Genomic DNA, 57,671 nt, shown 5'->3' on the forward strand with positions numbered 1-57,671 from the left:
GGAACCCGTCGGTGAGTTCAGGAGCCCCCGGCCCGACTGCGGCGTGTGGGCGCCCTCCCTGCGCCATCACGACGACCGCTTCTGGATCTTCTGGGGCGACCCCGACCACGGCATCTTCCAGGTCAACGCGCCCGAGATCAGAGGCCCTTGGACGCGGCCGCACCTGGTCAAGGAGGGCAAGGGACTCATCGACGCCTGCCCGCTGTGGGACGAGGAGACCGGCGAGGCGTATCTCGTGCACGCCTGGGCCAAGTCCCGGGCGGGCGTGAAGAACCGGCTCACCGGACACCGGATGCGCCCCGACGGCACCGGACTGCTCGACGAGGGAAAGGTGATCGTCGACGCCGACCGGATTCCCGGCTGGTTCACCCTCGAAGGCCCCAAGGCCTACCGTCACGACGGCTGGTTCTGGATCTTCGCGCCCGCCGGGGGAGTCGAGACCGGCTGGCAGGGCGCCTTCCGCTCGCGCGGCTTCTTCGGGCCCTACGAGGAGCGGGTGGTCCTGGAACAGGGGAACACCCGGGTCAACGGCCCGCACCAGGGCGGCTGGGTGCGCACGGCGGCGGGTGAGGACTGGTTCGCGCACTTCCAGCAGCGCGGACCCTACGGACGGGTGGTGCACCTCCAGCCGATGCGCTGGGGAGCGGACGGCTGGCCGGTGCTCGGCGACCGGGGCGCCCCCGTCGCCGTACACCGGAAGCCGGACCTGCCGTCCCAGGCGCCGTCCGCGCCCGCCACGGACGACGACTTCCCCGGTGGCCGCTTCGGCCGCCAGTGGCAGTGGACCGCCAACCCCGAGGACGGCTGGGCCACCCAGCACTCCGGCGACGGACTCCGGCTGAGCTGCGTCCGCGCGACGGACACGTCCGACCTGCGCGCACGGCCCCATGTCCTCACCCAGCGGCTGCCGGGTGCGGCCGCCACCGTCCGGGTCGACCTGCGCCTGGACAGCGAGGAGCCCGGGGCACGGGCCGGGCTCGTGGTGCTCGGCGACGCCTTCAGCTGGATCGGGCTCCAGCGGGAGCCGGACGGATCGGTGCGGCTCGTGCACCGGTTCGCCGAGCCGGCCGCCGGGGGAGCACCCCCAGCGTCCCCGGAGCCGGGCGGGCGCGAGCGCGAGGCCGCTGCGGCACGGACCGCGCCCGAGGGCCGGGCCCGGCTGTGGATCGAGATCGGCGCGGGGGCCCGCTGCCACTTCTCCTATGACGTCGGTGGCGGCCGGCAGCCCTCGGGGCAGGCCTTCGCCGCGACCGGCTGGCGCTGGGTCGGCGCCCTGCTCGGCCTGTTCGCGCAGGCACCGGCCGGCGGGGGCCACGCCGGCGCCGCCACGTTCACGCGTTTCCGCGTCACCCCGACCCCCTGAGGGTCGATTCCCGCCGTTCGTCCGCCTGTTGGGAGCCGCAATGACGCACCTCCGTAGCAAGCGCTTGCCGGATGCGGAGGGAAGGGCACGTCCCTTCCGGAGGCAGCCGGGTGCCGATCTCCGAGAACAACTCACCGACCCCACAACCCCGTTGGATCCAGAAGAAGAGAGCCGACCAATGAAGATCAGCCCACAGAAGATCAGCCCACTGGGGACCGGCCCGATCAGGACCGGCGCCCGTGGAGCCAGGCGGGCGGCCACGGCCGTCGCCCTCGGTTCCGTGCTCGCGCTGACCGTCACCGCCTGTGGTGACAGCGGCAGCGGCGGCGCGGGGGACAAGGGCACCGAAGGCTCCGGCAAGGGCGAGATCACCTTCTGGGACAACAACGGCGGTGTCCGCACCGACATCTGGAAGCAGATCATCGCCGACTTCGAGAAGAAGTACCCGGACATCAAGGTCAAGTACGTCGGCATCCCGGCCGCGAGCGCCCAGTCCAAGTACGACACCGCCATCCAGGGCGGCGGCCTGCCCGACGTCGGCGGCGTGGGCACCGCGATGCTCGCCGAGGTCGCCGTCCAGGGAGCGCTGGAGCCGCTGGACAGCCGGATCGAGAAGAGCGCGCTGAACGGCAGGCTGAGCCAGAACCTGCTCGACGTCAGCCGGGCCGCGGGCGGCGGGGACACGCTGTACCAGGTGCCGACCTCCGCCAACAACGGCACGCTGTGGTACCGCACCGACCTGTTCAAGTCGGCGGGCCTGGACGCGCCGACCACCTGGTCGAAGTTCTACGACGCCGCCGGCAAGCTCACCGACAAGGGCAAGAACAAGTTCGGCTTCACCATCCGCGGCGGCGAGGGCTCCATCGCCCCGGCGCTGGACGCGGCGTACGGCCAGACCGGGATCACCTCCTTCTGGAACGGCGACAAGACCACCGTCAACGACCCGAAGAACGTGGCGGCCCTGGAGAAGTACGTCGCCCTGTACAAGAAGGTCACCCCGTCCGCCGACGTCAACAACGACTTCACCAAGATGGTCGCGCAGTGGGACAGCGGCACCATCGGCATGCTGAGCCACAACCTCGGCTCCTACCAGGACCACCTGAAGGCACTGGGCAACGGCAAGTTCCGCGGGGTCCCGAACCCCACGATGGACGACGGCACGCGCGTACAGATCTCCAACCCGGTCGACGGGCTCAGCCTGTTCAAGTCCGGCAAGAACAAGGCGGCCGCCTGGAAGTTCATCGAGTTCGCCGTCTCGGCGGCGGAGAACTCCAAGTTCAACGAGTCCGCGGGCCAGGTGCCGGCGAACATCGACGCCGCCAAGGAGGCGTGGGTCCAGCAGGCCGAGCCGACCAAGCTGGCCGCCGAGGCGCTGAACGGCACCGGCACCAAGATCGTGCAGCTGCCGTACTACCTGCCCGACTGGAACACCATCTCCAAGGCCGACAACGAGCCGAACTTCCAGAAGGTCCTCCTCGGCAAGATGAGCGCGAAGGACTTCCTGGACACGCTGGCCGACCAGCTGAACAAGGCCCAGGCGGACTGGAAGGCCCACAACTAGTCCCGTGCGCCCCGCGGAGGCCGGCTGTGGTGTGCGTCGCGCCGTGCCACGGCCGGTCCGGGTCGCTCCGCGGTCGGTCCGTGGCCGCAGGGAAGTCCCGCGGCCACGGGCCGACCTGGCCGGTGGCTCCCGCGGCCTGCCGCGGAGCCGCGCATCGAAGCAGCCACGCGTCCCGTGGGGGCGCGTCCCCTCACCCCTGTCGAAAGGCACGCCCGTGTCCCTCACGCGCAGACAGGTCACCTCGGCGGCCGCGGCCGCCCTGCCCCTCGCCGTCGCCGCGACGGCGCCCGCCTCGGCCCGCCCGAACCGCCGGCCGCGCACCGTCCACATCGCCGGCGACTCCACCGCCGCCCAGAAGTACGCCGACGCCGCACCCGAGACCGGTTGGGGCATGGCGCTCTCGTTCTTCCTCGGCCAGGACATCCTGGTCGCCAACCATGCTGTGAACGGCCGCAGTTCGAAGAGCTTCATCGACGAGGGGCGCCTCGGCGCGATCCTCGAGGTGATCCGGCCCGGCGACCTCCTGCTCGTCCAGTTCGGGCACAACGACGAGAAGACCGCCGATCCGACGCGGTACACGGAGCCGTGGACGACCTATCAGGACTGCCTGCGGCAGTACATCGACGGGGCGCGGGCCCGGGGCGCCCGGCCGGTGCTCGCCACCCCGGTGGAGCGCAGAAAGTTCGACGTGGACGGCAACGCGGTGCCGACCCACGGCGACTACCCGGTGTCGATGCGCGCGCTCGCCGCGGACGAGCACGTGGCGCTCCTCGACATCCAGGCCCTGTCCATCGCCCTGTGGCAGCGGCTCGGCGTCGAGGAGACGAAGAAGTACTTCAACTGGACCGCGACCGAGCAGGACAACACGCACTTCAACCCGCCGGGCGCGATCGCGGTGGCCCGGCTCGTCGCGGCCGGACTGCTGCACCGCCGGGTGCTCACGCCCCGGGACGTACGCCGGCTCGACGCGGAGATACCCGAGTCCTGGATCACCTGGCCCACCGCCTGATCCCCGTAACCCCTGAGCCCCGCAACCCCTGAATCCCTGAATCCCTGAATCCCTGAGCCCCTTGAGTCCTTGAGTTCTTGAGCCGAAAGAGAGCCGCACCGTGAACACACAGAAATGGCATGCCCATGCCACAGAGCTGAGCGCGACCGCCGCCCGGAGAGCGGCCGTGCTGATCGGCTGCACCGCCCTCGTGCTCGCCGTCACCGGTACCACCGCCCAGGCCCAGGCCCAGTCCCGCGAGCCCGGCCGGCAGACGCTCGCCGCGGGCGACGGCTGGGCGTCCGACGGGACCGGCACCACCGGTGGCTCGGCCGCCAAGGCCGCCCAGGTCCACACGGTCACGACCTGGGCGGAGTTCAGGGCCGCGCTCGCCGCCGACGGCAGCGCGCCGAAGATCATCAAGGTCAAGGGCACGATCGACGCCAACGCCGACGGCTGCGACTCCTTCGCCGCGCCCGGCTACGACTTCGACCGCTACCTCGCCGACTACGACCCCGCGGTGTGGGGCTACGACCAGGTGGTGAGCGGCGAGCAGGAGGACCTGCGCGCCGCCTCCGCCGCCAACCAGGACACCGCCATGAAGGCGTACGTCCCCTCCAACACCACCATCATCGGCGTCGGCCGCGACGCCGGCATCAAGGGCGCGAGCCTGCAGATCAAGGACGTCGACAACGTCATCGTCCGCAACCTCGCCTTCGAGAGCCCGCTCGACTGCTTCCCGCAGTGGGACCCGACCGACGGCGACACCGGCAACTGGAACTCCGAGTACGACAGCGCGGTGGTCTACGGGGCCACGCACGTCTGGCTCGACCACAACACGTTCACCGACGGCGACCACCCGGACAGCTCGCTGCCGACCTACTACGGCCGGATCTACGAACAGCACGACGGCGAACTCGACATCGTCAAGGGCGCCGACTACGTGACCGCCTCCTGGAACGTCTTCGCCGACCACGACAAGACCATCCTGATCGGCAACAGCGACAGCGCGGCGACCGCCGCCGTGGACCGCGGCCACCTGAAGGTCACCCTCCACCACAACCTGTTCACCGGCCTCGTCGAGCGCGCACCGCGCGTCCGCTTCGGACAGGTGGACTCCTACAACAACCACTTCGTCGCCGACGCCACCTACGCCTACAGCTTCGGCATCGGCATGGAGTCCCAACTCGTCGCCGAACACAACGCGTTCACGCTGCCGGACGGGGTCACTGCCGGGAAGATCCTCAAGAAGTGGAAGGAGGCGCCGCTGACCGCCGCCGACAACTACGTCAACGGCGTACGGACCGATCTGATCGCCGTGCACAACGCGGAGATCCCCGCCGAGACGCTCCAGTCCGGAGCCGGATGGACACCGGTCCTGCGGACCAAGGTCGACACGCCGAGGGCCGTTCCCGGCATCGTCGACCACCGCGCGGGCGCCGGAAAGATCTGCTGACCATGGCCGGACACCCCGTCAGCAGAAGGGCGTTCGTCGCCGCGAGCACCGGAGCCGCACTGGCTCCCGTGCTCGCGGCCCCCGCCCGCGCCACCGGGCGCCCGCCCTTCGGGCGCCACGGCTCGCCGTCCGCGCGGCTCGACGCGCGGACGCTGTACGTCCACCCCGGCGGCCTCGGCGACCACACCACCGTGCGGGCCGCCGTGACCGCCGCGACCGGCGCGGGTTTCACCCTGGTCATCGCGCCCGGCGTGTACCGCGAGACGGTCTCGGTCGGAGCGGTCGACCCGGCGACCGGCCTGCCCGGCGCCGCCGGCTCCGAGATGACCTGGATCGGCGCCTCCGACGACCCGCGCGACGTCGTCGTCGTGTACGACAACGCCAACGGCACGCCCAAGCCCGATGGTTCGGGCACCTACGGCACCACCGGGTCAGCGACGACGACCGTGCGCACTGACGGTTTCACGGCCCGCTCGGTCACCTTCGCCAACGACTGGCTGCGCGCCGACCACCCCGGGATCACCGGCACCCAGGCCGTGGCGATCAAGGTGCAGGGCGACCGCTCGGCGTTCCACCGGTGCCGGTTCCTCGGTCACCAGGACACGCTGTACGCCGACTCGATCGCGCTCGGCACCTTTGCCCGGCAGTACTACCGGGACTGCTACATCGAGGGGGACGTGGACTTCGTCTTCGGGCGGGCCACAGCGGTCTTCGAGTCCTGCCACTTCCGCACCCTGGACCGGACGGACCTGGCCGGCGCCCCGTACGGCTTCGTCTTCGCGCCGTCCACGGCGGTCGCCGCCCCGCGCGGATACCTGGTCACCCGCAGCCGGATCAGCAGCGCGGCACCGGACGCGTACTACAAGCTGGCCCGTCCCTGGGTGCCCGGCTCGGACCTCACCGCCCGCCCCATGCTGACCGTCCGCGACACCCGGCTGGACGCCGGGACCGACGCGGTCGCGCCCTACGCCAACATGTCCGCCGCCTATCCGTGGCAGAGCCAGCGCTTCGCCGAGTACCGCAACACGGGCCCCGGCGCGGTGATCAGCGTCCCGGAGAACCGGCCCCAGCTCACCGACGAGGAGGCCCGGTCGGCGACCCGGGCGGCGTACCTCGGCGACTGGACGCCGGGGAGGGGGTGCTGAGATGCGCCGGCGCAGCCTTCTCGCCGGCGCGGCCGGGGGACTCATGGCCCTCGGCGCCGCCCCGGCAGCCGCCCGTGGCCGCCGTGTCCTGCACGTGCGTCCCGGCGACTCGGTCCAGGCCGCCGTGGACGCGGTGGACGGCCCCGGGCAGACGATCGTGGTCCACCCGGGAACGTACCGCGAAGTGGTCGACATCCCCGCAGGGAAAAGGGAGTTGACGCTCCGCGGTGCCACCCGCGACCCGCGTGACGCCGTCATCGTCTTCGACCGGGCCAACGGCACGCCGAAACCGGACGGCTCCGGCACCTACGGGACCGCGGGCTCCGCCACGCTCACCTCGGCGGCGCCCGGGCTGACCGTGCGCGGGCTGACGATCGCGAACGACTGGCTGCGGGCGGACCATCCGGAGATCACCGGCACGCAGGCGGTCGCGGCCTATGTCACCGGCGACCGCTCGTGCTTCGCACGGGTGCGTCTGCTCGCCCACCAGGACACGCTGTTCGCGGACACCACGGACCTGGCGGCCTTCGACCGTCACCTCTACCGCGACTGCTACATCGAGGGCGACGTCGACTTCGTCTTCGGCCGGGCAACCGCCGTCTTCGAGCGCTGCCGCTTCCACACCCTCGACCGGGACGTCGCCTTCAGACCCGAGGGCATGGTCTTCGCGCCGTCCACGGCCCGCGCGAATCCGCACGGTTTCCTGGCCGCCGGATGCCGCGTCACCTCCGGCGCCGAGGATGCGGCGTACAAGATCGCCCGGCCCTGGGTCCCCTCGTACGAGACCACGGCGTGGCCCTCCCTCGTGGTCCGCGAGACGGAACTCGGGCCCGGTATCGACGCGGTGGAGCCCTACACCGACATGCGCGCGGCCTATCCGTGGCAGTCCATGCGCTTTCGCGAGTACCGCGACACCGGCCCAGGAGCGGCGATCACCGTCCCGGAGAACCGTCCCCAGCTCACGGACACGGAGGCCGAGCGGCACACCCGTGCCGCCTACCTCGGCGACTGGTGCCCGTGATTCCCCCGTTCGATCCCCCAGCACGACGAAAGGACCGCACTCCATGTCTCGTCGTACCGCTCTCGCCTTAGGCGCCACCCTGGCCCTCGGCGCAGGCCTCGCCGTCCTCCCCACCCAGGCCCAGGCCGCCACCGTCGTCGTCGACACCACCGCCGAACTGACCAGCGCGATCTCAGGCGCCACCGCCGGGACCGTCATCCAGGTGCGCGGCGGCACCTACTACCCGACGGCCACCCTCCAGTCCACGGCGAACGGCACGTCCTCCTCGCCGGTCACCCTCACGGCGTACGGCTCGGAGACCGTGAAGATCGACGGCTCCTCGCTCCCGTCCGGCGGCTGGATCCTCAAACTCACCGCCGACTACTGGAACGTCTCCAACCTCACCTTCCAGAACTCCCCGGACAGCGCGGTCGTCTGCCAGTCCTGCACCGGCACCACCTGGAACAACATCAAGACCATCAACGGCGGTGACTCCGGCTTCACGCTGACCGGCGACGGCACCGTGAACAACACGGTCAAGAACATCGACTCGTACGGCAACTACGACGCCGCCAATCACGGGGAGAACGCGGACGGCGTCGCAGTGAAGTTCGGCTCGGGCACCGGCAACCTGATCACCGGTGCGCGTCTGTACAACAACTCCGACGACGGCATCGACTTCTGGTCCTTCTCCTCACCCGTCACCGTCGAGCACACCTGGTCCTTCGGCAACGGCAAGAACCGCTGGAGCGACTCGGCCTTCGCGGGTGACGGCAACGGCTACAAGCTGGGCGGCGACGGCGAGGTCGTCGCCCACGTCGTCAACAACTCCGCCGCCTGGGACGACGCGGGCAACGGCTTCACCGAGAACTCCAACACCGGTGCCATCGTCATCAACCGCACCACCGCCTACGCCAACGGCAAGTACGGCTACTACTTCGCCACCGGTGCCGCCAAGCTCGGCAAGAACCTCGCCGTGGGCAACGGCACGGCGGTCTCCAAGGGTTCCTCGGTGACGTCGGCCGGCAACAACTGGGACTCCGGCATCTCCACCCCGGCCTTCAAGTCGACGGACGCCACGAGCACCTACAACGCCCGGCAGTCCGGCGGCGCCCTGCCCGTCACCACCTTCCTGACCACGGGCAGCACCACCATCGGCGCCACGATGAACTGACCGGCCGGCACCGTCGCCTCCCGGGCGCTTGACCCGATTTTTGCCTGTGAAGGAGGTATCGATCAGGCAACGGGTCTCGCGTCCGGTCGGGTGACGCGCGTAGAACTCCTGTCATGCATAAGCCACTGCGCATCGCGGCCGTCGCCGCCACCTGTGTCGTCGCCGGTGCCGCCCTGTACGGCACCGGTGTCGCCACCGCCGGTCAGTCGACGGCGAACTCGACGCACGAGCCCTACAACATCGGGCTCCTCGTCAAGGACATCGACACCTACTACGGCACCACGCTCGACAGCAACGGGGTGTACCAGGCGTCCCCCGACAGCCAGTACGCCAAGGACCTCGCGCGGATCGACGCCGCCGCGAAGAAGGACATCGACAAGGCGGCCCGCAAGGCCCACCACCGGCACCAGAAGCCCGCGGTCGTCTTCGACATCGACGACACCCTGCTGCTCTCCCTCGACTACGAGAGGAAGACCAACTACACCTACAACTCGGCCTCCTGGGCCACCTACGTCGCCCAGGCGAACCGGCCCGCGGTGTTCGGCAGCCCCGAACTCGTCGCGTACGCCGAGTCCAAGGGCGTCGAGGTCTTCTACAACTCGGGCCTGAAGGAGTCGCAGCGCGTCTCCGCGGTCGACAACCTGAAGAAGGTCGGAGTCGACGTCAACCTCGACTCCGAGCACATGTTCCTCAAGGACGCGGCCAACCCGCCCGCGTACCTGAGCGACTGCGCCACCGCCGCCGCCTGGAACTGCACGACGGTGCAGTACAAGGCCGGCACCCGCGAGCACATCGAGTCGCTCGGGTACGACATCGTCGCCAACTTCGGCGACCAGTACTCGGACCTCGAGGGCGGCTACGCCGACAAGACGTACAAGCTCCCGAACCCCACGTACTTCGTGAGCTGAACTCCGTGAGCTGAACGAGCCCGTCCGCATCCGCACGGGCGAACGCCCCCGCCGGTCGTCACCGGCGGGGGCGTTCTTCTGCCGGCCGAGGGGGGCTCAGGCCGACAGGTCCACACAGTCGATGACGTCAAAAACGAACGTGTGGTTGTTTCCGGGGTGCGAGCGAATCGCCGGACTCAGTCGTACGTGACGTCCGACGCCGTGAACCGGCACGAGGTCCCGTCCGGTCCGGTGCCGAGTTCCTTCGGCTCCTTGCCCGTGTTGTTGCCCTGGAAGCGGACACACGTCTTGATCTTCTTCTTGGTGTCGCCGTGGACGCGGATGTTGCGCAGCGAGGCCGTGTCGCCGTAGTTGGAGTTGATGCCGACGATCGCCTTGCCCGGCGCCGTCACATCGACGTCGTTGATGACGACCGTGCGCTTGAACTGCTTCTTGCAGTTGCCGCAACTGCGCACCAGCTTGCCGAAGTTCTCCACGTGGAACTTGCTGACCACCAGCTTGCCCGCGCCGTTGAACTGCAGGACCTTGTCGTCCGCGCCCTTGGCGCCGCCGCCGTAGACCTTGTAGACGGCCGAGGACGACGTGCCCTTGAAGCTCGCCGCGTCCTCGCCGACGTCCAGCCACCACACGTTCTGCAGGGTGCAACTGCCCAGGCAGTGGACGCCGTCGGCGGCGGGGGTGCCGATGACGACGTTCTTGAGGACCGCGCCGTCCGCGAGTTCGAAGATCGGTCCCTGGTCCTCGTCCTGGCCGCCGGTCCCGAGGGCGCCGCTGCCGTAGAACTTCGTCAGCTTGCCGTCGTAGGTGCCCGACACCGAGATCGTCGACGACACGGCCTTGCTGCCCTTGGCCTCCGGCCAGGTCGTGGCCGCGCCCGCCGAGCCCAGCGCCGAGGTCGTGACGATCGCCGCGCCGGTGAGGGCGAGGGCGGACACGCCACCGATCACGGCACGCCGTCCGGTGATCCGGCGGCGGTGGCGGACGCGCTGTTCAACTCGTGCAGTCATGAACCGAGTTCCTTGAGTGGTGAGGAGATCTTGCGTCTCCTGGTCGCCACCGCCGGGGAAAGGGTTGCCGCGTCCGCGGATCTTTCTCGCGGAGGTCCGTCCCGGGCCACCGTCGGCGGGTCCGCCCGCGGCCCGCCGCCGTAGGTCCGCAGCCGTACGGCCGTACGGCGGTACGGCGGACGCGCGCCGTGAACCGCCCGCGGCGGCCGTGGGCTTACGAGTCGTCGTCGCCGTGCGCCGAGAAGTCCCCGGCCACGGTGGACCGTTCGCCGCTCTTCGCGGTCGCCGTCACCGCGTAGCCGTCGTCCTTCGCGTCCCGGCCGCCGCGGTCGTGGTCGTACTGGCCCGCGAAGACCCACTCGCCCGGCCAGACCGTGTGACCCGCCTTGAGCACCCAGGTGTAGACGAGGAAGCCGTCCCGCTCGGCGACGGTCGTCGTGAAGTCGCTCTCGGGCAGCGAACGCCAGGCGCCCGCGTCGCTCACCCCGCCGGTCTGCCGGATCCTCAACTCGACGGTGAGTGCGGTGAGTCGCTCGCCGGTCTTCAGGGTGACGTCGCTCTGCGCCCAGAAGTCGTTGCTGTGCGGGTCGACCGAGCCGTCCGACCACAGCGGCCCGTCCGTGGCCTTCCCGGCGGGCGCCCGGGTCGCGGTGGGCGCGGTCGTCGTGGGGGTGTCCGAGGGCGACGGGCCCGGCTCGTCGGACTCCTTCGGCGTACCCGGGCGACGGCTGGGTTCGGGGGCCACCGGCGCCCGCCCGGTCGGGTCCTGCGACGGGTCGGGGGTCGGCGAGACCGCGACCGTCCGCTGCGGCGGGGCGTCTTCCCGCACCGCCGAGGCGACCGCGTAGCCACCCACCGCGAGGACGCTCGCGACCGCGGCCGTGGCGCCCACGACACGGGCCCAGCCGAGGACGGGCGGGCGAGCCGCGCGCCGTGAGGGCCGCCGTTCGCCGGGGCGCGCCATGCCGCGCTCCACCCGGGCCAGGATGCGCGCGCGGTCGGGCTCGTGCGCCTCGGCCGCCTCGCGCAGCCGGGCGCCCAGCTCGTCGTGCACGTCCCGCGCCTCCCTCATCGGTCTCGTCCTCCGGCCCCACCCAGGGGCAGCACTCCCGCGCGCACCCGCGCCGACGCCTCCTCGGTGCCGAGCAGCCGCTTCAATTCGGTCATGCCCTTCGACGTCTGGCTCTTCACCGTACCGACGGAGATCCCGAGGGCGAGCGCGGTGTCCTTCTCCGACAGGTCGAAGGCGTGCCGCAGTACGACGCAGGCTCGTTTGCGGAACGGCAGCCGGCGCAGCGCCTCCTGGACGTCGACCGTGCCCGGTACATCGGGGTTCTCGGCCCGGTCCTCGCGCTGCGACCAGAAGAGTGTGATCCGTCTGCGCTCGCGCACCGCGGCGCGGATCCGGGTGCGGGCGAGATTGGCGACCACACCGCGCGCGTACGCCACCGGATGGTCGGCGGCCCGCACCCGGTCCCAGCGGTGCCACAGCGCGAGCAGCGCGTCGGCGGCCAGATCGTCGGCGGCGTCCGGCTCACCGGTCAACAGGTGGGCCAGACGGGCCAGTTCGTTGTAGTGCCGCTCGAAGAACGCGTGGAACTCCACGGAGGCGGCGTCGTCGACGACAGTGCCCACGGGGTACCTCTCCTCGCTACGGCTGTGGCACCGGTGCGGGTGCGGCGTATACGGCCTCTGTGATTCACCTGTGGGAAAGAACGTTCCGGTGGGGCGAGATGCGTGAGCGTACCAGTCGGTCGTACGGACCTTCGAACAGCGTATGGCGGGCCGAACTCGATTCCGTAACACGGGGAAAACCTGAAAGCGGTTGATCGGGGGAACAATCCAGCCAGCATCCGCACACCAGGCACGCAGGTATCGAGGAGTATCGCCATGTCCGAAGCGCAGAAGGTGGCCGACCGGCCAAGTGCCGCACCCCCGGCGGCAGGCAGAGTCGACGGGTTCTTCAAGATAGCCGCGAGGGGCTCCACCTTCGGCCGGGAGATACGCGGCGGTTTCGCCACGTTCTTCACGATGGCCTACATCCTCGTCCTGAACCCGATCATCCTGGGCAGCGCCAAGGACAAGTTCGGCCACCAGCTCGACGCCGTCCAACTGACCACCGCCACCGCCCTGGTGGCCGCGGTCATGACGATCATCATGGGCGTGGGCGGCAACCTCCCGCTCGCACTCGCCGCCGGCCTCGGCCTCAACGCGGTCGTCGCCTTCCAGATCGCCCCGCTGATGAGCTGGGACGACGCGATGGGCCTGATCGTCCTGGAGGGCCTGCTCATCTGCGTGCTGGTCGTGACCGGTCTGCGGGAGGCCGTCATGCACGCGATCCCGCAGCCGCTGAAGCAGGCGATCAGCGTCGGTATCGGCCTGTTCATCGCCTTCATCGGCTTCGTGGACGCCGGTTTCGCCACCCGTATCCCGGACGCGGCGAACACCACCGTGCCGGTGCAGCTCGGCGGCACGGGCGCGCTCGCCGGCTGGCCGATCCTCGTCTTCTGTCTCGGTGTCCTGCTGACCATCGGTCTGCTCGCCCGCAAGGTCAAGGGCGCGATCCTGATCAGCATCGTCACCATGACGGTCGTGGCGATCGTCATCAACTCCGTCGCCGACATCAAGAGCTGGGGCCTGACCACGCCCAAGGTGCCCGACGACGTGGTGGCCTCACCGGACTTCGGGCTGCTCGGTCACTTCAGCCTGTTCGGCGCGTTCGGCGAGACCAGCGCGATCACCGTCGTCCTGCTGGTCTTCACCCTCGTCCTGTCCGACTTCTTCGACACCATGGGCACGGTCGTCGGCATCAGCGCCGAGGCGGGCCTGCTGGACGAGGAGGGCAAGGTGCCCAACCTCGGGCGGGTGCTGCTGATCGACGGCGCCGCCGCGGTCGCCGGCGGCGCGGCCTCGGCCTCCTCCTCGACGTCGTACATCGAGTCGGCCGCGGGCGTGGGCGAGGGCGCGCGCACCGGGTTCGCCAACCTGGTCACCGGCGGGCTGTTCGCCCTCGCGCTCTTCCTGACGCCGATCCTCACGATCGTCCCGCTGCAGGCCGCGGCGCCCGCGCTCGTCGCCGTCGGCTTCCTGATGATGACCCAGGTCAAGCACATCGACTGGGACAAGTACGAGATCGCCATCCCCGCGTTCCTGACCATCGCCGTGATGCCGTTCACGTACTCGATCACCAACGGCATCGGGGCGGGGTTCCTGGCGTACGTCCTGATCAAGACGGTGCTCGGGAAGGCCAAGGAGGTCCACTGGCTGCTGTGGGCGGCCTCCGCGCTGTTCCTGGTGTACTTCGCGATCGACCCGCTGGAGCAGCTGCTCGGGGTGAAGTAGCCGGACCTGACGGCCCCGCGCTCGCAGGAGCGCGGGGCCGTCGGCGCGTCAGTCCTGCAGCGCCGCCCGCATCATCGCCTTGGCCACCGGCGCGGCCAGTCCGTTGCCGCTGACCTCCGAGCGCGCCGCGTTCGACTGCTCGACCATCACCGCGACGGCGACCTCCTTGCCGCTGGTGTCGGACTTCGCGTACGACGTGAACCAGGCGTACGGCGTCTTGCTGTTCTTCTCGCCGTGCTGGGCCGTGCCGGTCTTGCCGCCCACGGTCGCGCCGGGGATCAGGGCGTTCGTGCCCGTGCCGTCCTCGACGACCGTCTGCATCGCGGACCGGAGCTGCCGGGCCGTGTCCGAGCTGACGATCCTCTCGGTCGACGTGCTGTCGTCGTAGTTCTTCAGCACATCGCCGTCGGCGTCACTGGTCTGCGACACCATGTGCGGCGAGACCAGCTTGCCGTCGTTGGAGATAGCGGCGGACACCATGGCCATCTGGAGCGGGGTCGCGGTGACGTCGAACTGACCGATACCGGTCAGCGCCGTGGACGACTTGTCCATGTCCGAGGGGTACACGCTGATGTACGCCCGCACCGGCACGTCCTGGGCCGTGTCGTTGAAGCCGAACTTCTCCGCCATCGCCCTGACCTCGTCCTGGCCCAGGTCGACGGCCATCCTGGCGAAGACGTTGTTGCAGGAGTACTGGAGCGCGACCCGGATCGAGGCGTTCTCGCACGGCGCGGACGTGTTCTCGTTCTTCAGGACGGTCGTCGTGTTCGGCAGCGTGTACGGGTCCGGACTGTCCGTCTTGGCGTCCACGTCCGCGTACAGGCCGTTCTCCAGGGCGGCGGCCGCCACGACCAGCTTGAACGTCGAGCCCGGCGGCAGCGGCTGCCGCAGCGCGCGGTTGACCAGCGGCTTGTCGGCGTCCTTGGTCAGCCGCTGCCAGACGCTGGTGTTGCCCGCGCTGATCGACGTCGGGTCGTACGACGGTGTCGAGACGACCGCGAGGATCTTGCCGGTCTTCGGGTCGATCGCGACGGCGGCACCCTTGTTGTTCCCGAGCGCTTCGTACGCCGCCTTCTGCACGGCCGGGTCGATCGTCGTGATCACATCACCGGGGTCGGCGCGCTTGTTCGTCAGGGAGTCCAGCGGGTTCTTCAGCTGGATGTCCGAGCCGTCGAGCAGGTCCCGGTAGATGCCCTCCAGCTGGGTCGCCCCGTACACCTGCGAGCTGTAGCCGGTGACCGCCGCGTACAGGCTGCCGTCCTTGTACGTCCGCTTGTACTTGAGGTCGCCGCCCTTCGTCTTCGCGGAACCGGTGATCGCGTCTCCGGCCACGATGATGTTCCCGAGCGGATTCGCGTACAGCGAGATCGCGTTCCGTCGGTTGTCCTTGTCGTCCGCGAGTGCCCGGCCGTCGTAGAACTGCACCCATGTCGCCCTGACCAGCAGGGAGAGCACGAGCAGCAGACTGAAGACGGCGGCACGCCTGATCGTCTTGTTCATCCCGCACAGAAGGACGAGCGGACAGGAGCGAATCGTTCCCATCCGCCCGGATTTCTCATGAGTCCTTCATGAAGCCGCCGTCGTGCCGGCCGCCCCTCGCGCAGCCGCCGTCGCACGGACCCGCCGGAGCCCGGACCGGTCGGAGCCGGGACCGGTCAGAGCCTGCGGGTGGCCAGGGTGAGACGGTCGCGGGCGTCGAACAGGGCGTCCTTGACCATCTGCTCGTGCGCGGGGGTGAGCCGCGCCACAGGCACCGAGCAGCTGATCGCGTCACGGGCGGGTGTGCGGTACGGGATCGCCACACCGAAGCAGCGCAGTCCCAGCGTGTTCTCCTCGCGGTCCACCGCGAAGCCCTGCTCCCGCACCTGGCGGAGCTCCTCGATGAGCTTCTCCCGGTCCGTGATCGTGTGCTCGGTCAGCGCGGGCAGCGTCTCGGGCAGCATCTTGCGGACCTGCTCGTCGGTGTGCGTGGCCAGCAGCGCCTTGCCGAGCGAGGTGGAGTGGGCGGGGAGCCGGCGGCCGACCCGGGTGAAGGGGCGCAGGTAGTGCTGCGACTGCCGGGTGGCCAGATAGACGACGTTCGTGCCGTCCAGGCGCGCGAGGTGGATGGTCTCCGTGGTGTCGTCGGAGAGGCGGTCGAGCGTGGGGCGGGCCGCGGCGACCACCTCGTCGCCGTCGATGTACGAGGTGCCGACCAGCAGGGCGCGGACGCCGATGCCGTACCGCGTGCCCGTCGCGTCCGTCTCGACCCAGCCGAGCTCCACGAGCGTCCGCAGCAGCATGTACAGGCTGGACTTGGGATAGCCGACGGCCTCCTGGACCGCGGCGAGGGAGTGCATTCCGGGCTTGCCGGCGAAGTACTCCAGCAATTCCACGGTCCGTACCGCGGACTTGACCTGCGCCCCGCCGCCTGTCTCGCCTGCCGACATCGCCCTTGACCCCTTCGTTGGACGGGAAATAGTCTCCAACAGGATATTCACCATCAGAGACAGCGTTCAGCATATCGAACACCCCTGGTGAGTGACACAAGAACTGTGGCATCACATCTGAAGGGACCCGCGGTGGCAGCAGCACCAGTCTGGAGTGTCGACCCCCGTACCGGGAAGCAGCGGGAACAGGTTGCGGTGGAGGCCACAGCCCAGGAGGTGGACGAGGCCGTCCGCGCCGCGCACGCCGCGCGCCCCGCTCTCGTCGACCGCGCCGTACGCGCCGCGTTCCTGCGCACCGCCGCCGACCTGCTCGAAGGCGCCAAGGACCAGCTCGTCGAGGCCGCCGACGCGGAGACCGCGCTCGGCCCGGTCCGGCTCACCGGCGAACTCGCCCGCACCTGCTACCAGTTGCGCGCTTTTGCCGGAATCGTCGACGAGGGCGCCTTCCTCGACGTCGTCATCAACCACCCCGACGGCACGGCCACTCCGCCGATCCCGGACCTGCGCCGCTACAAGGTGGCACTGGGCGTCGTCGCCGTGTACTCGGCCTCGAACTTCCCCTTCGCCTTCTCGGTCGCCGGCGGCGACACGGCCAGCGCGCTGGCCGCGGGCTGCCCGGTCGTCGTCAAGGCCCACCCCGACCACCCGGCGCTCTCCGAGCTGGTCGCCGTGGTCCTGCGCCGGGCCGCCGCCCGGCACGACATCCCCGAGGGCGTCATCGGCCTCGTCCACGGCTTCGAGGCCGGCGTCGAGCTGGTCCGGCACCCGCTGATCGCGGCGGCCGGGTTCACCGGCTCGATCCGCGGCGGGCGCGCGCTGTTCGACGCGGCCTCCGCGCGTCCGGTGCCGATCCCGTTCCACGGCGAGCTGGGCTCCCTCAACCCGGTCGTCGTCACCGAGGCCGCGGCCGCCGAGCGCGCGGAGGAGATCGGCGCGGGTCTCGCCGGCTCGATGACGCTGGGCGTCGGCCAGTTCTGTGTGAAGCCGGGCCTGGTGCTCGCGCCGGCCGGCGCGGCGGGCGACCGTCTGCTGAAGTCCCTGACCGACGCGGTGAGCGACACCGCCTCCGGGGTCCTGCTCGACCACCGGATGCGCGACAACTTCATCGCCGGGGTCGCCGAGCGCGCCGGACTCCCGGACGTCCATGCCCCGGTGACACCGGGCGCGGGCGGCGAGCACACGGTGAGCCCCGGCTTCCTGACCGTGCCCGCGAGCAGGCTCGCCGCCGAGGGCGAGCACGATCTGCTCCTGGAGGAGTGCTTCGGGCCGCTCACGGTCGTGGCGCGCTACGAGGACGAGTCCGAGGCCGGCGCGGTGCTCTCCCGGCTGCCGGGCAACCTCACGGCCACGGTGCAGCTCTCCGCCGAGGAAGCGGCGGGCGAGGGGCGCGGCGCGGAGATCCTCGCCGAGCTGACCTCCCTCGCGGGCCGTGTGCTGGTCAACGGCTGGCCGACGGGTGTCGCCGTCGCTCCGGCTCAGCACCACGGCGGGCCGTACCCCGCGACGACCTCGACGTCCACGTCGGTCGGCGGCAGTGCCATCGAGCGGTGGATGCGGCCGGTGGCCTATCAGGGTGTGCCCGAGGCGCTGTTGCCGCCCGAGCTGCGGGACGACAACCCGCTGGGTCTGCCCCGGCGTTACGACGGGCGCCTGGAGCGGTAATGCCCCAGGCGTGACCTTCACGGGCCGCGGGTGCCGCGTGACCGATCACGCGGTTTCCCGCGTCCCCCGGGGGCGCGGCCACCGACCTGAGAGACTCGGACCATGGACGTCGAACTCCCCGAACTCCCCTTCCCCCTCCGCACCTACGGCCCCGCCGGGCACTGGTCGTACGAGGACGGAGCGCTCACCGGCTGGGCCGGACCCCGGCAGGACCGCTTCGTGCCGCCCACCGGTGAAGGGCTCGACCCGGCCTCGGACGCGCCGCGTCTGCTCGGCGCGCCGGAGGGAGACTTCCAGCTGATCGCCCGCGTGACGGTCGGCTTCAGGGGGGCCTTCGACGCGGGCGTTCTCTACGTCCACGTCGGGGAGCGGGCCTGGGCGAAGCTGTGCCTGGAGTACTCACCGGACGTGCCCACCGTCTGCACGGTGGTCACCCGGGGGCACTCCGACGACGCCAACTCCTTCACCGTCGACGGCAGTTCCGTCTGGCTGCGGGTGAGCCGCACGGGTCGCGCCTTCGCCTTCCACGCCTCCCGCGACGGCGAGCGCTGGACCTTCGTCCGCCTGTTCACCCTGGCCGACGAGAAGGAGACCGGGGCGGCGCTGGTGGGCTTCATGACGCAGTCACCGATGGGGGAGGGCTGCGTGGTGACGTACGAGAGCATCGAGTTCCGTCCGGCCTGGCCGCTCGACCTGCGCGACGGCAACTAGCGACCGGGTTCCCGGGGCCTGGGCCCGTCCGGGCCTCTTGGCCCCCGGGACCGCGCTGTTCCGGAACCACATCGTCCGCAATCACGTCCTCAGCTGCATGATCGAGGACCGTGTGAATCGTGTGCGCCGGGTGATCAGGACCGCGCTGCCCGCCGAGGCGGCCGTCGTCGCCGACCTGCACGCCCGGGCCCGGGCGACGTACTACCCGGACGGGGTGCCGCAGGACGGCACGGACTGGCTCGCCGCCTGGCGGAGCGCCATCGAGCGTCCGGACGGGCATGTGCTGTGCTTCGTGCTGGACGGCCGGATCGCGGGCATCGCCTCCTTCCGCGCGGCCGAGGGCGCGCCCGCCGACACGGTCAGGCTCTACCAGTTCCATGTCGACCCCGACCGCCGGCGGGCCGGCATCGGGACCGAGCTGCACGCGGCCTGCGTGGAGGAGTGGCAGGCGGACGGGAAGCGCACGGCGACGCTCGACGTGCATGTCGACAACCGGCCCGCCCAGGCCTTCTACGCCCGCCTCGGCTGGGTACCCGACCCGGAGAACCCGCCCGCGGAGGACGATCACCACCGGTATCTGCGGTACGCGGTGCCCCCGGCTGCGCCCCTGGCGGCGACCGGAACGGCGACCGGAGCGGGGTCGGCGACCGGGGCGGGGTCGGCGACCGGGGCGGGGTCGGGGACGGCGACGGGGGCCGGGGAATGACCCGAGCCGTTTGAACGTTCACACACTGACGTCCCCGGAGGGTGTCCCGTATCCGTACGACCTGGAGAGAGCCGAAGAATGCGCGTCGAGATCTGGAGCGACATCGCCTGCCCGTGGTGCTATGTCGGAAAGGCCCGCTTCGAGAAGGCGCTGGACGCCTTCCCGCACCGTGACCAGGTCGAGGTCGTGCACCGCTCCTTCGAGCTCGACCCGGGCCGCGCCAAGGGCGACATCCAGCCGGTGATCACGATGCTCACCAAGAAGTACGGCATGAGCGAGGCGCAGGCGCAGGCGGGCGAGGAGAACCTCGGAACGCAGGCCGCCGCCGAGGGCCTCGCGTACCGCACCCGGGACCGCGACCACGGCAACACCTTCGACATGCACCGTCTGCTGCACCTCGCCAAGGAGCGGGGCCGCCAGGACGAGCTGATCGGCCTGTTCTACAAGGCGAACTTCGCCGAGGAGCGGACCGTCTTCGGTGACGACGAGCGGCTCGTGGAGCTGGCCGTCGCCGCCGGGCTCGACGCTGACGCCGCCCGCGCGGTGCTCGCCGACCCGTCCGCCTACGCCGACGAGGTCCGCGCCGACGAGCGCGAGGCCGCCGAGCTGGGCGCGAACGGCGTCCCCTTCTTCGTCCTCGACCGCACGTACGGCGTCTCCGGCGCGCAGCCCGCCGAGGTCTTCGCGCAGGCGCTGGCCCAGGCGTGGGGCGAGCGGCCGCAGCTGAAGCTGATCCAGGACGGAGCCGCCGACGCCGAGGCCTGCGGTCCGGACGGCTGCGCCGTTCCCCAGGGCTGACCGGCGCGGGTCGGTGCCCCGGCACCGAAAAGCGCAGGTCGGAGCCGATGCATAAGCGCTCCTTGGGGAAACCGCTTAAAAATGCGCAATGGACGGGGACATCTTCTGGGCCCACAGTGGTCCCATGGAGACCTTCGAGACCCTCGTCCGTACCGAGTTCGCCCCGAAGAACACCTATCTGAACACCGCGAGCACCGGCCTGCTGCCGGCCCGCACCGTGACCGCGATGCGGGCCGCCGTGGAGTCCGTGGCCGCCGGACAACCCGCCGACATGTTCGCGGACGTCGAGGCGGCCCGCTCGTCGTTCGCCCGTCTCGTCGGGGTGCCCGAGCGCCGGGTGGCGGCCGGGGCCTCGGTCGCCGTGTACAGCGGACTGATCGCCGCCTCACTGCCGCCGGGCGCCGAAGTCCTCACCGCGGAGGCGGACTTCAGCTCCGTCGTGACGCCGTTCCACGTCCGCGGCGACCTCAAGGTCCGCGCCGTTCCGCTGGAGCGGATCGCCGAATCCGTGCACTCCGGTACCGCGCTCGTCGCGGTGAGCGCCGCACAGTCCGCCGACGGCCGGATCGCCGGACTGGAGGCGATCCGGGAGGCCGCGCGGGAGCACGGCGCCCGTACGTACATCGACGCGTCCCAGGCCGCCGGATGGCTGCCCCTGAGCGCGGACGCCTACGACTATGTCTCCTCCGTCGCCTTCAAGTGGCTCGTCTGCCCGCGCGGCGTGGCTTTCCTGGTCGTCCCGGAGGATCTCGGCGGACTCACCCCGGTGTTCGCCGGCTGGGTCGCGGGCGAGACCCCCTGGGACAGCTGCTACGGCCCCGTCGAGGAACTCGCCCACTCCGCGCGGCGGTTCGACGAGAGCCCGAGCCTCTTCGCGTACGCCGGAGCCCGGCATTCACTGGAACTCCTCGAAGAACTGGGCGTGGAGCGGGTGCGGGACCACAATCTCGCGCTCGCCGACCGCTTCCGCGCCGGCCTGCTCCAACGCGGCCATGAACCGGTCACCGCCCCCGGCTCCTCGATCGTCTCCGTGCCGGGACTCGGCGGCCTCCAGCCCGAGTTGAGCCGGGCCGGCGTCGAAGTCTCCGACCGCTCGGGCAACTTGAGGGCGGCGTTCCATCTGTACAACACCCCGGACGACGTCGACCGGCTGCTCGACGTGCTGCCCGGCTGAGCGTCCGCGCGCCGCCCCGGCCCTCTGGCGCCGGCCGCGGCAGGGCGCTAGGAAGGGCACCACGAGGTGGTGGTGCCGGTGGAACCGACGTTCACTGACGCCGAGTTGCACCAGCGGCTGGTGTACGGCGACGAGTCCGCGCTCGGGGAGGTGTACGCCGCGTACGGCGGGCTGGTCCGGCGGGTCGCCGTCCGGGTCACCCGCAGCCCGGCGGCCGCCGAGGACGTGGCGCAGGAAGTCTTCGCACAGCTCTGGAGCAGGCCGTACGCCTTCGACGCCCGCCGCGGCACGCTGCGCACCTGGCTGTCCATGCTCGCCCACCGGCGGGCGGTGGACTGGGTGCGCGGCGAGGCCCGGCACCGCAAGGACGCCCGCGCCGACGACGCGGCGCTGCACGCCATCCCCGACGCCGCGCCGGGCCCCGACGAGACGGTCGTCGACCGCGAACGCTCGCTGCTGCTGCACACCGCGCTCGCCGAACTCCCGCAGCCCCAGCGCGAGGTGGTCCACCTCGCCTACTTCGCGGGCCGCACCTACCGGCAGGCGGCCGTGGAACTGGGCATCCCGGAGGGCACCGCGAAGACCCGGCTGCGCGCCGCCCTGCGCAGACTCGCCGAGACCCTCGCCGACCCGCCCGATCCCGCGTTGGAGCGGGGCGCGTGATGACGTCACGGGTGGCACCGGCCGGAGGACGCGTGCGTATGGTGGGCACACCGGGGCGAGGCGCGGCCGGCACGCCGAAGCCGGCCGGGAAGGGCGGCGGACGATGAGCATGCACCACGAAGGGATGCGGGACCTGCTGGCGGCCTGGGCCGTCGGCGCCCTGACCCCCGCCGACGAGAAGACGGTCCCGCTCCATCTGGCCGAGTGCGAGTCCTGCGCCGCGGAGGCGGAACGGCTGCGCGAGACGGTACGGCTGCTGGACGGCCCGCGGCGCCCGTCCCCGGCGAAGGGAACCGCCGACGGCGTACTGGCCCTGGCCCTGCGCTCCCGCCCGGCCGCTCCCCGGGTGGCCCGGCACGCCGCCCCCTACGCCGCCGCGGTCGCCGGACTCCGGTCGCTGCTGCGCGAGGTGGGGGACCGGGGGCGCTGGGGCACGCCGGTCGTGCACGACTGGGACGTGCACGCCACCGTCGCCCATCTGATCGCGGCGGACGAGCCGTTGGCGCGGCACCTCGGCCTCGTGGCGCGGCCGCCGGAGCCGGCCGGAGCGGAGGAGACGCCGTGGCAGGACGCCTGGGCCGCCCGGACCGCCGAGGTGATCGCCCGCGAGCACCGGCGCCCGCCCGAGGAGACCGTCGCCGCGTGGAGCGCGCAGGCCGCCGCGCTGCTGGCCGCACCGGAGGCGACCGACCCCGAACGGGCCGCGCACGCCACCACGTTGATGGGCGCCCGGCTGCCCGTCGCGGACCACTTCGTCGTGCGCGCCTTCGAGACGTGGATCCACACCGACGACATCGGGCGGGCCCTCGGACTCGTCGTGCCCCCGCCGCCGGACCCCCATCTGCGGCAGCTCGTCCGCCTCGCGGTGCGTGTCCTCGGAACGGCCCTCGGCCCCACGGCGCCTCCCGTGCTGTTCGCGGTGGCCGGCGGGGGACCCGACGCACAGTGGGTGCTGGGTTCCGAGGACGAGCCCGTCCGGGCCGAACTCGTCCTGGAACCGGTCGACTTCTGCCTGCTGATCGGCGGCCGGTACGCGCCCGGCGAGGTGCCGCGGGGCGCGACGGGGGACGCCGCCGCGATCGACGCCGTACTGGAAGAGGCCGCGTCCCTGGCCTGGCTGTAGGTACCGGGTGCGGCGCCGGAACGCCGAGAGCCGGGTCTCACCCGTACACGAGGGTGAGGACCCGGCCCGAGCCGGCACCGGCGGAGCTGCGACCCGTACCGGCCGAGGTGTCTCGTACCGCCGGAGGAAGTCACCGCACCGGCGGAGGAAGTCACCGCACCGGCGTGAAGTCCCGTGCCCCGATGAACTCCGGCCTGCGCACCGGAGCCGCGAAGGGCTCCACCGCGGCGTTCTCCACGCTGTTGAACACGATGAAGACGTTGCTGCGCGGGAACGGGGTGATGTTGTCACCCGAACCGTGCATGCAGTTGCAGTCGAACCAGGTCGCCGAACCGGCGCGGCCCGTGAAGAGCTTGATGCCGTGCCGGGTGGCGAGGCGGGTGAGCGCCTCGTCGGACGGCGTACCGGCGTCCTGCATCTGCAGCGACTTCTTGTAGTTGTCCTTCGGCGTGGCCCCCGCACACCCGAGGTACGTCCTGTGCGACCCCGGCATGATCATGAGGCCGCCGTTGGTGTCGTAGTTCTCGGTCAGCGCGATCGAGACGGACACCGTCCGCATGTTCGGCAGACCGTCCTCGGCATGCCAGGTCTCGAAGTCCGAGTGCCAGTAGAAGCCACTCGCGCCGAAGCCCGGCTTGACGTTGATCCGCGACTGGTGGACGTACACGTCGGAGCCGAGGATCTGCCGGGCCCGGCCGACGACGCGCTCGTCGCGCACGAGCCGGGCGAAGATCTCGCTGATCCGGTGCACCTCGAAGACGGACCGGATCTCCTGCGTCTGCGGCTCGACGATCGAGCGGTCGTCGGCTCGGATCGCCGGGTCGGTGACGAGCCGTTCCAGCTCCTGCCGGTAGACCGCGACCTCGTCCTCGGCGATCAGCTCCTCGACGGGGAGGAAGCCATCGCGTTCGTACGCCTGGAGTTCGGGCGAAGTGATCGGGCCGGGATCGCCCGGCGCGCCCCAGATGACCGGGTCCTGTCGCGGCACGGCCACTTCGGTGGCGCCTCGGCTGGGGTACAGATCGGTGAGTGTGGTCATCGGTGTGTCACACCTCCTCGGGTTCGGTGAGCAGCGGGTAGACGCCGTTCTCGTCGTGGTCCTCCCGTCCGGTGACGGGCGGGTTGAAGACGCAGACGCACCGGAAGTCGGTCCTGGGACGCATGGTGTGGCGCTCGTGGCCGTCCAGCAGGTACATCGTCCCGGGCGTGATCCAGTGCTTCTCGCCGGTCTCGTCGTTGGTGAGTTCGGCTTCGCCCTCCACGCAGAGCACGGCCTCGATGTGGTTCGCGTACCACATCTGCGTCTCCGTACCCGCGTACAGGATCGTCTCGTGCAGGGAGAAGCCGACCTTCTCCTTGGCGAGGACGATGCGCTTGCTCTCCCAGGTGCCGGTCGCCGCCTTCACATGCCGGTCGGTGCCTTCGACATCCTTGAACGAACGGACTATCACGGTGGTGCGATGCCTCTCTCTCGTGCTTCTCGTGGTGTGCGGCGGTCTGGTCAGACGGTCTCGCGGACGGCGCGGGCGAGGGTGCGCAGGCCCTCGTCGAGCTCGTCGGGGGTGATGGTGAGCGCGGGCAGCAGTTTCACGACCTCGCTCTCGGGGCCGGACGTCTCGATGAGCAGACCGAGTTCGAAGGCGCGCTGCGCGACGCGTCCGGCCCGGGCCTTCTCCTTGAACTCGATGCCCCAGACGAGCCCGCGGCCCCGGTACTCCTTGATGTCGGCGAGGTTCTCCTCGGTGATGGAGATCAGCGCCTGCTCGACCTGCTCGCCGCGGGCGCGGGTCTGCTTCTCCATCGCGGAGCCGTCGGCCCAGTAGGCCTCCAGGGCGGCGGCGGCCGTGACGAACGCCGGATTGTTGCCGCGGAAGGTGCCGTTGTGCTCGCCCGGCTCCCAGATGTCCAGCTCGGGCTTGAACAGGCACAGCGACATCGGCAGTCCGTACCCGCTGATGGACTTGGAGACGGTCACGATGTCGGGCACGACCCCCGCCTCCTCGAAGGAGAAGAACGCGCCGGTGCGCCCGCAGCCCATCTGGATGTCGTCGACGATCAGCAGCATGTCGCGGCGCTTGCACAGGTCGGCGAGGGCACGCAGCCACTCGGGCCGCGCGACGTTGATGCCGCCCTCGCCCTGCACGGTCTCGACGATCACCGCGGCGGGCTGGTTGAGGCCCGAGCCCTGGTCCTCCAGGAGCCGCTCGAACCACAGGAAGTCCGGGACCTGGCCGTCGAAGTAGTTGTCGAACGGCATCGGGGTTCCGTGCACCAGCGGGATACCGGCGCCGGCCCGCTTGAAGGCGTTGCCGGTCACGGCGAGCGAGCCGAGCGACATCCCGTGGAAGGCGTTGGTGAACGACACGATCGCCTCGCGCCCCTTCACCTTCCGCGCGAGCTTCAGCGCGGACTCGACGGCGTTGGTGCCGGTCGGGCCGGGGAACATCACTTTGTACGGCAGGTCGCGCGGCCGCAGCACCAGGTTCTGGAAGGTCTCCAGGAAGCCGCGTTTGGCCGTCGTCGACATGTCGAGTCCGTGGGTGACGCCGTCGCGCTCCAGGTAGTCGATCAGGGCCCGTTTGAGCACGGGGTTGTTGTGCCCGTAGTTCAGGGACCCGGCGCCGGCGAAGAAGTCGAGGTACTCGTGTCCGTCCTCGTCGTACATCCGGCTGCCCCGGGCGCGGTCGAAGACGGTGGGCCAGTTGCGGCAGTAGCTGCGCACCTCCGACTCCAGGGTCTCGAAGACGCTCAGGTCGGGCGGGGTGATGGTCACGGCGAATAGCTCCTCGAAGCGTGGGGGGGGCGGAAGAAGGCGGGGGCGAGGAAGAAGAGGTTCAGCGGGGGAAGGGGCCGATGCGGTACAGCACTTCGGGGTCGTGCGGCCCGTCGGGGAACTGCTCCGTCTCGAACAGCACCTCGCGCTCGACGGCCGCGCCATGGCGTTGTGCGTACGACAGGAACAGGCGCTCGGACGCGGTGTTGCCCGGCGTGATGGTGGTCTCGACGACGGACAGCCCGCGCTCGGCCGCCACCCGCGCCGTCAGCCCGTCGAGCAGCCGAGCGGCCAGTCCGCGGCCTCGGTACGCCGCGTCGACGGCCACCTGCCACACGAGCAGGGTGCGCGGACGCTCGGGGCGCACGTACGCGGTCACGAAACCGACGGGCCGCCCGTCGGCGTCGCGTGCCACCGCCGAGGTGCCGGCGAAGTCACGGCACCACAGCAGATAGCTGTACGAGGAGTTCAGGTCGAGGGTTCGGGAGTCCTTGGCGATACGCCAGAGGGTGGCCCCGTCGGCCACCTCCGGACGGTCGATCCGAAGGTCCTCCGGCATTTCCAGGAATTCCGCTGACAGGTCTGCTTGTGCGGCGGTCATGCGGATTGAATTTACCGACGGAAAGTTCAAATTGCATCGTCGGACGGGGTTACGGACGGCGTACCCATGTGTTATCACGCGCCCGTGAAAGGGCAGCGATGTACGCAGTTTTATGACCGCTTTTGCCCGGAAAATACCACAGAAAAGGGGCGCGTTGTGGAGTGTGTCACAGCGACGAAATGTAGGGGAGACCTGCCCGAATCACGCCGTTCGGCGTTCGCGAAATCTTTGCGTTTAGGTGCAGGAAAAGCGGGCAGAAGAATGCGGGAAGCTGTGCGGAACCAATGGGGTTCCATATTAACGGCAGGATAAGTGGGATAAGCGTGTGGAGAGGATTTACCATTCCCGCCGCATCACCGTTCGGAGTCCCGTGGGCTCTCCGGACTGTTCGCGTTCTCCGGGACGCACCGGCACCTCGGGGGCTTCCGCGGGCTCCCTCGGGCCTCCCCGCCCGGCGGAGGCGCGGACGCCCCCGCCGGTCATGCCGGGATCAGTCCCAGGCCAGCGCCACGGCCCGGCGCGCCCCTTCCAGGTCCACCGGGAAGCCGGACTCGGCGAGCGCCGCGCCCAGGCCCGCGAGGCTGGAGTGGACGACACCGCGCGTGGCGTCGGGGCCGTAGTGGTTCACGCGGATCATCGACCGGGAGAGAGCGCCGCCCCCCGCGGCGAGCGGCAGCGCGGGATCCGCGGCCAGCGCCTTGGCGACCACGGCGGACGCGTCCACCTCCTCGGGCACCTGCAGTGTGGTGGCGACGGGCGCCGCGTCGGAGGCGGCGTGCACGAACGGCTTCAGCCCCCCGCCGAGTGCCACGGCTCCGGCCCGGGTGGCCGCGGCGGCCGAGGCGTGCCGGGTCATCACCGCGTCGAGGCCCTCGCCCTCGATCCGCTCGACACACGCCTCCAGCGCCAGCATCTCCAGCTGTGCCGGAGCGTGCAGCAGCGCCGTGCGGCCACCGTCGACCCATCGCTCCTTCCAGTCAAGCAGGGAGAGGTAGGAGCGGCGCGGCGCGGCGGGGTTCGAGGCCATCCGGGCCCACGCCCGCCCGCTCACCGACACCGCCGACACCCCGGCCGGACCGCCCATCGCCTTCTGGGCCCCGATCACGCACAGGTCGACCCCCCAGGCGTCCGGCAGCACCGGCTCGGCGCCGATCGACGCGACGGCGTCCAGGTAGAAGAGCGCGCCGTGCTCGCGGACGACCTCGCCGATCTCCGCGACCGGGTTGGTGTTCCCGGTGGCGGCCTCGGCGTGCACGAGCGACACGAAGTCGATCGAGGGGTGCTCGGCGAAGGCCTCGCGGATCTGCTCGGCGGTGACCGCGGCGTGGAAGGGCACCGCCAGATCGATCACGGTCGCCCCGCAGTCCCGCAGCCAGTTCCCGAAGGTCTGCCCGTAGGGGCCGGTGATGATGTTCAGGGCGGTGGTGCCGGGTCCGGCGGTGCCGCGGATGGCCCCCTCCAGGGGCAGCAGCGCCTCGCCCTGCATGATCACGACGTCCTGCTCGGTGGAGAGCAGCCGGGCGACGCGGTCCTCGATCGACGCGAAGTGCGCGGCGCTCAGCGGCGCCAGGTCAAGAAAGGGGTGGGTCACGGCGGTGCTCTCTTCGCTCACGGTGGTGTCGACGATCAGAGCGTAACCGGCGGCCCCCGGCGTACCCGGACCGGCGAATTCTGAGGCCAGACGGACCAGTAGCCATCGGATTGATTTGAGCAACTCAAACCTTTCCTTATAATCAGAACCCTCTGTTCCCCCCACAGGAGGTCTCCGTGAACTCGGTCCTCGGACGCCGGACGCGCATTCTGGCCGCCACCACCGCCACGGCCGGGCTGCTGCTCGTGGCCGGCTGCTCCTCGGACGACGGTGGCGGCAAGACGACCGCCTCGGGCGGGGTCCCGCTGGTCAAGAGCGGCCAGCTCACGACCTGCACCCACCTGCCGTACCCGCCCTTCCAGTCGGAGATCGACGGCAAGGTGCAGGGCTTCGACGTGTCGCTGATCGACCTGGTCGCCAAGGACCTGGGCGTGAAGCAGGCCATCGTCGACACGCCCTTCGAGAATTTCAAGACGGGCGCGTTCCTCAACTCCGAGCAGTGCGACCTCGCCGCGGCCGGTATGACGATCACCGAGGAGCGCAAGAAGAACGTCGACTTCTCCGACCCGTACTTCGACGCCACCCAGGCCGTCCTGGTCGACAAGAAGAGCGGCATCAACTCCCTCGCCGACGTCAAGGCGAAGGGCAAGAAGCTCGGCGCCCAGGCGCAGACCACCGGCGAGGACTACGCGAAGCAGCAGGGCTTCGACCCGGTCTCCTTCGAGTCCTCCGACGCGGTCCTCAGCGGGCTGCGCAGCGGTCAGGTGCAGGCCGTCGTCATCGACTACCCGGTCGTCCAGGGCTGGCTCAAGGACAAGGCCAACGCCGACGCCTTCGAGGTGGCCGACAACATCAACACCGGTGAGCAGTACGGCTTCACGGTGAAGAAGGGCAACACCAAGCTCGTCGACGCCATCAACAAGGCCCTCGCGGACGCCAAGGCCGACGGCACGTACAAGAAGCTCTACGAGCAGTGGATCGGCCCGTACGACGCGTCCGCGGCCTCCGCCTCCCCGTCCGCCTCATGAGTGGTGCCGACACACCCCTCCAGCCCCGCAGGTCCGGCCTGAGCCGGCGCCAGAAGCGCTCGCTCTCGCGCGGCGCGCAGTACGTGGTCTTCGCCGCCGTCGTGATCGCCTTCGCGGTCACGGCGGACTGGGGACGTCTGAAGAACCAGTTCTTCCAGTGGGACCTGGTCAAGGAGATGTTCCCGGACGTCATCACGCTGGCGCTGAAGAACACCGTCCTCTACACGACGTTCGGCTTCGTCGTCGGTCTCGTGCTGGGCATCGTCATCGCCCTGATGCGGCTGTCCTCGGTGGGCCCCTACCGCTGGTTCGCCGGAATCTACATCGAAGTCTTCCGCGGGCTGCCCGCCCTGGTGATCTTCATCTTCGTGGGCGTCGCGGTACCGCTCGCGTTCCCGGGCACGGAGATCCCGGGCGGAACGTACGGCAAGGTCGCCATCGCGCTCGGTCTGGTGGGGGCCGCGTACATGGCCGAGACCTTCCGCGCGGGCATCCAGGCCGTGCCCAAGGGGCAGATGGAGGCGGCCCGTTCGCTGGGCTTCTCGCACGCGCGGGCCATGGTCTCGATCATCGTCCCGCAGGCGTTCCGGATCATCCTCCCGCCGCTCACCAACGAACTCGTGACCCTCTTCAAGGACTCCTCGCTGGTGCTGTTCCTCGGCGTCACCCTGGAGGAGCGCGAGCTGTCCAAGTACGGCCGCGACCTGGCCAGCACGACCGCCAACTCCACGCCGATCCTCGTCGCGGGCCTGTGCTATCTGCTGGTGACGGTACCGCTCGGCTTTCTCGTACGACGTCTCGAAGCGAAGACGGGGGAGGCCTCCAAGTGAGCACGCCGGAGATCCAGGTGAAGGACCTGCACAAGTCCTTCGGCGACAACGAGGTTCTGCGCGGCATCGACCTGGAGGTCGGGCAGGGCGAGGTGGTCTGTGTCATCGGCCCGTCCGGCTCCGGCAAGTCGACCCTGCTCCGCTGTGTGAACCTCCTGGAGGAGCCCAGCAAGGGCCAGGTGTTCGTCGGCGGTACGGAGGTAACGCACCCCGACGTCGACATCGACGCCGTACGCCGCCGTATCGGCATGGTCTTCCAGCAGTTCAACCTCTTCCCCCATCTGTCGGTGACCGGGAACCTCACGCTGCCGCAGCGCCGGGTGCTCGGCAGGGACAAGGCGGAGGCGGCCCGGATCGCGGCCGAGAACCTCACCCGGGTGGGCCTCGCGGAGAAGGCCGACGCCTATCCGGCCTCGCTCTCCGGCGGCCAGCAGCAGCGCGTCGCGATCGCCCGCGCGCTCGCCATGGGGCCCGACGTGATGCTCTTCGACGAGCCGACGTCGGCGCTCGACCCCGAACTCGTCGGCGACGTGCTCGCCGTCATGCGGATGCTCGCCGACGAGGGCATGACGATGATGGTCGTCACCCACGAGATGTCCTTCGCGCGCGAGGTCGCCGACCGGGTCGTCTTCATGGACGGCGGTGTGATCGTCGAGGAAGGCGCCCCGGCGCAGGTCATCGGCAACCCGGCCCACGAGCGGACGCGGCACTTCCTGTCCAGGCTGCTGGACCCGGCGATGGCGGACGTCGAAGACGGGACGCCGGACGCGGCGGACCAGGAGTAGGACCGGGCGGGGCGAAGGGGAGGACCGGCCCGGGGGACCGGCGCCGGGAGGACCGGCCCGGGGAGGAGCGGGACCGGGCGGGCGAGCAGGGGGAGCCGCCTCACTAAGGTGCTTTCCATGAGCGATCACCCGGTACTGCACGTGAAGGGGCGGGTCCTCGTCGGACCCGACGACGTCCGCGACGAGCTGTGGGTCGTCGGCGGCCGGATCTCGTACGAGCGCCCCGGCGGCGCCCGTGACCTCCGCACCGTCGAGGGCTGGGCGCTGCCGGGCCTGGTCGACGCGCACTGCCATGTCGGGCTCGACGCCCACGGCCCGGTCCCCGCGGACGTCTCCGAGAAGCAGGCGCTGACCGACCGCGACGCCGGCACCCTCCTCGTGCGGGACGCCGGCTCGCCCTCCGACACCCGTTGGGTCGACGACCGCGAGGACCTCCCGAAGATCATCCGTGCGGGCCGGCACATCGCCCGCACCCGCCGCTACATCCGCAACTACGCCCACGAGATCGAGCCCGAGGACCTCGTCGCGTACGTCGCCCAGGAGGCCCGGCGCGGCGACGGCTGGGTCAAGCTCGTCGGGGACTGGCTCGACCGGGGCACCGGCGACCTGGGCGCCTGCTGGCCCCGCGAGGCCGTCGAGGCGGCGATCGCCGAGGCGCACCGGCTCGGCGCCCGGGTCACCGCGCACTGCTTCGCCGAGGACTCGCTCCGCGACCTGGTCGAGGCGGGCATCGACTGCGTCGAGCACGCCACGGGCCTCACGGAGGACACCGTCCCGCTCTTCGCCGAGCACGGCGTCGCCATCGTCCCCACCCTCGTGAACATCGCCACCTTCCCGCGGCTCGCGGCCGGCGGCGACGCGAAGTTCCCCCGGTGGTCGGCCCACATGCGACGCCTCCACGAACGCCGCTACGACACCGTGCGCGCCGCGTACGACGCCGGAATCCCCGTCTACGTCGGCACCGACGCGGGCGGCTCCCTCGCGCACGGGCTCGTCGCGGGCGAGGTCGCCGAGCTCGTCACCGCCGGTATCCCGCCCGTCGAGGCGCTCTCCGCCACCACCTGGGGCGCACGGCGCTGGCTCGGGCGGCCCGGCCTCGACGAGGGGGCGCCCGCGGACCTCGTGGTCTACGACGGGGACCCGCGCGCGGACGTGCGGGTCCTGGCGGCTCCTCGGCGGGTGGTCCTCAACGGGCGGGTCGTCGGCTGACACGGCTGACGTGGCTGACGTGAGCGTGGTTGACGGAGCGTGACGAACGGGGTGGCGCGCTCGTTACGCACCGCCGGGTGTGCTCCGGCGCGTCGGCCGGCCGCCGGTCGGCGCGTCAACCAGCGTGTTCTCCCCGGGGTGTTGACCGAGTGACGATGGGGAACACCCGTGCCTCGGGATTCGAAGGCGTGCGCTAAGAACCCACGTTGGAGTGAACTCACGTCAGGTGGCTGACTGTTCACTCTCAGTGCGTAATTCTTTCCGGGTCCCAGGCTTTCTCCTATGGGGGTCCCACCCTTGAACAGCATCAGCCACCGCATGCCCGCACGCCGTTTCGCCGTCACCGCGGCCGCCACCGTCCTCGCCGCGGGTCCCACCGCGCTGGCCGGCGCGGGCTCCGCCCACGCGACCACCGACCACGGTCGCGCGAGCGCCGTCGTGCTCCGGACCGGACTCGACGTGTCCCTCCTCAACAAGACCGTGAACGTCCCGCTCGCGGTCTCCCTGAACGAGGTGCAGGCACCGGGCAGTGCCGAGAAGACCGCGCTCACCGCGCAGTTGGACGGCGTCGACCGAGGACGTCCGTTCAGCGTGCTGCGCGCGGACGTCGCCACCGCCAAGGCCACCGTCTCCGCCGGGAAGGCCGAGGGTGCCACCCGTCTCGCGCACGCCGCCGTCCATGTCCCCGGGCTGCCGCTGCTGTCGCTCATCGAGGTCGAGGAGGTGACCTCGAAGGCGACCTGCGAGGCGGGGAAGAAACCCGTCGCCACCGCCAACCTGCTGGGATCCGTCACCGTTCTCGGCAAGAAGGTGACGCTGTCGACGGGCGGCCCGACCCAGGTGAAGGTGCCCGGGGTCGGCGAGGTGCGGCTCGACCTCTCCAAGACCGAGACCAGCACCCGTACGGCCGCCGCGTCCGCGCTCGAACTCAAGGTGTCCATCAACCCGTTGAAGCTGAACGTGGCCGAGGTGGAGGGCACGCTGAAGCTGGCGAGTGCGACCTGCGAGGCGCCGGAGGAACCCGTCGCCCAGGAGGCCGCACCCGCCGACCCGGTGGCCGAGGTGACACCGCAGGGCGCTCCCGCGGAGGAGGGCCTCGCCGAGACCGGGGGCAGCTCCACGACGCCGTACCTGGCCGCCGGAGCGGTGGCGCTGCTCGCCGCGGGCGGCGGAGCGGTCATCCTCTCCCGCCGCCGCCGAAACTGACCCCCACCACCCGGGGCTCCGCCCGGAATCCCGCACGGGGCTCCGTCCGGAATCCCGGATGGGCCTCCGTCCGGGTCTTCGCCCGGCTTACCGTCCGGGGCTCGCACGGGTCTTCGCCGGGCTCACGCCCCGGGGCCCGCAGGGGGCTCCGCCCGGCCCCGCACGGGTCTTCGCCGGGCTCACCGCCCGGGACCCCGCACGGGGCTTCGCCCGGGATTCCGTGCGGGGCTCCGGCAGGGCCTCGGGTGGGGCTTGCCGACCGGAGGCTTCGCCCGGGTTCCGGTCCTCGGGTGCCGGGTGGGCTGAGGGGGCTCAGCTCGTCCGGTGCTCGAGGGCGACCAGGCTGTTCAGGTCGAAGCCGAGGACCGGGGCGGCAGCCCCGGGCGGGGGTTGGGCGGGGGAGTGGCCCCCGCCTCGCCGCCGCTCAACGTCATCGCCCGGTCCAGCGCCTGCAGGAACCGGTTGACCGTGGCCCGGTCCCGCACCGCGACCCGCAGCCACTCGTCCCCGAGCCCGGGAAACGTGTCCCCGCGCCGCACCGCGAACCCGAGACCGCGAAGCGCCCGCCGCACACCGGCGGCCCGCGGCAGTCGGACCAGGACGAAGGGACCCTCCGCGGGCTCCACCACGCGCAGCCCGTCGGAGCAGGTGAACTCCCGCAGCCCCGCCACCAGATGGGCCCGGTCCGTGGCGATCCGGTGCGCCGCGTGCGCCGCCTCCGCGAGCGCCTGCGAGGACACACAGGCCTCCGCCGCCGCGAGGGCGGGCGTGGAGACCGGCCACAGCGGCTGGGCGCGTTCCAGTCGGGCGATCGTGCCGGGGTCGGCGAGCACGTAGCCGATCCGCAGCCCGGCGAGACCCCATGTCTTCGTGAGGCTGCGCAGCACGACGAGACCGGGCACGTCCGTCCGCCCGGCCAGGGCCTCGCGCTCACCCGGCACCGCGTCCATGAACGCCTCGTCGACCACCAGCACCCGCCCGGGGCGGGCCAGTTCGGCGATGGCCGCCGCCGGATGCAGGACCGACGTCGGATTGGTCGGATTGCCGATCACGACGAGGTCGGCGTCCTCGGGGACGTCGGCCGCGTCGAGCCGGAAGCCGTCCTCCTCGCGCAGCAGCACGCGCCCGACCGTGTGGCCGGCGTCCCGCAGCGCGGCCTCCGGCTCCGTGAACTGCGGGTGCACGACGACCGGTCGCCGTACCTTCAGGGCACGCGCGAGCAGCACGAAGGCCTCGGCCGCGCCCGCCGTGAGCAGCACCCGCTGCACCGGCAGCCCGTGCCGCGCCGCCACCGCGGCCCGCGCGGCCCGCCCGTCCGGATAGGCGGCGAGCCCGGTCAGCGACGCGGCGATCCGTTCGCGCAGCCACCCGGGCGGTGTGTCCGCGCGGACGTTCACGGCGAGATCGGTGAGCGCCGAACCGTCGTCGCGTACCTCGGCGTCGCCGTGGTGCCGCAGATCGTGCCCGCCCTCGGCGGCCTCTTCAGTGCGCATGGGAGTGGGAGTGTCCCCCGTGATGGTGGTGACCGTGTCCGTCGTGGTGGCCGTCGTCGTCCGGGTGGAAGTGCGGCTGCTGGGGAAGCCCCACCTTGTCCTCGAAACCGGGCAGCGCGATCCGGTAGACGCAGGAGTCGCAGTTCATCCGCAGATCGCCCTGGACGGCCTCCCGGTAGCGCTCCATGACCAGGTCGAGCAGCTCGGGCTCGGGGCCGATGACGTCGGCGGAGCGCACCTCGGCCTCCGGGTGCGCGGCGGCCCAGCCCTCCGTCTGCCGCCGCACCCGCTCGGGGAGGATGCCGGTGAACAGGAAGTAGGGCAGGACCACGATCCGGCGCGCGCCCAGCCTGACGCAGCGGTCGAGACCGGACGGCACGTCCGGGGCGGCCAGCGACACGAACGCCGTCTCGACGCCCGCGTATCCCCGGCCCTCCCACAGCAGCCGGGCCGCCTTGTGCACCTCGGCGTTGGCGTCCGGGTCGGTGGACCCGCGGCCCACGAGCAGCACCGTCACATCGGCCCGGTCCTCGGGCGTCCGGGCGGTCCCTCCGAGGGCCTCGTCCAGCCGCCGCTCCAGCACGGCGAGCAGCGACGGATGCGGGCCCAGCGGACGCCCGTACGTGTAAGAGATCCCGGGGTGCCGCTCCTTCTCGCGGGTCAGCGCCGCCGGGATGTCGCCCTTGGCGTGCCCGGCGGACACCAGCATCAGCGGTACGGCGGCGAAACGCCGTACCCCCTGCCCGACGAGTTCGCTCACGGCGTCGCCCAGCGGAGGCGGCGACAGCTCGATGAACCCTCCGGCGACGGGCAGTTCGGGGTGGCGGCGCCCCAACTCCCCTACGAAGGAGCGGAAGGCCTCGGCTCCGGCCTCGTCCCGGGTGCCGTGTCCGGCGATGAGCAGCGCGGGGGGCGGGGTGGTCACGATGTCTCCTTGGCGGCCGAGGTGGCCTCGGCGGTCGTCGAGGCCCGGTCGGCCCGATCGGTCTTCGAGGCCTGGTCGGCCTGCGGAACAGGGTGGTACAGCAGGGCGTTGAGCGCGGCGGCCGCGACCGCCGAACCGCCCTTCTCGGACACGTTGCTGACGGCGGGAAGGCCGCTCTCGCGGAGCGAGGCCTTGGACTCGGCAGCACCGACGAAACCGACGGGAAGCCCGATGACGAGCGCCGGACGGGTGTCCAGCCGCAGCAACTCCTCCAGGGCGGTGGGCGCACAGCCGATCACCCACAGGGCGCCGGGCCCGACCTCCTCGTACGCGAGCCGGACGGCGTGCGCCGAACGCGTCAGGCCGGGGCCGGACTTGGCGTCCTTGAGGCGGCAGACGGTGGACCGGCGCGTGATGCCCGCCGCCACCATCTCGACGTCCGCCACGACGGGTGCCCCGGCGTGCAGCGCCGCGTGCGCCCGGCGCAGGGCGTCCTCGTCGGTGACGAGGTCGTCCGCGTACTCCAGGTCGGCGGCGGAGTGGATCACCCGCTCCACCACGGCACGTGTCAGCGGCGGAAAGTGCGAGGTGTCCAGGCGGGCGCGCAGCCGCCGGAAGGACTCCTGCTCGATGGGGTGCACGACCCGGGTCCCGGGGAACACCTGGCTCACTTGGCCTCCTCCTGCCAGCGGTAGCCGCGCGGCGTCACCATGCGCCCGGCGATCTCACGGGTCGCGGTGTTGCCCACGGTCACCACGGTCATCATGTCGACGATCGCCGGATCCAGGGACCCCAGCGACGTGACCCGGCTCGACTCGTCCGGGCGGGACGCGTTGCGCACCACACCGACCGGCGTCGCCGGCTCCCGGTGCTCCGCGAGGATCGCGAGCGCCTCGGGGAGCTGCCAGTCCCGGCCCCGGCTGCGCGGGTTGTAGAAGGTCACGACGATGTCGGCCTCGGCCGCCGCGCGCACCCGGCGCTCGATGACCTCCCACGGGGTGTGCAGGTCGGACAGGCTGATCGACACATGGTCGTGGCCGAGCGGTGCGCCCAGGATCGCCCCGGCCGCGAGCGCCGCGGTCACGCCCGGCACCCCGACGACGTCGATGTCGTCGGACGCCTCGGCCAGCGCGGGCGACGCCATCGCGTACACGCCCGCGTCACCGCTGCCGATCAGGGCCACGGCCTGTCCGCGCCGCGCCTCGGCCACCGCCGTGCGCGCCCGTTCCTCCTCGGCACCGAGCCCCGACTCCAGGATCAGGGTGCCGGGCCGGAGCAGATCACGGATCTGGTCGACGTACTGGTCGAGCCCGACGAGCACCGCGGCCCTCCGCAGCTCCGCCGTCGCGCGCGGCGTGAGGAGATCCCGGGCTCCGGGTCCGAGGCCCACGACCGCGAGCCGCCCGCGGGCCGGTCGGCGCACCACAGCGCAGGTCGCCATCGCGGGCTCTCCGTCCGCCCGCACCGACTTCCTCTTGGGGACGAGGAGTTCACCCCCGCCCACGAGCGCGGCGGCCTCCGCGACGGACGGGGTCCCCACGGCGGCGAGCGGCGCCTCGGAGGGGTTCGGGACCGCCACGGCCGCCAGTTCCCCGGAGCTGTACGTGACGACCGGGACCCCGAGCCGCGCGGCGGCCCCGACGATGCCGGGCTCCTCGGACTTGGCGTCGACGGTGGCCAGTTCGGCGACCGACCGCACGGAGAGTCCGGCCTCCCGCAGGGCGTCCTCGACGAGCCCGAGGACCTCCTCCACGGGCGCGCCCCGGGAAGCGCCGACACCGACGACGAGCGACGGCGGGCGCAGGACGACCTCGCGCGCGGCCGGTTCCCGGTCGCGGTCGGAGATCCGCAGGACGGCGGCGCCGGACTCCGCCGGGCTCCCCACGTTCGGCGGCAGCGCGGGCAGCGGCCAGGGCGACTCCGCCTCCAGCACCACCGGTTCACCGTCCAGCATGGCCCGCGAGACCGCGGCGAGATCGCCTTCCACGGGGAAGCCCAGGGTGTCGAGGCCGGGCACCCCCACCGCGTCGGTCGCCGTCGTCACCACCGGCTCGGCGCCGAGCAACTCACCCACCTCGCGGGCGAGTTCGTTCGCCCCGCCCGCGTGACCGCCGACCAGCGACACGGCGAACCGTCCGGCCTCGTCGACGCACACCACCCCGGGGTCCGACCCCTTGTCGACGAGGAGCGGCGCGACGAGCCGTACGACCGCGCCCGTGGCGAGGAAGCACACCACCTGGTCGCACTCCGCGAAGGCCCGCCGCACGGCGTCCGCCACGGACCCGTCGTACACCCGGGCACGTGTGGACCAGGCGGCGGCCAGCCGGTCACGGGCCGCCGCGCCCGCCGCCGTGGCGGAAATCAGGCCGATCACTGGGGGACTCCTTCGGTACGGGCCGGAGGCCGGACGCCCCACAGCACAAAAACGGGATTGGTCGCCGCGAGCCGGGAGACGTCACCCGGCAGCGGGGCGAGCCGCGAGGACTGCAACAGGACGCCGTCGCAGGCGAACCCGGCCGCGGTGAGCGCGTCCCGCGCGGCCGGCACCCGGTCGAGCGAGGCCATGGCGATCACGACGGCCCGCCGGGCCCGGCGCGCGCAGACCGTGACGATGGCGGGCAGTTCGCGTCCGCCGCCGCCGATGAACACCGCGTCCGGATCGTCCAGGTCGGACAGCACCGTGGGCGCGGCCCCGTGCACGACCCGCACGTCCACGCCGTGCGCGGCGGCGTTGGCGCGGATGCGCTCGCAGCCGTCCCGGGTCTTCTCGACCGCGGTCACCGCGGCGCCGAACCGCGCGCACTCGACGGCGACGGAACCGGAGCCCGCGCCGACGTCCCAGACCAGTTCGCCGAGCCGCGGTCCGATCCGGGCCAGCGCCAGCGCCCGTACCTCGAACTTGCTGATCATCGAGTCGCGATGGGCGAACTCGCCCTCGTCCAGGGCCCATCGGTCGGGCCCGGGACGCGGTCCGGCGACGGTCCGCACCGGAGCGAGGGCACGGGACTCGTCCAGGCACAGCACGACGCTGACGGCCGTGCCCCAGTCGCGGGCGGCGGCCTCGGCGGGCGTGACCCGCTCGACGCGCTCGCGCTCCGGGTCGCCCAGGGCGCTCGCCACGACGAGGACGCGCTCCGCTCCCCGGTGGACGAGCGCGGCACCCAGCTCGGCGGGCCCCGACCCCGGACCGGTCAGCACGGCCACCTTGGGCTGCGACCGGCAGATCTGGACAGCCGTACGCAGCTCACGCCCGTGCGCGCTGACCACCACCGCGTCGTCCCAGGGCAGCCCGAGCCGGGCGAAGGCGGTCGCCACGGAGGAGACGCCGGGGCGCACGTCCAGCCGCTCCGCCCCGAACCGCTCGGCCAGCGCCCGCACGATCCCGAAGAACCCGGGGTCCCCCGAGGCGAGCACCACGACCGGGCCGCCGGGCGCCCCGTCGTCCGCGTACCGCTCGATACGGTCGAGAGCCGGGGACAGCGGGCCGAGCACCACCCGCTCGGCCCGCTCGGGCAGCCCGGCAGCCGCCAGATGCCGAGCGGCACCCACGACCAGCCCGGCCCCGGCGAGCAGGCCCCGGGCGTCCGGGGGCAGCGGCGCCCCCGTGCCCGTACCGACGACGGTGACCACCACGGAGCGGTCCGCCGGGACGACGGACTCCCCCTCCGCGCCGGCGGACTCCCCCTCCGCGCCGACGACGTCGACGCTCACGACGCGGGACCCTGCGCACTGCCCCGGCGCGCGGCGCGCAGTTCGGCGCGCGCCTGCGGGTCGGCCTTGCGGAAGCCGTGGAAGTGGCCCGGGTGGTAGAGGTGCGAGCGGGTGCCGCTCGCGTCGAGCGCCGGGCCGACCAGGAAGAGGGTGTGCTTCCAGAGCTTGTGCTCCTTGACGGTCTCCTCCAGCGTGCCGATCGTGCACTTCACGATCAGCTCCTCCGGCCAGGTCGCCTGGTAGGCGACCACGACCGGCGTGGTCGTCGGATAGCCGCCCTCCAGCAGCTCCCGCACGAGCTGGCCGCTGCGGGCCGCCGACAGGAACAGCGCCATCGTCGTGCCGTGCTTCGCGAACTCCCGCACCTCCTCACCGGGCGGCATCGGCGTCTTGCCGCCGCCGAGCCGCGTGAGGATCACGGACTGCGCGACCTCGGGAATCGTCAGCTCGCGCTGGGCGAGCGCGGCCACCGCGGAGAAGGACGAGACACCGGGCACGATCTCCGTCTCGATGCCGAGCTCGGCGCACCGGTCGACCTGCTCCTGCGTACCGCCCCACAGGGCCGGGTCGCCGGAGTGGATCCGCGCCACCCGCAGGCCCTCGGCCCGGGCCCGCTCGTACACGGCGACGACGTCCTCCAGCGACATCGTCGCGGAGTCGAGGATCTCGGCGCCCTCGCGGGCGTGGTCGAGGACCTCGGCCTGCACCAGGCTCGCCGCCCAGATCACGACGTCGGCGTCGGCGATGGCGCGCGCGGCGCGGAACGTCAGCAGGTCGGCGGCGCCGGGGCCGGCACCGACGAAGGTCACTTTGCCGGTGGGGGCATCGGCCATGGGAATCGGTCCTCTCCTACGAAAGATCTCGGGTGCTGCGACAGGTTCAGTGGGCGCGGGGCCGTCGCCGGAGGTGCGCGAACGGGGGTTGATCGGATAGCAAGGGCCTATGGCGGTCCTCGTCGCGCTCGGCGCGTTCCTGATGACGCTGGCCGGCGGCTGGACGGCACAGCGGGTGACCGACCGCCGCCATCTGGTCCTCGGCCTGGCCGGCGGCCTGATGCTCGGCGTGGTCGGCCTCGACCTGCTCCCGGAGGCACTGGCCGCGGCGGGCACCGAGGTGTTCGGTGTACCGGCCGCGCTGCTCCTCTTCGTGGCCGGCTTTCTGCTGGCCCATCTGGTCGAACGCCTGCTGGCCCACCGCCAGGCCGCGCACGGCGGCGAGGAGAACGACGGACGGGCGCCCGAGGTCGGCCTCACGGCGGCCGGTGCCATGGTCGGCCACAGCGCGATGGACGGCGTCGCGATCGGCGCCGCCTTCCAGGTCGGCGGCGGCATGGGGCTGGCGGTGTCCCTCGCGGTGATCGCCCACGACTTCGCGGACGGCTTCAACACGTACACGATCACGAGTCTGTACGGGAACGCCCGCCGCAAGGCCCTGCTCATGCTGTACGCGGACGCGGCGGCCCCGATGATCGGCGCCGCTTCCACCCTCTTCGTCACCATCCCCGAGCCGCTGCTCGGCGGCTATCTCGGCCTGTTCGGCGGCGCGCTCCTCTACCTCGCCGCCGCCGAGATCCTCCCGGAGGCGCACCACGAGCACCCCGCCCGCTCGACCCTGCTGTGCACGGTCGCGGGCGTGGCCTTCATCTGGCTGGTGGTGGGCATCGCGGCCTGAGCCCGCGCGGGCCGCCGGGTGTGCCGGACGGGCCGGGCGCGCCGAGCCCGTGCGGGACGCCGAGCGGGCCGGAGCCGGATGGCGGGTGCGGGTCACAGTTTGCCGCCGCGTTTCCCGTCGCGGCGCGCGGGCGCGATGAGCGTCGAGAGGTAGGGGAGGGGCTCCCCGTCGAGGTCGCCCGCCGGCCGGATCGACTCGTCCTCGAGGCCGAGCGCCGAACCCCAGACGGCGTCGTCGATCCGCCCGCTGTCCCGCAGCGCCTCGGCGACCTCGCGGGCCTGCCGCCCGAACTTGTACGCCACCACCGTGCCCGGCCCGTTCAGCGCGTCCTTGAGCACGGCGGCCCCCGCGGTCACCGGGACGAGCGTGAGCGGCTCGGTCCCCTCGGTGAGCACGGCCCCCGACCGCGCGGCGAGGTCCTGCATGGCGGTGATGCCGGGCACCGTCTCCACGACGGTGCCGGGAACCAGCTCCCCGATGGTGTGGGCGAGATAGGTGAAGGTCGAGTACACGTTGGGGTCGCCGATGGTGGCGAAGGCGACCGTGGCGTGCCGGCCGAGCAGGTCCGCGACCCGTGCGCCGGCGGCGTCCCAGGCGGCCTCGCGCCGGCCCCGGTCGCTCCGCTCGTTGAGCGCGAACACGACCCGGAGGACCTTCTCCCCGGGCACGTAGTGCAGGACGGTCGCCTCGGCCCGCCCCCGCTCGCCCGTGTCCATCACGGGGACGACGACGACCTCCGCGGCGCGCAGAGCGTTGACGCCCTTGACGGTCACCAGCTCCGGGTCGCCGGGGCCCACCCCGACTCCGATCAGCTTGCTGCTCATGACGTCAGGCACCTCTCCACGAACCGACGGGCCACACCGGGCTCGGACGCCCAGTGCGTGTGCAGATAACTGGCGTGCACGCCGTGCTGCACGAAACCTTCGACGCGCCGCTCGGGGGCGCGCACCCCCCAGGCGGGAGCCGCGCCGGCGCCGGGCTCCACGACGGTGCGGTGGAACTCGTGCCCGCGCATCCGGGTGCCCGCCGCGGCGAGCACGCTGTCGCTGACGGCCACGGCGTCCCGGTAGCCGAGGGTGAGCCGCTCGTGCATCCGGGCCTCCGCGTCGATGACCCCGCACATGGGCCGCCCGTCGAGTTCCCGGGCCAGATACAGCAGTCCGGCGCACTCGGCCGCGACCGGCGCCCCGCCGAACGCCAGCTCGGCCACGGCCTTGCGCAGCGGTTCGTTGGCGGACAGCTCGGGCGCGTACACCTCGGGAAACCCGCCGCCGATGACCAACCCACCGGTCCCTTCGGGCAGTTGCTCGTCCCGGAGCGGATCGAAGGTGACGACCTCGGCCCCGGCGGCGGTGAGCAGTTCGGCGTGTTCGGCGTAGGAGAAGGTGAACGCCGGGCCACCGGCGACGGCCACCACGGGCGCCCGCTGCCCGGCCGAGCGGGTCGGATGGTCGGTGAACGCCTCCCCGCCCGCGGCAGCCACCAGTGGCCCCCGCTTCCCGGCCGAGCGAGTCGGGTGGTCGTGGGTGGGCAACTCGACGGCCTCGGCGGCGTCCCAGGCCGCACCCGGCAACGCACCGGCACTCCGCGCCAGCGCCGCCAGCGCGTCCAGGTCGCACCCTTGGGCGACCTGCGCGGCCATCGCCGCGACGGCCGAGACCGCCTCCGCCCGCCGCTCGGCGACCGGCACCAGCCCGAGGTGCCGCGACGGCGTGTCCACCTGCGGCGCCCGCCGCAGCACCCCCAGCACCGGTACCCCGGACGCGTCCAGCGCCTCCCGGAGCATGGCCTCGTGCCGGTCGGACCCCACCTTGTTGAGGATCACCCCCGCGACCCGCACCTCGGGGTCCCAGGAGGCGAACCCGTGCACCAGCGCGGCGACCGACCGCGACTGCGAGGACGCGTCGACGACCAGCACCACCGGCGCCCGCAGCAGCTTCGCCACATGGGCCGTGGACGCGAGTTCCCCCTCGCCCGCGGCCCCGTCGTACAGCCCCATCACGCCTTCGACGACCGCGAGATCGCACCCGCGCGCGCCGTGCGCGAACAGCGGCCCGATCAGCTCCGCGCCGCACAGGTAGGCGTCGAGATTCCGCCCCACGCGCCCGGTGGCGAGCGCGTGATACCCGGGGTCGATGTAGTCGGGCCCCACCTTGTGCGGGGACACGGCGAGCCCCCGCGAGGCGAAGGCCGCCATCAGCCCCGTGGCGACGGTGGTCTTGCCGCTGCCCGAGGAGGGCGCGGCGATGACCAGCCGGGGAACGGAGGACGTCACCACTCGATGCCCCTCTGGCCCTTCTGGCCGGCGTCCATCGGATGCTTGACCTTGGACATGTCGGTCACGAGATCGGCGAGGTCGACCAGCTTCTCCGGGGCGTTGCGTCCGGTGATCACCACGTGCTGGGTGCCCGGCCGGTCCCGCAGCACCGCGACGACCTCGTCGGTGTCGATCCATCCCCAGTGCATCGGGTACGCGAACTCGTCGAGCACGTACAGCTGGTACGTCTCGGCGGCGAGGTCCCGCTTGACCTGCTCCCAGCCCTCGCGGGCCTTCTCCTCGTTGTCCATCTGGGCGTCGCGCTGGACCCAGGACCAGCCCTCGCCCATCTTGTGCCAGTCGACGGTGCCGCCCTCGCCGGAGGCGCCGAGCACGCGCAGCGCGTTCTCCTCGCCGACCTTCCACTTCGCCGACTTGACGAACTGGAACACCCCGATGGGCCACCCCTGGTTCCAGGCGCGCAGCGCGAGCCCGAACGCGGCGGTGGACTTGCCCTTGCCGATCCCCGTGTGCACGACGACCAGCGGCCGGTTACGACGCTGACGGGTCGTCAGTCCGTCGTCCGGTACGACACTCGGCTGCCCCTGCGGCACTACGCGGCCCTCCTCGAAGTCCCCTGCACATCCCGCACGAGCCCGGCGATGGAATCCGCCCGCAGCGCGTCCAGCGTCACCGGCGTACCGCCCAGTTCCCCCGCCAGCCGGCCCGCGAGCCCGAGCCGTACCGGCCCCGACTCACAGTCGACGACCACCGAGGCGACCCCGTCGGCCGCGAACAGCCGCGCCGCGCGTTCGGCCGTGGCGACCGGCTCGGCCCCGCCCGTGGCGCGCCCGTCGGTCACGACGACGACCAGCGGACGCCGGGCGGCGTCCCGCAGCCGCTCCACCCGCAGCACCTCGTGCGCCCGCAGCAGCCCGGCCGCGAGCGGCGTCCTGCCACCCGTCGGCAGGGACTCCAGCCGGGCCGCGGCGGCGTCCACCGAGGAGGTGGGCGGCAGCGCGACCTCGGCGGCCGACCCGCGGAAGGTCACCAGGCCCACCTTGTCGCGCCGCTGGTAGGCGTCGAGCAGCAGCGACAGCACGGCACCCTTGACCGCGCTCATCCGCTGCCGCGCCGCCATCGACCCGGAGGCGTCCACGACGAAGAGCACGAGGTTGCCCTCACGGCCCTCGCGTGTCGCCTGCCGCAGATCGTCCCGCCGCACGACGAGACCACGTCCCGACCGCCCCCGCGCCAGCTGGTGCGGGGCGGCGGCCTGGACGGTCGCCGCCAGGTGCAGCTTGGTGAGCGTCCCCCGGGGACGCCGCGACCCGGTCGTCCGGCCGTGCTCGGTCCGCGCGCGCGAACGCCGCCCGGCGGCGCCCTCACCGAGCCCGGGCACGCTCAGCGTCTTCGTGCGAAAGGGCTCGGCGGCCCTTACGGGCGACTGCTCTCCGGCGCCCTGCCCGGCCGGGGCCTGCGCGTCGTCCGACGGCTCGCCCTGCGCGGGGACGTCACCGGCGGGGGAGCCGTCGTCCGGCCCGTCCTGCGGCGGCTGTCCGCCACCCCCGGGACCGTCCGGATCCGGGTCGGGGTCCGGCTCGTCGTCCGCCCCGCCGTCCGAACCGCCGAACTCCTCCAGCGTCTCGTCGAGCTTCTCCTCGTCGAGTCCCGGCGCGTCGAAGGGGTTGCGCCGCCGCCGGTGCGGCAGCGCGAGCAGCGCCGCCTGCCGTACGTCCTCGGCGATCACCTCGGTCCGTCCCGCCCACGCGGCGAGCGCGGTCGCGGTCCGCGCCATCACGATGTCGGCACGCATGCCGTCCACCTCGAAGGCGGCGCAGGTCGCCGCGATCTGCCGCAGCGGCCCGTCGCCGAGCCGCACGGAGGGCAGCAGCGTGCGGGCCGCCACGATCCGGGCCCGCACGGCGGACTCCTCGTCGGCCCAGCGCGCCGCGAAGGCCGCCGGGTCGTCGTCGTGGGCGAGCCTGCGCCGGACGACCTCGACCCGCTGGTCGGGCTCCCGCGAGGCGGCGACCTCGACCGTCAGGCCGAACCGGTCGAGCAACTGCGGCCGCAGCTCGCCCTCTTCGGGGTTCATCGTCCCGACGAGCAGGAACCGTGCCGCGTGCCGTACGGAGACACCCTCGCGTTCGACGTACGAGGCGCCCATCGCGGCCGCGTCCAGCAGGAGATCGACCAGGTGGTCGTGGAGGAGGTTGACCTCGTCCACGTACAGGATGCCGCGGTGCGCGTCGGCCAGGAGTCCGGGCTCGAAGGCCTTCACGCCCTCCGAGAGCGCCCGCTCGATGTCCAGGGCGCCGACCAGCCGGTCCTCGGACGCGCCGACGGGCAGTTCGACCATGCGGGCCGGACGGGTCGTGGACGCCTCCACCTCGTGCGGTCCGTCGGGGCAGGCGGGGTCCGGGGCGGCCGGATCGCACGAGAAACGGCACCCGGTGACCACGTCGACGGCCGGCAGGAGCGCCGACAGCGCGCGGACGGCCGTCGACTTGGCGGTGCCCTTCTCGCCTCGGACCAGTACGCCGCCGACGGCGGGTGACACGGCGTTCAGCAGCAGCGCGAGCCGCAGGTCGTCCTGGCCGACCACCGCCGTGAACGGGAACGGGGTACTCACTGGTCGTCGCCCTCCAAGTCGCCTTCGAGCTCCAGATAGGTGGCACGCAGCCGCTCCAGCGTCTCCGCGTCCGGCTCGGCCCACAGCCCGCGGTCGGCGGCCTCCAGGAGCCGCTCGGTGATGCCGCGCAGCGCCCACGGGTTGGACTTCTTCATGAAGTCCCGGTTCTCCGCGTCGAAGACGTACTCCGCGCTGAGCTTCTCGTACATCCAGTCGTCCACGACCCCGGCCGTGGCGTCGTACCCGAAGAGGTAGTCGACGGTCGCCGCCATCTCGAAGGCGCCCTTGTAGCCGTGGCGGCGCATCGCGGCCATCCAGCGCGGGTTGACCACCCGGGCGCGGAAGACCCGGTGCGTCTCCTCGCCGAGCGTGCGGGTCTTCACCTGGTCGGGCACGGCCGAGTCACCGACGTACGCCTCCGGGCTCGCGCCGGTCAGATGGCGCACCATCGCGACCATGCCGCCGTGGTACTGGAAGTAGTCGTCGGCGTCCACGAGGTCGTGCTCGCGGGTGTCGACGTTCTTCGCCGCGACCGCGATCCGCCGGAACGCCGTCTCCATGTCCCCCCGCGCCGCCCGCCCGTCGAGCCCGCGCCCGTAGGCGTAGCCGCCCCACACCGCGTACACCTCGGCGAGGTCGGCGTCCGAACGCCAGTTGCGGGCGTCGATCAGCGGCAGCAGACCGGCGCCGTACGCGCCCGGCTTGGAGCCGAAGATACGGGCGGTCGCGCGCCGCCGGTCACCGTGCTCGGCGGTGTCCTCGTCGGCGTGCTTGCGCACGTAGTTCCGGTCGGCGGGCTCGTCCAGCTCGGCGACCGCGCGCACCGCGTCGTCGAGCAGCCCGACGACGTGCGGGAACGCGTCCCGGAAGAAGCCCGAGATACGGACCGTGACGTCGATGCGCGGGCGGCCGAGCTCGTCGAGCGGGACGATCTCGAAGCCGGTGACGCGCCGCGAGGCGTCGTCCCACACCGGGCGGCAGCCCAGCAGCGCGAGGATCTCCGCGATGTCGTCGCCCTGGGTGCGCATGGCGGACGTGCCCCAGACGGTCAGCCCCACGGACGTCGGGTAGGCGCCCGTGTCCTGGAGGTAGCGCTGCACGAGCGAGTCCGCGAGGGACTGCCCGACCTCCCAACTGAGCCGGGAAGGAATGGCCTTGGGGTCGACCGAGTAGAAGTTCCGGCCGGTCGGCAGCACGTTGACGAGTCCGCGCGTCGGCGAACCCGACGGACCTGCCGGGACGTAACCGCCGTTCAGCGCCTTGAGGATGTGCCCGATCTCGTCCGTCGTACGGGCGAGCCGCGGCACGACCTCGCGGCAGGCGAACTCCAGCACCGCGACGGCGTCCGGGAGTTCGACGCCCAGCACCTCGCGCACGAGCGCCGGGACGGTCGCGGTGTCCCAGCCGCGCTCCTCCATGCCCAGCGCCGCCCGGCGGCACAGCTGCTCCAGCAGGTCGATCGCGTCGGCCGCCGTACGGGCCGGACCGTCGACCAGGTCCGTCAGCTCGACGGGCACCTTCACCGGAGCGCCCGGCTCGGCGAGCAGCTCCTTCTCCACCAGGCCGAAGTACTCGGCGAGACAGGCCCGGAGACCCGGCAGCGCGTTCGCCGCGCCGCCCCACACCTGCGAGGCGCGCAGCACGGCGAGCACCAGGTTCACCCGCGGCTCGGCCTCCGGACCCCCGCCCAGGATGTGCAGGCCGTCACGGATCTGCACGTCCTTGATCTCGCACAGATAGCCGTCGATGTGCATCACGAACTCGTCGAAGTCGCCGTCGTCCGGCTGCTCGTCGACGTGCAGGTCGTGATGGAGCTCGGCGGCCTTGACGAGGGTCCAGATCTGCGCGCGGACCGCGGGGGCCTTCGTCGGGTCCAGATCGGACACGAGCGCGTACTCGTCGAGGAGTTGCTCCAGCTTGGCGAGGTCCCCGTAGGTGTCGGCGCGCGCCATCGGCGGTACGAGGTGGTCGACGACGGTGGCGTGCCCGCGGCGCTTGGCCTGCGTGCCCTCGCCGGGGTCGTTGACGATGAACGGGTAGACCAGGGGGAGTTCGCCGAGGACGGCGTCGGGCGCGCAGCCGCCGCTGAGCCCGAGTCCCTTGCCCGGCAGCCACTCCATCGTGCCGTGCTTGCCCATGTGCACGACGGCGTCGGCGCCGAAGCTGTTCTCCAGCCAGCGGTAGGCGGCCATGTAGTGGTGCGAGGGCGGCATGTCGGGGTCGTGGTAGATCGCGATCGGGTTCTCGCCGAAGCCGCGCGGCGGCTGGATCATCACGACGACGTTCCCGAACTGCAGGCAGGCCAGCACGATGTCGTCGCCGTCGACGTAGAGGGAGCCCGGCGGCTCGCCCCACGCCTCCAGCATGCCCTCGCGCAGCGCGGGGTCGAGCGTCTCGAACCACGCCCGGTAGTCCGCGAGCGGCACCCGCGCGGGGGCGGCGGCGAGCTGCTCCTCGGTCAGCCACTCGACGTCGTGACCGCCGGCCGCGATGAGCCGGTGGATCAACTCGTCGCCGTTGTCCGGGTATTCGGTGAGGGCGTAGCCCGCGTCCCGGAGCGCGTCGAGGACCCGTACGGCGGAGGCGGGCGTGTCGAGACCGACCGCGTTGCCCACCCGCGAGTGCTTGGTCGGGTAGGCGGTGAAGACGATCCCGAGCTTTTTCTCCGCGTTCGGCTTGTGCTTCAACAGGGCGTGCCGCAGGGCGATTCCGGCGACCCGCGCGGCCCGCTCGGGGTCGGCGACGTACACCGGGACGTCGTCCGGACCCTGCTCCTTGAAGGAGAACGGCACCGTGATGAGACGGCCGTCGAACTCCGGGATCGCGACCTGCATCGCCGCGTCCATGGGGGACAGGGCGGCGTCCGAGGCGTCCCAGGCGCTCTTCGACGAGGTCAGGCAGAGCCCCTGGAGGACGGGGATGTCGAGGTCGGCGAGCGCCCCGATGTCCCAGGCCTCCTCGTCGCCGCCCGCGGACGCCTGCGAGGCGTGGGTGCCGCCCGCGGCGAGGACGGTGGCGACGAGCGCGTCGGCCCGGCCGAGGATCTCGTACAGGGCCGGGTCGGCTCCGCGCAGCGAACCGCAGTACACCGGGAGGGCGTTGGCGCCGCGTGCCTCGATCGCGTCGCACAGCGTGTCGACGAACGCGGTGTTCCCGGACAGCTCGTGGGCCCGGTAGAACAGCACGCCGACGGTCGGCCTGCCCTCGACGAAGGCGCGTTCGCCGTGGACACCGAACTCCGCCGACTTCCGCGGCTCCTCGAAGCCCTCGCCCGTGAGCAGCACGGTGTCGGAGAGGAACCGGGCCAGTTCGGTCAGGTTGGCCGGCCCGCCCTCGACGAGATACCGCAGCGCCTCCGCCACGACACCCGCGGGCACCGACGACTCGGCCATCAGCTCGGCGTCCGGGACGGACTCACCGCCCAGCAGCACGGTCGGGATGCCGGCCGACCTCAGGAAGGCCAGTCCGTCCTCCCAGGCACGCTTGCCACCGAGCAGCCGTACGACGGCGAGGTCCGCGCCCTCGACGAGCGCGGGGAGTTCGCCCGCGACGTCCACCCGGGTGGGATTGCCGATCCGGTAGGCGGCGCCGGAGGCGCGGGCCGCCAGCAGATCCGTGTCGGCGGTCGACAACAACAACACTGTGCTCATGCGGGCGCTCCCGGTGGAATGAAGGGCAGTCCTTGCGGCGCGCCCGACTCGATGAGCCGCCACAGCGCGTCCGTGTCCGCGTGTTCCTCGATCAGATCGCCGAGCCGGTCCAGCTGCTCCTCGCGCAGCGCCGCGAACGACGTGTCGGCCGCCGGCACGAAACGGCGGCCCGCGGCGGCCGCCACCTCGCGCAGGAAGGCCCGCCGGAAACCGTCCGATTCCAGCGAGCCGTGCCAGTGCGTGCCCCAGACGGCGCCGACCCGGCACCCGTCCGAGCTGTGTCCATGGTCATCGGAGATGAACGCCTCGCCACCGGTGACTTCGGCGACGCCGTGATGGATCTCGTACCCCTCGACGTGCTCGCCGAGGGCCTTGCCGACCGGCCGGGTCAGGGTCTTCTCCCGCGCGAACCGCACGCGTACGGGGAGGAGTCCGAGCCCGTCGACATGGCCGGCGCGCGACTCGACCTCGTCCTCGATGTGCTCTCCGAGGAGCTGGTAGCCGCCGCAGATGCCGAGGACGGGCCGCCCCTCGGCGGCCCGGCGCGTGATCGCGTCCGCGAGGCCGCGCTCACGCAGCCATGCCAGTGCCTTCACCGTGCCCCGGGTTCCGGGCACGATGACGAGGTCCGCGTCGGCCAGCTCCTCGGCCCGGTCCACGAACCGCACGACGACGCCCGGTTCGGCGGCCAGCGCGTCCACGTCGGTGAAGTTGGACATCAGCGGGATCGCGCAGACCGCGACGCGCAGGATGTCCTCGCCGACGGGGGAGGAGACCGCCGACTCCCGGACCGCCCCGCGCAGCGACACCCTCAGGCCGTCCTCCTCGTCGATGCCCAGACCGTGCTGGAAGGGCAGCACGCCGTAGGAGCGCCGCCCGGTGAGGCCGTGCAGCATGTCGAGGCCGGGCTCCAGCAGGCTGACGTCTCCGCGGAACTTGTTGACGAGGAACCCGGCGACGAGCGCCTGGTCCTCGGGCGACAGCAGGGCCACCGTCCCGAAGAACGAGGCGAACACGCCGCCCCGGTCGATGTCACCGACGACGAGCACGGGAAGCCCCGCGTTCCGTGCCACCCCCATGTTCACGATGTCGGTGCGCCGCAGATTGATCTCGGCCGGACTGCCGGCTCCTTCACAGATCACCGCGTCATACGTGCCCCGCAACTGGGCCAGACAGTCGAGGACGGTCCCGAGGAGTGCTTCCTGGCGCCCTCCGCGCAGCCTTTCGCCGGGGGACCCCGCGCCCGGCAGCGGTTCCGCCGCGGACCCGGACGTCCCGAAGAAGCCGCGCGCGCTCATCTCGCCCACCGGACGGCCCATCAGGACGACCTGGCTGCTGCGGTCGCTGCCCGGTTTGAGCAGCACGGGATTCATCAGCGCGGTCGGCTCCACGCGGGCGGCCTGCGCCTGCATGGCCTGCGCCCGCCCGATCTCGGCTCCCTCGCGCGTCACGAACGAGTTGAGGGACATGTTCTGCGCCTTGAAGGGCGCGACCTTGACGCCCTGGCGCACCAGCCACCGGCAGATCCCGGCGGTCACGACGCTCTTGCCCGCGTCGGAGGTGGTTCCGGCGATCAGCAGCCCGCCGCTCATGCGGTGCGCCCCTTCCTGGTGAGCAGAACCGTGAGCAGAACCCGTCCGGCGGCGCTCACGCCGAGCGCGAGCCAGCCGACGCGACGGGAGAGCCGTACGGCCCGCTCGATGTCGTGGAGATGGACGGCGCGTCCCGCCTCATTGAGCACGGGCCGGTGCTCGACCCGGCCCCCGTACGCGAGGGTGCCGCCGAGCCGTACGCCGAGCGCGCCCGCGAACGAGGCTTCCACGGGCCCGGCGTTGGGGCTCGGATGCTTGCGGGCGTCCGCGCGCCAGGCGCGCACGGCGCCGCGCCTGTCGCCCCCCGCCGCGGCCGCGAGGACGGCGGTCAGCCGGGCTCCCGGCCAGCCGGCGACGTCGTCGAGCCGGGCGGAGGCCCAGCCGTAGCGCCGGTACCGGGGGGACTTGTGCCCGACCATGGCGTCGAGCGTGTTCACGGCGCGGAAGGCGACGAGCCCCGGCACACCGCCGACGGCGCCCCAGACCAGGGCGCCCACCACGGCGTCGGAGGTGTTCTCGGCGACGGACTCGACGACGGCACGCGCGACGCCGTCGGCGTCCAGTGCCTGCGGGTCACGTCCGCACAGATGCGGCAGCCGTTCCCGGGCGACCTCGATGTCACCGGCCGCGAGCGCGCCGGCGACGGCCCGCGCCTCGCGGCCGAGGGAGGTCCCTCCGACGACGGCCCAGGTGGTGGCGGCGGTCAGCGCGACGGAGACGGCAGGCGAGGTGCGGACGGAACGACGCGCGAGCGCGGCCAGTCCGGTGGCACCGCCCACGCAGAGGGCCGTGTGCAGCGCTCCCCATCCGCGGTCGTCCCGCCACAGCGCCCGCTCCACGGACGCGGCGGCCCGCCCGAACGCGGCGACCGGATGCCCCCGGCGGGGATCACCGAGCAGCAGGTCACCGAGGAGGCCGGCGGCGGCGCCGTACGCGAAGACGCGATCGGCACGCACGGGGTCAGCCGGCCGTGGGGTGGAGTGGAACCCTCGTACTCAGCGAAATGGGCAACGGGCAGCCGCGCATGGCGATATGTCCTCACTCAGGGTGTCCACGCCCTGGTTCGACGAGACCGGCGGTGAGAGTTCCTGGCTCCCGGGGAGTTTCTTCCCCGATGACAGTGGCGGGACCGCGCCGGATTCGCACCGGCTTCCTCTCATGCCGCCGTACTTGGCTCCGGCAGTCCACCACGGGGCGAGAACGGCCGTCAACTGGCTGTTGACCTGCGGGGGGAGAGTGTGCGAAGGCCCACATACGCGTGGGGTGCGGGACGGTGATCCGTCCCGCACCCCACGCGAAGTGCTGCCCGCCGCGGCCCTGTTCCGGCCCGCTCGTTCCGGGTTACTTGGTCATGATCAGGGAGATGCCGTACACCACCGCCGCGGCGCAGGCCGCGAAGCAGACGTACGCGCCCGTGGCGGCCGCGACCGCGGAACCGCCCTGGGCCGACTCCTTCTTGGAGAGGCCGGCGACGCCCAGGGTGAAGAGGGCGACGAGGGCCACGGTCACTCCGAGGCTGACCCCGAAGACGGACCCGAGGGCTGACCAGTCGATGTGCATGCTGTTTCTTCCTTCGGTTCTCAGGCCACGGGGGACGGCGCCGACGGGGCCGCCGTGGGCTCGGCGGGAGCCGGGATGGTGGCCGTGAGGTCCTCGGCCACGGTGCCGGCCGGGGGCGGGGTGACGGCGGCGATGGCCGTGGTCACCACACCGGCGGGCTCGTCGTCGTCGTTCACGTTGGTGTGGTCGATCACCTCGCGGCGCGAGCGGCGCCAGATCGCGAAGCTGGACCCGACCAGGAAGACCGCGACGAGCGTGGTGCCCCAGGCGCCGAAGCCGGTGACCCACTCGGCGAGCGCGCCGACCAGAGCGGCGGCGGGCAGCGTGAGGACCCAGGCGACGACCATCCGGGTGGCGGTGGACCAGCGGACCACACCGCCCTTGCGGCCGAGACCCGCGCCCATCACGGAACCGGAGACCGAGTGCGTGGTGGAGAGGGAGAAGCCGATGTGCGAGGAGGCCAGGATGACCGTGGCCGCGCTGGTCTGGGCGGCGAAGCCCTGCTGCGGCTGGAGGTCGGTCAGGCCCTTGCCCATCGTGCGGATGATGCGCCAGCCGCCCAGGTAGGTGCCGAGCGCGATGGCGAGACCGGCGCAGAGGATGACCCAGACCGGCGGGTCGGAGTCGGGAGCGACGGCGCCACCGGCGACCAGGGCCAGGGTGATGATGCCCATCGTCTTCTGCGCGTCGTTGGTGCCGTGGGCCAGCGAGACCAGGCCCGCGGAGGCTATCTGGCCGGCGCGGTACCCCTTCTTGGTGGCCTTGGTGTCGGCGTTGCCACTGAGCTTGTACGACAGCCGGGTGGCGACCAGCGCCGCGAGACCGGCGACGATCGGGGCCGCGACGGCGGGGAGAAGCACCTTGCCGACCAGGACGTCCCCGTGCACCGCGCCGGTACCGGCGGAGGCGATGGTGGCGCCGACCAGGCCGCCCATGAGGGCGTGCGAGGAGCTGGACGGGAGTCCGACGAGCCACGTCACCAGGTTCCAGAGGATCGCGCCGACGAGGGCGGCGAAGATCACTTCTGGCTGGATGCCGGATTCATCGACGAGGCCTTTGGAGATCGTGTTGGCGACCTCCACCGAGAGGAAGGCGCCGACAAGGTTCAGAGCGGCGGACATGGCCACCGCGACCTTGGGCTTGAGTGCGCCGGTCGAGATGGTGGTGGCCATCGCGTTGGCGGTGTCGTGGAAACCGTTCGTGAAATCGAACACGAGAGCGGTGACGATCACGATTCCGAGGAGGAGCGTGATGTGTTCCATTTACCCAGGCTTCTGTTGGACGTCAGTGGCAGGGGGACCGTAAGCAACCTGGGTGAACGGAAGATGAACTGGGGCGGGCTTCATGGTGACCCGAACGGCGAATCGCCCCTCCGCTTGTGCTGAAGGGGCGATGCCGTGGGTCGAACGGATGCGGAATTCCGGGCTCCGGTCCGGGTCCTACCCCCGGGCGAGCCGCTCGAGCTGAGCCCGGGATCCATGGAAGAGATTCTGGTCACCCGGCAGGCTGCCGCCGTTGTCGTACTGCCAGAAGGTCCATACGGACCAGCCGGCGGGCAGTGTGCCGGCGTCCGCCGAGCCGTAACGGGCCAGCCACAGGGCGTGATTCGCGGCAAAAGCCCTGCTGGAGCCGGTGCAGGCGTTCCACCAATGCGTTGTGGTGTAAATCACAGGGCGCCGACCGGTCTCCCGGCGGACCTCGTCGCTGAAAGCCTTGATCCAGTTCACCATCGCGGTCTTGCTCAGGCCGTAGCACCTGCGCTTGCCGTACGGGTTGTACTCGATGTCGAGCGCGGGCGGCAGTGTCCAGCCGTCCGCGCGCCAGGCTCCGCCGTTGTGTACGAAGTGGGCGGCCTGGGCGGTGCCGGACGACCTGTCCGGCACCGCGAAGTGATAGGCGCCGTGGAGGATGCCCGCCTCGCGTGCCCCGTCGTACTGCCGGTCGAAGTAGGGGTTGCGGTAGGTGGTGGCCTCGGTCGCCTTCACGTAGACGAACCGCGCGCCCTTCGCCCTCGCGCTCCGCCAGTCCACGTTCTTCTGGTGAGAGGACACGTCGTGCCCCTTGGTGTTGCCCGCGGCCTCGGCCGGGAGCGCGGCGAGTGCGGTGCCGGCCAGGGTGACCGCCGCCGCGACGGTGATCGCGGCGACGCGGGCGCGGCGACGGAACGGTTTGTGGTCACGGGCCATGTATCCCCCCGGAAATGGCGACGTGTGCGACAAATCCCCCAGAGGCTACGGGAAGATCGGGCGCCGTCCGTCGATTCCCGGCCCTTCGTCGCCAGGGGGCGAAGTGAGCGCATATGCGCCCTTTCGGAGGCCCCACTTCCGCACTACAGTGCGCCCGCCCGAGGTGCGCCCACGGGCATGCCTGGCAGGATCGCGGCATGGCTGAGCAGCACCGGGACGCACGGGACGGGCGGGAGGATCCAGGGATGGCGGACGAGCACGACGAGCGGGACGCGTCGGCCGTGAGGGACACGGGGGACGCCGTCCGGCGGGCCTGGGACGAGCTCGTCGCGACGGCCCGCCGGACCGTGACCGACGGACTGGTCGTCGGTACGTCGGGCAACGTCTCCGTCCGCGTCGGCGACACCGTCCTGGTGACACCCACGGGCGTGCCCTACGACCGGCTGACGCACGAAGACATCGTCGGCGTCGGCCTCGACGGCCGGCAGGTCCTCGGCTCGCTCCGTCCGACCAGCGAACTGCCGATGCACCTCGCCGTCTACCGCGAGACCGACGCCCGGGCCGTCGTCCACACCCACGCCCCCCACGCGACGGCCGTCTCGACCCTCGTCCCCGGCCTCCCGCCGATCCACTACATGACCGGCGCCCTCGGCGGCCCGGTCCGCGTCGCCCCCTACGCGACGTACGGCACGCCGGAGTTGGCCGAGAACATGCTGCGCGCGCTGACCGACCGCAGCGCCTGCCTCCTCCAGAACCACGGCACCGTCGCCCACGGAGCCTCACTGGACCAGGCGTACGACCGCACGGCCCAGCTCGAATGGATGTGCCGCGTCTGGCTCCTGGCCTCCTCGGTCCCGGGCCTGACGCCCGCCCTGCTCTCACCGGACCGGCTCCAGGAGGCGGCGGAGAGCCTGCGGGGATACGGCCAGAAGGGATAGGCCCCGAAGGGGCACGGGCGAGTAGGGGCGGGTTCGGGCGGGAGGGCCAGGGCCGGAAGCGCCGGGGCCGGAAGGGGTATGGCCGCCAGATCCCGGCAGGGCCAGGACCGGAACGGGTACGGCCAGATCCCGGAAGGGGGTGCGGCCCGGCTGTCGTCGGCCGTCGTGCTCCGGCCGCCGGATCACGCCCCGCACGCGGGGTCCGGAACGCCGCGCCCGTCACCCCTTGCGCCCCTCCCGCTGGCCGATGGCGGGATACGCCGGGAAACTGGTCGAGTGCGCACCCTAAGAGCCACGGCAGCGGCCGTCACCGTAGCCATAGCCGCGGGCGCGGCCTCCGTGGCGGCAGGCCGGTTCGCCAGCGACGCCGCGCTGAAGACGAGGCCCGGCAAGCCGCTGCCCAGTGAACCCCGCCTCACCGTGCACGCCACGACGGCGGGCGGAATCACCCTGACCCGGGCCCTGGCCTCCCGGCGCCCGGGAACCTACGGCCTCGCGGGCGACGGCTCCCACGCGGTCGTCGGCCCCCTCATGAACTCCGTCCCCCACACGGCCGACACCGTCGTACGCCGGCTGGACGGCGTCACGCACGGCTCCCTGGAACCCGGCGACAAGGTGTGGCTCACCCCGAACCTGTACGTCGGCGACCCCGGGTCCGCCCTCGGACTCGAACACGCCGACGTCGACGTGCCCGGCGAACTCGGTGCCCTGCCCGCATGGTTCCTGCCCGCGGTCCGCGACACCTGGGTCATCACCGTGCACGGCCTGGGCGCCACCCGGGAACACCCCATGAACGTCATGAGGTTCCTGAACAGCCGGCACTTCCCCGTCCTCGACCTCGCCTACCGGGGCGACCTCGGCGCACCCCGGCCCCCGGACGGGCTGAACCACCTCGGCGAGACCGAGTGGCGCGACCTCGACGCCGCGATCCGGTACGCCGTGCGGTTCGGCGCGGAGCGGGTCGTCCTGTACGGCTGGTCCACCGGCGCCACCATGGCGCTGCGCGCCGCCGCCCACTCCGCGCTGCGCGAGCGGATCTCCGGGCTCGTCCTGGACTCGCCGGTCCTGGACTGGGAGACCACGCTGCGCGCCCTCGCCGGGGCCCGCCACACGCCGCGCGTCCTGCTGCCGCTCGCAGTGCGCGCCGCCCAGGGCCGCACCGGCGTACGCGGAGACCGCATCGCGAGCGCCGCGCATCCCGGACAGCTCAAGGTGCCGACCCTGCTGGTGCACGGCCCGGACGACACCATCGCTCCCTGGGGACCCTCCCGTCGCCTGGCCGCGAGCCGCCCCGACCTGGTCACCCTGCACACCGTTCCGAACGCCCCGCACGGCGCCATGTGGAACGCCGACCCGGCGAGCTACGAAGAAGCCCTGCGCCGTTTCCTCACCCCCCTGATGTAGGCCACCCCCGGAGCGAAGCCGCCGCGCGCCCCGGCGCGGGCGCGGTGGCGGCGGGCCGGGGCTCGGCGCGAGGCCCCGGCGGACGCGAAGGCGCGCTTCCGGTTCGGTCCCGAACAACTCCGCGCGCCCCATTTCCCGGCGTGTCGAGTGCCCCGAGAAGCCCCCTCTCGTGCCACTTCCGCAGCCCGCGACGGCATTCCGTTTGGGTTTTCGGACTGTCAACCGGAAGACTGCACCCGTGACGTCCCGTAACCCGCGCGACTCCAGGCTCCGACTCGTCAGCCCGCGGCCTCTCGCTGCCGCTCCCCGAGCGGTGACCCAGCGCCGCACGCGCCGCCCCGCACCGCGACCGCCGGAGGGCACACCGCCTCCCGCGGAGCTCGCGCGCATGGCGCGCACCGGCCTGTCCGACGCGG

General features: G+C 72.1%; 50 protein-coding genes, 1 pseudogene and 1 riboswitch (2 of these 52 cut by a window edge). Of the genes and pseudogenes, 25 read left to right on the forward strand and 26 right to left on the reverse strand.

Annotated features, from left to right (window positions below):
- The 8 genes from OOK38_RS23950 to OOK38_RS23985 all read left to right on the forward strand — a co-directional run.
- A protein-coding gene (locus OOK38_RS23950; RefSeq protein WP_266757320.1) for a glycoside hydrolase 43 family protein crosses the window boundary here: on the forward strand, positions 1-1,363 show its 3' portion. Its footprint begins 203 nt before the window's first position; only the last 1,363 of its 1,566 coding nucleotides appear in the window; its start codon lies beyond the left edge, outside the window; the stop codon is at positions 1,361-1,363.
- A gap of 223 nt (positions 1,364-1,586) precedes the next feature.
- On the forward strand, positions 1,587-2,924 hold the full coding sequence (locus OOK38_RS23955; RefSeq protein WP_266765626.1) for a sugar ABC transporter substrate-binding protein: 1,338 nt from the start codon (positions 1,587-1,589) through the stop codon (positions 2,922-2,924).
- Positions 2,925-3,138: 214 nt separating this feature from the next.
- Positions 3,139-3,933, forward strand: coding sequence for a rhamnogalacturonan acetylesterase (locus tag OOK38_RS23960; protein ID WP_266757318.1), 795 nt, complete (start codon positions 3,139-3,141; stop codon positions 3,931-3,933).
- Between the two features lie 100 nt (positions 3,934-4,033).
- Positions 4,034-5,368, forward strand: coding sequence for a polysaccharide lyase family 1 protein (locus OOK38_RS23965; RefSeq protein WP_266757316.1), 1,335 nt, complete (start codon positions 4,034-4,036; stop codon positions 5,366-5,368).
- Between the two features lie 2 nt (positions 5,369-5,370).
- Complete coding sequence (locus OOK38_RS23970) at positions 5,371-6,513, forward strand: pectinesterase family protein (RefSeq protein WP_266757314.1); 1,143 nt, start codon at positions 5,371-5,373, stop codon at positions 6,511-6,513.
- Between the two features lies 1 nt (position 6,514).
- The gene (locus OOK38_RS23975) at positions 6,515-7,534 is read left to right on the forward strand and encodes a pectinesterase family protein (protein WP_266757312.1); all 1,020 of its coding nucleotides are present in this window, start codon (positions 6,515-6,517) and stop codon (positions 7,532-7,534) included.
- Positions 7,535-7,577: 43 nt separating this feature from the next.
- A complete protein-coding gene (locus OOK38_RS23980; protein ID WP_266757311.1) occupies positions 7,578-8,687 on the forward strand; it encodes a pectate lyase in 1,110 nt (369 codons plus the stop codon).
- A gap of 113 nt (positions 8,688-8,800) precedes the next feature.
- Positions 8,801-9,595, forward strand: coding sequence for an HAD family acid phosphatase (locus OOK38_RS23985; RefSeq protein WP_266757309.1), 795 nt, complete (start codon positions 8,801-8,803; stop codon positions 9,593-9,595).
- 176 nt (positions 9,596-9,771) lie between these two features.
- Here the strand turns inward: OOK38_RS23985 and OOK38_RS23990 are convergent, their stop codons facing one another.
- The 3 genes from OOK38_RS23990 to OOK38_RS24000 all read right to left on the reverse strand — a co-directional run bounded on the left by OOK38_RS23990 (position 9,772) and on the right by OOK38_RS24000 (position 12,237).
- Entirely contained in the window at positions 9,772-10,602 is an 831-nt protein-coding gene (locus OOK38_RS23990) for a pectate lyase (protein ID WP_266757307.1), read from the reverse strand.
- A 214-nt stretch (positions 10,603-10,816) separates the two neighbouring features.
- The gene (locus OOK38_RS23995) at positions 10,817-11,674 is read right to left on the reverse strand and encodes a hypothetical protein (protein ID WP_266757305.1); all 858 of its coding nucleotides are present in this window, start codon (positions 11,672-11,674) and stop codon (positions 10,817-10,819) included.
- Positions 11,671-12,237: a SigE family RNA polymerase sigma factor gene (locus OOK38_RS24000; protein WP_266757304.1), complete on the reverse strand. Its 567-nt coding sequence runs from the start codon at positions 12,235-12,237 to the stop codon at positions 11,671-11,673. The genes OOK38_RS23995 and OOK38_RS24000 overlap by 4 nt, the downstream gene beginning before the upstream one ends.
- 255 nt (positions 12,238-12,492) lie before the next feature.
- Between OOK38_RS24000 and OOK38_RS24005 the strand changes: the two genes are divergently transcribed.
- Positions 12,493-13,944: an NCS2 family permease gene (locus OOK38_RS24005; RefSeq protein ID WP_266757302.1), complete on the forward strand. Its 1,452-nt coding sequence runs from the start codon at positions 12,493-12,495 to the stop codon at positions 13,942-13,944.
- 48 nt (positions 13,945-13,992) lie between these two features.
- Here the strand turns inward: OOK38_RS24005 and OOK38_RS24010 are convergent, their stop codons facing one another.
- Positions 13,993-15,444 (reverse strand): penicillin-binding protein 2, encoded by a 1,452-nt coding sequence (locus OOK38_RS24010; RefSeq protein WP_266848795.1) that lies wholly within the window; start codon positions 15,442-15,444, stop codon positions 13,993-13,995.
- 155 nt (positions 15,445-15,599) lie between these two features.
- On the reverse strand, positions 15,600-16,373 hold the full coding sequence (locus OOK38_RS24015; RefSeq protein WP_266757298.1) for an IclR family transcriptional regulator: 774 nt from the start codon (positions 16,371-16,373) through the stop codon (positions 15,600-15,602).
- Between the two features lie 132 nt (positions 16,374-16,505).
- Here OOK38_RS24015 and OOK38_RS24020 point away from each other — a divergent pair, with 132 nt between their 5' ends.
- From OOK38_RS24020 to OOK38_RS24050, 7 genes and pseudogenes are all read left to right on the forward strand, one after another.
- Entirely contained in the window at positions 16,506-18,035 is a 1,530-nt protein-coding gene (locus tag OOK38_RS24020) for an aldehyde dehydrogenase (NADP(+)) (protein WP_266757296.1), read from the forward strand.
- A 102-nt stretch (positions 18,036-18,137) separates the two neighbouring features.
- Entirely contained in the window at positions 18,138-18,746 is a 609-nt protein-coding gene (locus OOK38_RS24025) for a DUF1349 domain-containing protein (protein ID WP_266757295.1), read from the forward strand.
- 97 nt (positions 18,747-18,843) lie between these two features.
- Positions 18,844-19,341: pseudogene (locus OOK38_RS24030) on the forward strand (N-acetyltransferase family protein); the annotation flags it as partial.
- Positions 19,342-19,530: 189 nt separating this feature from the next.
- Positions 19,531-20,250, forward strand: coding sequence for a DsbA family oxidoreductase (locus tag OOK38_RS24035; protein ID WP_266757293.1), 720 nt, complete (start codon positions 19,531-19,533; stop codon positions 20,248-20,250).
- An 88-nt stretch (positions 20,251-20,338) separates the two neighbouring features.
- A complete protein-coding gene (locus OOK38_RS24040; protein WP_266757291.1) occupies positions 20,339-21,424 on the forward strand; it encodes an aminotransferase class V-fold PLP-dependent enzyme in 1,086 nt (361 codons plus the stop codon).
- Positions 21,425-21,490: 66 nt separating this feature from the next.
- A complete protein-coding gene (locus tag OOK38_RS24045) occupies positions 21,491-22,087 on the forward strand; it encodes an RNA polymerase sigma factor (RefSeq protein ID WP_266757289.1) in 597 nt (198 codons plus the stop codon).
- 103 nt (positions 22,088-22,190) lie between these two features.
- Positions 22,191-23,210 carry a maleylpyruvate isomerase family mycothiol-dependent enzyme gene (locus tag OOK38_RS24050; protein ID WP_266757287.1) on the forward strand — a complete coding sequence of 340 codons (1,020 nt, stop codon included), beginning with the start codon at positions 22,191-22,193 and terminating at the stop codon, positions 23,208-23,210.
- A gap of 151 nt (positions 23,211-23,361) precedes the next feature.
- Here the strand turns inward: OOK38_RS24050 and thpD are convergent, their stop codons facing one another.
- From thpD to OOK38_RS24075, 5 genes are all read right to left on the reverse strand, one after another.
- Positions 23,362-24,249, reverse strand: coding sequence for an ectoine hydroxylase (gene thpD / locus OOK38_RS24055; protein WP_266757285.1), 888 nt, complete (start codon positions 24,247-24,249; stop codon positions 23,362-23,364).
- A 7-nt stretch (positions 24,250-24,256) separates the two neighbouring features.
- Positions 24,257-24,661, reverse strand: coding sequence for an ectoine synthase (locus OOK38_RS24060; protein WP_266757283.1), 405 nt, complete (start codon positions 24,659-24,661; stop codon positions 24,257-24,259).
- A 50-nt stretch (positions 24,662-24,711) separates the two neighbouring features.
- Positions 24,712-25,983, reverse strand: a complete 1,272-nt coding sequence (gene ectB / locus OOK38_RS24065; RefSeq protein ID WP_266757281.1) for a diaminobutyrate--2-oxoglutarate transaminase — start codon at positions 25,981-25,983, stop codon at positions 24,712-24,714.
- 61 nt (positions 25,984-26,044) lie between these two features.
- Entirely contained in the window at positions 26,045-26,584 is a 540-nt protein-coding gene (gene ectA / locus OOK38_RS24070; protein WP_266757279.1) for a diaminobutyrate acetyltransferase, read from the reverse strand.
- Positions 26,585-27,074: 490 nt separating this feature from the next.
- On the reverse strand, positions 27,075-28,175 hold the full coding sequence (locus tag OOK38_RS24075) for an alanine--glyoxylate aminotransferase family protein (RefSeq protein ID WP_266765625.1): 1,101 nt from the start codon (positions 28,173-28,175) through the stop codon (positions 27,075-27,077).
- A 176-nt stretch (positions 28,176-28,351) separates the two neighbouring features.
- Between OOK38_RS24075 and OOK38_RS24080 the strand changes: the two genes are divergently transcribed.
- The 5 genes from OOK38_RS24080 to OOK38_RS24100 all read left to right on the forward strand — a co-directional run bounded on the left by OOK38_RS24080 (position 28,352) and on the right by OOK38_RS24100 (position 33,233).
- Entirely contained in the window at positions 28,352-29,203 is an 852-nt protein-coding gene (locus OOK38_RS24080) for a transporter substrate-binding domain-containing protein (protein WP_266757277.1), read from the forward strand.
- A complete protein-coding gene (locus OOK38_RS24085) occupies positions 29,200-30,033 on the forward strand; it encodes an amino acid ABC transporter permease (RefSeq protein WP_266757275.1) in 834 nt (277 codons plus the stop codon). Before OOK38_RS24080 ends, OOK38_RS24085 begins: the two co-directional genes overlap by 4 nt.
- The gene (locus tag OOK38_RS24090; RefSeq protein ID WP_266757273.1) at positions 30,030-30,818 is read left to right on the forward strand and encodes an amino acid ABC transporter ATP-binding protein; all 789 of its coding nucleotides are present in this window, start codon (positions 30,030-30,032) and stop codon (positions 30,816-30,818) included. Before OOK38_RS24085 ends, OOK38_RS24090 begins: the two co-directional genes overlap by 4 nt.
- A 117-nt stretch (positions 30,819-30,935) precedes the next feature.
- Positions 30,936-32,027: an amidohydrolase family protein gene (locus OOK38_RS24095; protein ID WP_266757271.1), complete on the forward strand. Its 1,092-nt coding sequence runs from the start codon at positions 30,936-30,938 to the stop codon at positions 32,025-32,027.
- A gap of 297 nt (positions 32,028-32,324) precedes the next feature.
- Positions 32,325-33,233 carry an SCO1860 family LAETG-anchored protein gene (locus OOK38_RS24100; protein ID WP_266848798.1) on the forward strand — a complete coding sequence of 303 codons (909 nt, stop codon included), beginning with the start codon at positions 32,325-32,327 and terminating at the stop codon, positions 33,231-33,233.
- 347 nt (positions 33,234-33,580) lie between these two features.
- Here the strand turns inward: OOK38_RS24100 and cobC are convergent, their stop codons facing one another.
- From cobC to cobM, 6 genes are all read right to left on the reverse strand, one after another.
- Entirely contained in the window at positions 33,581-34,726 is a 1,146-nt protein-coding gene (gene cobC, locus OOK38_RS24105) for an Rv2231c family pyridoxal phosphate-dependent protein CobC (protein WP_266757267.1), read from the reverse strand.
- Positions 34,716-35,651 (reverse strand): sirohydrochlorin chelatase, encoded by a 936-nt coding sequence (locus tag OOK38_RS24110; RefSeq protein ID WP_266757265.1) that lies wholly within the window; start codon positions 35,649-35,651, stop codon positions 34,716-34,718. The genes cobC and OOK38_RS24110 overlap by 11 nt, the downstream gene beginning before the upstream one ends.
- Complete coding sequence (locus OOK38_RS24115; RefSeq protein ID WP_266757264.1) at positions 35,648-36,322, reverse strand: precorrin-8X methylmutase; 675 nt, start codon at positions 36,320-36,322, stop codon at positions 35,648-35,650. Before OOK38_RS24115 ends, OOK38_RS24110 begins: the two co-directional genes overlap by 4 nt.
- A complete protein-coding gene (gene cobJ / locus OOK38_RS24120) occupies positions 36,319-38,025 on the reverse strand; it encodes a precorrin-3B C(17)-methyltransferase (RefSeq protein ID WP_266757262.1) in 1,707 nt (568 codons plus the stop codon). The genes OOK38_RS24115 and cobJ overlap by 4 nt, the downstream gene beginning before the upstream one ends.
- Complete coding sequence (gene cbiE, locus OOK38_RS24125; protein WP_266765624.1) at positions 38,022-39,281, reverse strand: precorrin-6y C5,15-methyltransferase (decarboxylating) subunit CbiE; 1,260 nt, start codon at positions 39,279-39,281, stop codon at positions 38,022-38,024. Before cbiE ends, cobJ begins: the two co-directional genes overlap by 4 nt.
- A gap of 77 nt (positions 39,282-39,358) precedes the next feature.
- Positions 39,359-40,195, reverse strand: coding sequence for a precorrin-4 C(11)-methyltransferase (gene cobM / locus OOK38_RS24130; protein ID WP_266757260.1), 837 nt, complete (start codon positions 40,193-40,195; stop codon positions 39,359-39,361).
- A 109-nt stretch (positions 40,196-40,304) separates the two neighbouring features.
- Between cobM and OOK38_RS24135 the strand changes: the two genes are divergently transcribed.
- A complete protein-coding gene (locus OOK38_RS24135) occupies positions 40,305-41,033 on the forward strand; it encodes a ZIP family metal transporter (RefSeq protein ID WP_266757258.1) in 729 nt (242 codons plus the stop codon).
- Between the two features lie 92 nt (positions 41,034-41,125).
- On the opposite strand, the gene cobI is transcribed toward OOK38_RS24135, so the two are convergent.
- The 10 genes from cobI to OOK38_RS24185 form a co-directional block, all read right to left on the reverse strand.
- Positions 41,126-41,857: a precorrin-2 C(20)-methyltransferase gene (cobI, locus tag OOK38_RS24140; RefSeq protein ID WP_266757256.1), complete on the reverse strand. Its 732-nt coding sequence runs from the start codon at positions 41,855-41,857 to the stop codon at positions 41,126-41,128.
- Positions 41,854-43,308, reverse strand: a complete 1,455-nt coding sequence (locus OOK38_RS24145) for a cobyrinate a,c-diamide synthase (RefSeq protein ID WP_266757255.1) — start codon at positions 43,306-43,308, stop codon at positions 41,854-41,856. The genes cobI and OOK38_RS24145 overlap by 4 nt, the downstream gene beginning before the upstream one ends.
- Positions 43,305-43,904: a cob(I)yrinic acid a,c-diamide adenosyltransferase gene (cobO, locus tag OOK38_RS24150; protein WP_266757253.1), complete on the reverse strand. Its 600-nt coding sequence runs from the start codon at positions 43,902-43,904 to the stop codon at positions 43,305-43,307. The genes OOK38_RS24145 and cobO overlap by 4 nt, the downstream gene beginning before the upstream one ends.
- Positions 43,904-45,925 carry a putative cobaltochelatase gene (locus OOK38_RS24155; protein ID WP_266757251.1) on the reverse strand — a complete coding sequence of 674 codons (2,022 nt, stop codon included), beginning with the start codon at positions 45,923-45,925 and terminating at the stop codon, positions 43,904-43,906. The genes cobO and OOK38_RS24155 overlap by 1 nt, the downstream gene beginning before the upstream one ends.
- Positions 45,922-49,575 carry a cobaltochelatase subunit CobN gene (gene cobN, locus OOK38_RS24160; RefSeq protein WP_266757249.1) on the reverse strand — a complete coding sequence of 1,218 codons (3,654 nt, stop codon included), beginning with the start codon at positions 49,573-49,575 and terminating at the stop codon, positions 45,922-45,924. Before cobN ends, OOK38_RS24155 begins: the two co-directional genes overlap by 4 nt.
- The gene (locus OOK38_RS24165) at positions 49,572-51,167 is read right to left on the reverse strand and encodes a cobyric acid synthase (RefSeq protein WP_266757247.1); all 1,596 of its coding nucleotides are present in this window, start codon (positions 51,165-51,167) and stop codon (positions 49,572-49,574) included. The genes cobN and OOK38_RS24165 overlap by 4 nt, the downstream gene beginning before the upstream one ends.
- On the reverse strand, positions 51,164-52,123 hold the full coding sequence (locus OOK38_RS24170; RefSeq protein ID WP_266757246.1) for a cobalamin biosynthesis protein: 960 nt from the start codon (positions 52,121-52,123) through the stop codon (positions 51,164-51,166). The genes OOK38_RS24165 and OOK38_RS24170 overlap by 4 nt, the downstream gene beginning before the upstream one ends.
- Before the next feature lie 105 nt (positions 52,124-52,228).
- Positions 52,229-52,372: riboswitch (cobalamin riboswitch) on the reverse strand.
- Positions 52,373-52,508: 136 nt separating this feature from the next.
- On the reverse strand, positions 52,509-52,727 hold the full coding sequence (locus OOK38_RS24175) for a hypothetical protein (protein ID WP_266757244.1): 219 nt from the start codon (positions 52,725-52,727) through the stop codon (positions 52,509-52,511).
- 20 nt (positions 52,728-52,747) lie between these two features.
- Positions 52,748-53,989, reverse strand: a complete 1,242-nt coding sequence (locus OOK38_RS24180; RefSeq protein WP_266757242.1) for an inorganic phosphate transporter — start codon at positions 53,987-53,989, stop codon at positions 52,748-52,750.
- A 177-nt stretch (positions 53,990-54,166) separates the two neighbouring features.
- On the reverse strand, positions 54,167-54,913 hold the full coding sequence (locus tag OOK38_RS24185) for a lysozyme (protein ID WP_266757240.1): 747 nt from the start codon (positions 54,911-54,913) through the stop codon (positions 54,167-54,169).
- 197 nt (positions 54,914-55,110) lie between these two features.
- Between OOK38_RS24185 and OOK38_RS24190 the strand changes: the two genes are divergently transcribed.
- From OOK38_RS24190 to OOK38_RS24200, 3 genes are all read left to right on the forward strand, one after another.
- Positions 55,111-55,851: a class II aldolase/adducin family protein gene (locus tag OOK38_RS24190; protein WP_266757239.1), complete on the forward strand. Its 741-nt coding sequence runs from the start codon at positions 55,111-55,113 to the stop codon at positions 55,849-55,851.
- A gap of 276 nt (positions 55,852-56,127) precedes the next feature.
- The gene (locus OOK38_RS24195; RefSeq protein WP_266757237.1) at positions 56,128-57,255 is read left to right on the forward strand and encodes a S9 family peptidase; all 1,128 of its coding nucleotides are present in this window, start codon (positions 56,128-56,130) and stop codon (positions 57,253-57,255) included.
- 238 nt (positions 57,256-57,493) lie between these two features.
- Positions 57,494-57,671 carry the 5' portion of a hypothetical protein gene (locus tag OOK38_RS24200; RefSeq protein ID WP_266757235.1) on the forward strand. The gene runs 1,226 nt beyond the window's last position, so only the first 178 of its 1,404 coding nucleotides appear in the window; it begins with the start codon at positions 57,494-57,496; its stop codon lies off the right edge, out of view.

The organism is Streptomyces sp. NBC_00568 (assembly GCF_026341855.1).
Classification (GTDB): domain Bacteria; phylum Actinomycetota; class Actinomycetes; order Streptomycetales; family Streptomycetaceae; genus Streptomyces.

What these genes read in the sequence shown, in the direction of transcription:
- OOK38_RS23970 (WP_266757314.1), top strand. Translation starts at nt 5,371, where the DNA reads ATGGCCGGACACCCCGTCAGCAGAAGGGCGTTCGTCGCCGCGAGCACC.
- OOK38_RS23975 (WP_266757312.1), top strand. Translation starts at nt 6,515, where the DNA reads ATGCGCCGGCGCAGCCTTCTCGCCGGCGCGGCCGGGGGACTCATGGCC.
- OOK38_RS23980 (WP_266757311.1), top strand. Translation starts at nt 7,578, where the DNA reads ATGTCTCGTCGTACCGCTCTCGCCTTAGGCGCCACCCTGGCCCTCGGC.
- OOK38_RS23985 (WP_266757309.1), top strand. Translation starts at nt 8,801, where the DNA reads ATGCATAAGCCACTGCGCATCGCGGCCGTCGCCGCCACCTGTGTCGTC.
- OOK38_RS23990 (WP_266757307.1), bottom strand. Translation starts at nt 10,602, where the DNA reads ATGACTGCACGAGTTGAACAGCGCGTCCGCCACCGCCGCCGGATCACC.
- OOK38_RS23995 (WP_266757305.1), bottom strand. Translation starts at nt 11,674, where the DNA reads ATGAGGGAGGCGCGGGACGTGCACGACGAGCTGGGCGCCCGGCTGCGC.
- OOK38_RS24005 (WP_266757302.1), top strand. Translation starts at nt 12,493, where the DNA reads ATGTCCGAAGCGCAGAAGGTGGCCGACCGGCCAAGTGCCGCACCCCCG.
- OOK38_RS24010 (WP_266848795.1), bottom strand. Translation starts at nt 15,444, where the DNA reads ATGAACAAGACGATCAGGCGTGCCGCCGTCTTCAGTCTGCTGCTCGTG.
- OOK38_RS24015 (WP_266757298.1), bottom strand. Translation starts at nt 16,373, where the DNA reads ATGTCGGCAGGCGAGACAGGCGGCGGGGCGCAGGTCAAGTCCGCGGTA.
- OOK38_RS24025 (WP_266757295.1), top strand. Translation starts at nt 18,138, where the DNA reads ATGGACGTCGAACTCCCCGAACTCCCCTTCCCCCTCCGCACCTACGGC.
- OOK38_RS24035 (WP_266757293.1), top strand. Translation starts at nt 19,531, where the DNA reads ATGCGCGTCGAGATCTGGAGCGACATCGCCTGCCCGTGGTGCTATGTC.
- OOK38_RS24040 (WP_266757291.1), top strand. Translation starts at nt 20,339, where the DNA reads ATGGACGGGGACATCTTCTGGGCCCACAGTGGTCCCATGGAGACCTTC.
- OOK38_RS24050 (WP_266757287.1), top strand. Translation starts at nt 22,191, where the DNA reads ATGAGCATGCACCACGAAGGGATGCGGGACCTGCTGGCGGCCTGGGCC.
- thpD (WP_266757285.1), bottom strand. Translation starts at nt 24,249, where the DNA reads ATGACCACACTCACCGATCTGTACCCCAGCCGAGGCGCCACCGAAGTG.
- ectA (WP_266757279.1), bottom strand. Translation starts at nt 26,584, where the DNA reads ATGACCGCCGCACAAGCAGACCTGTCAGCGGAATTCCTGGAAATGCCG.
- OOK38_RS24085 (WP_266757275.1), top strand. Translation starts at nt 29,200, where the DNA reads ATGAGTGGTGCCGACACACCCCTCCAGCCCCGCAGGTCCGGCCTGAGC.
- OOK38_RS24095 (WP_266757271.1), top strand. Translation starts at nt 30,936, where the DNA reads ATGAGCGATCACCCGGTACTGCACGTGAAGGGGCGGGTCCTCGTCGGA.
- cobC (WP_266757267.1), bottom strand. Translation starts at nt 34,726, where the DNA reads ATGCGCACTGAAGAGGCCGCCGAGGGCGGGCACGATCTGCGGCACCAC.
- cobM (WP_266757260.1), bottom strand. Translation starts at nt 40,195, where the DNA reads ATGGCCGATGCCCCCACCGGCAAAGTGACCTTCGTCGGTGCCGGCCCC.
- OOK38_RS24135 (WP_266757258.1), top strand. Translation starts at nt 40,305, where the DNA reads ATGGCGGTCCTCGTCGCGCTCGGCGCGTTCCTGATGACGCTGGCCGGC.
- cobI (WP_266757256.1), bottom strand. Translation starts at nt 41,857, where the DNA reads ATGAGCAGCAAGCTGATCGGAGTCGGGGTGGGCCCCGGCGACCCGGAG.
- cobN (WP_266757249.1), bottom strand. Translation starts at nt 49,575, where the DNA reads ATGAGCACAGTGTTGTTGTTGTCGACCGCCGACACGGATCTGCTGGCG.
- OOK38_RS24165 (WP_266757247.1), bottom strand. Translation starts at nt 51,167, where the DNA reads ATGAGCGGCGGGCTGCTGATCGCCGGAACCACCTCCGACGCGGGCAAG.
- OOK38_RS24175 (WP_266757244.1), bottom strand. Translation starts at nt 52,727, where the DNA reads ATGCACATCGACTGGTCAGCCCTCGGGTCCGTCTTCGGGGTCAGCCTC.
- OOK38_RS24180 (WP_266757242.1), bottom strand. Translation starts at nt 53,989, where the DNA reads ATGGAACACATCACGCTCCTCCTCGGAATCGTGATCGTCACCGCTCTC.
- OOK38_RS24185 (WP_266757240.1), bottom strand. Translation starts at nt 54,913, where the DNA reads ATGGCCCGTGACCACAAACCGTTCCGTCGCCGCGCCCGCGTCGCCGCG.
- OOK38_RS24190 (WP_266757239.1), top strand. Translation starts at nt 55,111, where the DNA reads ATGGCTGAGCAGCACCGGGACGCACGGGACGGGCGGGAGGATCCAGGG.